The 55,921-nt window shown below is 72.9% G+C and carries 51 protein-coding genes and 1 tRNA gene (2 of these 52 only partly in view); 31 read left to right on the top strand and 21 right to left on the bottom strand.

All coding sequences use genetic code 11. The features are described from left to right. Together tyrS and LPC08_RS01920 are read left to right on the top strand one after the other, a co-directional pair. A protein-coding gene (gene tyrS / locus LPC08_RS01925; protein ID WP_230451048.1) for a tyrosine--tRNA ligase crosses the window boundary here: on the top strand, nucleotides 1-1,045 show its 3' portion. It extends 185 nt beyond the left edge of the window; the window shows 1,045 of its 1,230 coding nt (coding positions 186-1,230); the start codon falls outside the window, past its left edge; the stop codon is at nucleotides 1,043-1,045. A gap of 340 nt (nucleotides 1,046-1,385) precedes the next feature. Beyond that, nucleotides 1,386-3,188 carry an ABC transporter ATP-binding protein gene (locus tag LPC08_RS01920; protein WP_230451047.1) on the top strand — a complete coding sequence of 601 codons (1,803 nt, stop codon included), beginning with the start codon at nucleotides 1,386-1,388 and terminating at the stop codon, nucleotides 3,186-3,188. A 599-nt stretch (nucleotides 3,189-3,787) separates the two neighbouring features. Here the strand turns inward: LPC08_RS01920 and LPC08_RS01915 are convergent. The 4 genes from LPC08_RS01915 to LPC08_RS01900 form a co-directional block, all read right to left on the bottom strand. Continuing rightward, nucleotides 3,788-4,198 (bottom strand): hypothetical protein, encoded by a 411-nt coding sequence (locus LPC08_RS01915; RefSeq protein ID WP_230451046.1) that lies wholly within the window; start codon nucleotides 4,196-4,198, stop codon nucleotides 3,788-3,790. Between the two features lie 123 nt (nucleotides 4,199-4,321). Next, a complete protein-coding gene (locus tag LPC08_RS01910; protein ID WP_230451045.1) occupies nucleotides 4,322-4,795 on the bottom strand; it encodes a hypothetical protein in 474 nt (157 codons plus the stop codon). A 195-nt stretch (nucleotides 4,796-4,990) separates the two neighbouring features. Then, nucleotides 4,991-6,157 (bottom strand): pyridoxal phosphate-dependent aminotransferase, encoded by a 1,167-nt coding sequence (locus LPC08_RS01905; RefSeq protein WP_230451044.1) that lies wholly within the window; start codon nucleotides 6,155-6,157, stop codon nucleotides 4,991-4,993. A gap of 1 nt (nucleotide 6,158) precedes the next feature. Then, nucleotides 6,159-7,643: a gamma-glutamyltransferase gene (locus LPC08_RS01900; protein ID WP_230451043.1), complete on the bottom strand. Its 1,485-nt coding sequence runs from the start codon at nucleotides 7,641-7,643 to the stop codon at nucleotides 6,159-6,161. A gap of 348 nt (nucleotides 7,644-7,991) precedes the next feature. Here LPC08_RS01900 and LPC08_RS01895 point away from each other — a divergent pair, with 348 nt between their 5' ends. Together LPC08_RS01895 and kynA are read left to right on the top strand one after the other, a co-directional pair. Further along, the gene (locus tag LPC08_RS01895) at nucleotides 7,992-8,786 is read left to right on the top strand and encodes a DsbA family protein (RefSeq protein WP_230451042.1); all 795 of its coding nucleotides are present in this window, start codon (nucleotides 7,992-7,994) and stop codon (nucleotides 8,784-8,786) included. Next, nucleotides 8,779-9,651 carry a tryptophan 2,3-dioxygenase gene (gene kynA, locus LPC08_RS01890; RefSeq protein WP_230451041.1) on the top strand — a complete coding sequence of 291 codons (873 nt, stop codon included), beginning with the start codon at nucleotides 8,779-8,781 and terminating at the stop codon, nucleotides 9,649-9,651. Before LPC08_RS01895 ends, kynA begins: the two co-directional genes overlap by 8 nt. Before the next feature lie 6 nt (nucleotides 9,652-9,657). Here kynA and LPC08_RS01885 read toward each other — a convergent pair whose 3' ends face one another. The 4 genes from LPC08_RS01885 to LPC08_RS01870 form a co-directional block, all read right to left on the bottom strand. Next, nucleotides 9,658-11,487, bottom strand: coding sequence for an SLC13 family permease (locus LPC08_RS01885; protein ID WP_230451040.1), 1,830 nt, complete (start codon nucleotides 11,485-11,487; stop codon nucleotides 9,658-9,660). Between the two features lie 35 nt (nucleotides 11,488-11,522). Next, on the bottom strand, nucleotides 11,523-13,088 hold the full coding sequence (locus LPC08_RS01880; protein WP_230451039.1) for an AbgT family transporter: 1,566 nt from the start codon (nucleotides 13,086-13,088) through the stop codon (nucleotides 11,523-11,525). An 11-nt stretch (nucleotides 13,089-13,099) separates the two neighbouring features. Beyond that, nucleotides 13,100-14,482: a M20/M25/M40 family metallo-hydrolase gene (locus LPC08_RS01875; protein WP_230451038.1), complete on the bottom strand. Its 1,383-nt coding sequence runs from the start codon at nucleotides 14,480-14,482 to the stop codon at nucleotides 13,100-13,102. 146 nt (nucleotides 14,483-14,628) lie between these two features. After that, nucleotides 14,629-16,155, bottom strand: coding sequence for a M81 family metallopeptidase (locus LPC08_RS01870; protein WP_230451037.1), 1,527 nt, complete (start codon nucleotides 16,153-16,155; stop codon nucleotides 14,629-14,631). Nucleotides 16,156-16,340: 185 nt separating this feature from the next. Between LPC08_RS01870 and LPC08_RS01865 the strand changes: the two genes are divergently transcribed. Further along, complete coding sequence (locus tag LPC08_RS01865; protein ID WP_230451036.1) at nucleotides 16,341-17,288, top strand: M14 family metallopeptidase; 948 nt, start codon at nucleotides 16,341-16,343, stop codon at nucleotides 17,286-17,288. 405 nt (nucleotides 17,289-17,693) lie between these two features. Here LPC08_RS01865 and LPC08_RS01860 read toward each other — a convergent pair whose 3' ends face one another. Next, nucleotides 17,694-19,334 (bottom strand): NAD(P)/FAD-dependent oxidoreductase, encoded by a 1,641-nt coding sequence (locus LPC08_RS01860; RefSeq protein ID WP_230452957.1) that lies wholly within the window; start codon nucleotides 19,332-19,334, stop codon nucleotides 17,694-17,696. Nucleotides 19,335-19,537: 203 nt separating this feature from the next. On the opposite strand from LPC08_RS01860, the gene nudC reads away from it, so the two are divergent. From nudC to LPC08_RS01805, 11 genes are all read left to right on the top strand, one after another. Further along, a complete protein-coding gene (gene nudC, locus LPC08_RS01855; RefSeq protein ID WP_230452956.1) occupies nucleotides 19,538-20,467 on the top strand; it encodes an NAD(+) diphosphatase in 930 nt (309 codons plus the stop codon). Continuing rightward, the gene (locus tag LPC08_RS01850; protein WP_230451035.1) at nucleotides 20,464-20,826 is read left to right on the top strand and encodes a phosphoribosylamine--glycine ligase; all 363 of its coding nucleotides are present in this window, start codon (nucleotides 20,464-20,466) and stop codon (nucleotides 20,824-20,826) included. The genes nudC and LPC08_RS01850 overlap by 4 nt, the downstream gene beginning before the upstream one ends. Before the next feature lie 405 nt (nucleotides 20,827-21,231). Next, nucleotides 21,232-23,415 carry a xanthine dehydrogenase family protein molybdopterin-binding subunit gene (locus LPC08_RS01845; protein WP_230451034.1) on the top strand — a complete coding sequence of 728 codons (2,184 nt, stop codon included), beginning with the start codon at nucleotides 21,232-21,234 and terminating at the stop codon, nucleotides 23,413-23,415. Further along, nucleotides 23,412-24,395 (top strand): dihydrodipicolinate synthase family protein, encoded by a 984-nt coding sequence (locus LPC08_RS01840; RefSeq protein WP_230451033.1) that lies wholly within the window; start codon nucleotides 23,412-23,414, stop codon nucleotides 24,393-24,395. The genes LPC08_RS01845 and LPC08_RS01840 overlap by 4 nt, the downstream gene beginning before the upstream one ends. Before the next feature lie 213 nt (nucleotides 24,396-24,608). After that, nucleotides 24,609-25,145: a 3-hydroxyanthranilate 3,4-dioxygenase gene (locus LPC08_RS01835; protein ID WP_230451032.1), complete on the top strand. Its 537-nt coding sequence runs from the start codon at nucleotides 24,609-24,611 to the stop codon at nucleotides 25,143-25,145. An 81-nt stretch (nucleotides 25,146-25,226) separates the two neighbouring features. After that, nucleotides 25,227-26,411: an ABC transporter substrate-binding protein gene (locus tag LPC08_RS01830; protein WP_230451031.1), complete on the top strand. Its 1,185-nt coding sequence runs from the start codon at nucleotides 25,227-25,229 to the stop codon at nucleotides 26,409-26,411. 4 nt (nucleotides 26,412-26,415) lie between these two features. Then, nucleotides 26,416-27,330, top strand: coding sequence for a branched-chain amino acid ABC transporter permease (locus LPC08_RS01825; protein ID WP_230451030.1), 915 nt, complete (start codon nucleotides 26,416-26,418; stop codon nucleotides 27,328-27,330). A 259-nt stretch (nucleotides 27,331-27,589) separates the two neighbouring features. Next, on the top strand, nucleotides 27,590-28,555 hold the full coding sequence (locus LPC08_RS01820; RefSeq protein WP_230451029.1) for a branched-chain amino acid ABC transporter permease: 966 nt from the start codon (nucleotides 27,590-27,592) through the stop codon (nucleotides 28,553-28,555). Further along, nucleotides 28,548-29,306, top strand: coding sequence for an ABC transporter ATP-binding protein (locus LPC08_RS01815; protein ID WP_230451028.1), 759 nt, complete (start codon nucleotides 28,548-28,550; stop codon nucleotides 29,304-29,306). The genes LPC08_RS01820 and LPC08_RS01815 overlap by 8 nt, the downstream gene beginning before the upstream one ends. Then, a complete protein-coding gene (locus LPC08_RS01810) occupies nucleotides 29,306-30,007 on the top strand; it encodes an ABC transporter ATP-binding protein (RefSeq protein WP_230451027.1) in 702 nt (233 codons plus the stop codon). The genes LPC08_RS01815 and LPC08_RS01810 overlap by 1 nt, the downstream gene beginning before the upstream one ends. Nucleotides 30,008-30,140: 133 nt before the next feature. After that, nucleotides 30,141-30,989, top strand: coding sequence for an alpha/beta hydrolase (locus tag LPC08_RS01805; protein WP_230451026.1), 849 nt, complete (start codon nucleotides 30,141-30,143; stop codon nucleotides 30,987-30,989). 6 nt (nucleotides 30,990-30,995) lie between these two features. On the opposite strand, the gene LPC08_RS01800 is transcribed toward LPC08_RS01805, so the two are convergent. Both LPC08_RS01800 and LPC08_RS01795 read right to left on the bottom strand, forming a co-directional pair. After that, the gene (locus LPC08_RS01800) at nucleotides 30,996-32,495 is read right to left on the bottom strand and encodes an ABC transporter substrate-binding protein (RefSeq protein WP_230451025.1); all 1,500 of its coding nucleotides are present in this window, start codon (nucleotides 32,493-32,495) and stop codon (nucleotides 30,996-30,998) included. A 195-nt stretch (nucleotides 32,496-32,690) separates the two neighbouring features. Further along, entirely contained in the window at nucleotides 32,691-33,101 is a 411-nt protein-coding gene (locus LPC08_RS01795; protein ID WP_230451024.1) for a pore-forming ESAT-6 family protein, read from the bottom strand. A 500-nt stretch (nucleotides 33,102-33,601) separates the two neighbouring features. Here LPC08_RS01795 and LPC08_RS01790 point away from each other — a divergent pair, with 500 nt between their 5' ends. After that, complete coding sequence (locus tag LPC08_RS01790; protein ID WP_230451023.1) at nucleotides 33,602-34,954, top strand: tyrosine-type recombinase/integrase; 1,353 nt, start codon at nucleotides 33,602-33,604, stop codon at nucleotides 34,952-34,954. Nucleotides 34,955-35,393: 439 nt separating this feature from the next. Next, on the top strand, nucleotides 35,394-38,360 hold the full coding sequence (locus LPC08_RS01785) for a class I SAM-dependent DNA methyltransferase (protein ID WP_230451022.1): 2,967 nt from the start codon (nucleotides 35,394-35,396) through the stop codon (nucleotides 38,358-38,360). A gap of 397 nt (nucleotides 38,361-38,757) precedes the next feature. Here LPC08_RS01785 and LPC08_RS01780 read toward each other — a convergent pair whose 3' ends face one another. The 3 genes from LPC08_RS01780 to LPC08_RS26275 are packed head-to-tail and all read right to left on the bottom strand — an operon-like array spanning nucleotide 38,758 to nucleotide 39,292. Beyond that, nucleotides 38,758-38,901: a hypothetical protein gene (locus tag LPC08_RS01780; RefSeq protein WP_230451021.1), complete on the bottom strand. Its 144-nt coding sequence runs from the start codon at nucleotides 38,899-38,901 to the stop codon at nucleotides 38,758-38,760. After that, entirely contained in the window at nucleotides 38,898-39,134 is a 237-nt protein-coding gene (locus LPC08_RS01775) for a hypothetical protein (protein ID WP_230451020.1), read from the bottom strand. The genes LPC08_RS01780 and LPC08_RS01775 overlap by 4 nt, the downstream gene beginning before the upstream one ends. Then, the gene (locus tag LPC08_RS26275; protein WP_370643281.1) at nucleotides 39,134-39,292 is read right to left on the bottom strand and encodes an XRE family transcriptional regulator; all 159 of its coding nucleotides are present in this window, start codon (nucleotides 39,290-39,292) and stop codon (nucleotides 39,134-39,136) included. Before LPC08_RS26275 ends, LPC08_RS01775 begins: the two co-directional genes overlap by 1 nt. Before the next feature lie 221 nt (nucleotides 39,293-39,513). On the opposite strand from LPC08_RS26275, the gene LPC08_RS01765 reads away from it, so the two are divergent. From LPC08_RS01765 to LPC08_RS01710, 12 genes are all read left to right on the top strand, one after another. Beyond that, a complete protein-coding gene (locus LPC08_RS01765) occupies nucleotides 39,514-39,915 on the top strand; it encodes a hypothetical protein (protein ID WP_230451018.1) in 402 nt (133 codons plus the stop codon). Next, entirely contained in the window at nucleotides 39,912-40,310 is a 399-nt protein-coding gene (locus LPC08_RS01760) for a hypothetical protein (RefSeq protein ID WP_230451017.1), read from the top strand. The genes LPC08_RS01765 and LPC08_RS01760 overlap by 4 nt, the downstream gene beginning before the upstream one ends. A 557-nt stretch (nucleotides 40,311-40,867) precedes the next feature. Beyond that, the gene (locus LPC08_RS01755; RefSeq protein ID WP_230451016.1) at nucleotides 40,868-41,086 is read left to right on the top strand and encodes a helix-turn-helix transcriptional regulator; all 219 of its coding nucleotides are present in this window, start codon (nucleotides 40,868-40,870) and stop codon (nucleotides 41,084-41,086) included. 137 nt (nucleotides 41,087-41,223) lie between these two features. Further along, nucleotides 41,224-41,451: a hypothetical protein gene (locus tag LPC08_RS01750; RefSeq protein WP_230451015.1), complete on the top strand. Its 228-nt coding sequence runs from the start codon at nucleotides 41,224-41,226 to the stop codon at nucleotides 41,449-41,451. After that, nucleotides 41,451-41,684 (top strand): hypothetical protein, encoded by a 234-nt coding sequence (locus tag LPC08_RS01745; protein WP_230451014.1) that lies wholly within the window; start codon nucleotides 41,451-41,453, stop codon nucleotides 41,682-41,684. The genes LPC08_RS01750 and LPC08_RS01745 overlap by 1 nt, the downstream gene beginning before the upstream one ends. Further along, entirely contained in the window at nucleotides 41,681-42,691 is a 1,011-nt protein-coding gene (locus LPC08_RS01740) for a hypothetical protein (RefSeq protein ID WP_230451013.1), read from the top strand. Before LPC08_RS01745 ends, LPC08_RS01740 begins: the two co-directional genes overlap by 4 nt. After that, nucleotides 42,688-44,715: a DUF927 domain-containing protein gene (locus LPC08_RS26150; protein WP_304622053.1), complete on the top strand. Its 2,028-nt coding sequence runs from the start codon at nucleotides 42,688-42,690 to the stop codon at nucleotides 44,713-44,715. Before LPC08_RS01740 ends, LPC08_RS26150 begins: the two co-directional genes overlap by 4 nt. 211 nt (nucleotides 44,716-44,926) lie before the next feature. Next, nucleotides 44,927-45,319 (top strand): hypothetical protein, encoded by a 393-nt coding sequence (locus LPC08_RS01730; protein ID WP_230451012.1) that lies wholly within the window; start codon nucleotides 44,927-44,929, stop codon nucleotides 45,317-45,319. Further along, the gene (locus LPC08_RS01725; RefSeq protein ID WP_230451011.1) at nucleotides 45,316-45,495 is read left to right on the top strand and encodes a hypothetical protein; all 180 of its coding nucleotides are present in this window, start codon (nucleotides 45,316-45,318) and stop codon (nucleotides 45,493-45,495) included. The genes LPC08_RS01730 and LPC08_RS01725 overlap by 4 nt, the downstream gene beginning before the upstream one ends. A gap of 76 nt (nucleotides 45,496-45,571) precedes the next feature. Continuing rightward, nucleotides 45,572-46,225: a class I SAM-dependent methyltransferase gene (locus LPC08_RS01720; RefSeq protein WP_230451010.1), complete on the top strand. Its 654-nt coding sequence runs from the start codon at nucleotides 45,572-45,574 to the stop codon at nucleotides 46,223-46,225. Between the two features lie 326 nt (nucleotides 46,226-46,551). Next, on the top strand, nucleotides 46,552-46,821 hold the full coding sequence (locus tag LPC08_RS01715) for a hypothetical protein (protein WP_230451009.1): 270 nt from the start codon (nucleotides 46,552-46,554) through the stop codon (nucleotides 46,819-46,821). Then, nucleotides 46,814-47,173 (top strand): hypothetical protein, encoded by a 360-nt coding sequence (locus tag LPC08_RS01710; protein WP_230451008.1) that lies wholly within the window; start codon nucleotides 46,814-46,816, stop codon nucleotides 47,171-47,173. Before LPC08_RS01715 ends, LPC08_RS01710 begins: the two co-directional genes overlap by 8 nt. 866 nt (nucleotides 47,174-48,039) lie before the next feature. Here the strand turns inward: LPC08_RS01710 and LPC08_RS01705 are convergent. From LPC08_RS01705 to LPC08_RS01680, 6 genes are all read right to left on the bottom strand, one after another. Continuing rightward, nucleotides 48,040-48,115: transfer RNA gene (locus LPC08_RS01705), tRNA-Lys, on the bottom strand. 99 nt (nucleotides 48,116-48,214) lie between these two features. After that, nucleotides 48,215-49,363: a rod shape-determining protein RodA gene (rodA, locus tag LPC08_RS01700; RefSeq protein WP_230452955.1), complete on the bottom strand. Its 1,149-nt coding sequence runs from the start codon at nucleotides 49,361-49,363 to the stop codon at nucleotides 48,215-48,217. 19 nt (nucleotides 49,364-49,382) lie between these two features. Then, entirely contained in the window at nucleotides 49,383-51,305 is a 1,923-nt protein-coding gene (mrdA, locus tag LPC08_RS01695; protein ID WP_230451007.1) for a penicillin-binding protein 2, read from the bottom strand. 10 nt (nucleotides 51,306-51,315) lie between these two features. Then, nucleotides 51,316-51,858, bottom strand: coding sequence for a rod shape-determining protein MreD (gene mreD, locus LPC08_RS01690; RefSeq protein WP_230451006.1), 543 nt, complete (start codon nucleotides 51,856-51,858; stop codon nucleotides 51,316-51,318). 55 nt (nucleotides 51,859-51,913) lie between these two features. Further along, nucleotides 51,914-52,777, bottom strand: coding sequence for a rod shape-determining protein MreC (gene mreC, locus LPC08_RS01685; protein ID WP_230451005.1), 864 nt, complete (start codon nucleotides 52,775-52,777; stop codon nucleotides 51,914-51,916). Between the two features lie 50 nt (nucleotides 52,778-52,827). After that, nucleotides 52,828-53,871 (bottom strand): rod shape-determining protein, encoded by a 1,044-nt coding sequence (locus LPC08_RS01680; RefSeq protein ID WP_230451004.1) that lies wholly within the window; start codon nucleotides 53,869-53,871, stop codon nucleotides 52,828-52,830. Nucleotides 53,872-54,044: 173 nt separating this feature from the next. Here LPC08_RS01680 and LPC08_RS01675 point away from each other — a divergent pair, with 173 nt between their 5' ends. Next, nucleotides 54,045-54,284 carry a YMGG-like glycine zipper-containing protein gene (locus LPC08_RS01675; protein WP_230451003.1) on the top strand — a complete coding sequence of 80 codons (240 nt, stop codon included), beginning with the start codon at nucleotides 54,045-54,047 and terminating at the stop codon, nucleotides 54,282-54,284. A gap of 94 nt (nucleotides 54,285-54,378) precedes the next feature. Here LPC08_RS01675 and LPC08_RS01670 read toward each other — a convergent pair whose 3' ends face one another. After that, a protein-coding gene (locus LPC08_RS01670; protein ID WP_230451002.1) for a 2-isopropylmalate synthase crosses the window boundary here: on the bottom strand, nucleotides 54,379-55,921 show its 3' portion. Its footprint extends 59 nt past the window's final position; only the last 1,543 of its 1,602 coding nucleotides appear in the window; its start codon lies off the right edge, out of view; it ends in the stop codon at nucleotides 54,379-54,381.

The raw sequence follows: 55,921 nt of genomic DNA, 5'->3' as shown, positions 1-55,921 counted from the left end.
CGGCCATGTGTCCGTGGCGCTGCTGGGCGGCGGCACCACGCGGATCGGCGACCCTTCCTTCCGCGACGACGCCCGGCCGCTGCTGACGGACGCGCAGATCGCGCACAACAAGGCGGGCATCCGCCGCACCTTCGACGCCTTCCTCGACTTCGACGCCGGCGCGCTGATGCTGGACAATGCGGAATGGCTGGACCGGCTGGCCTACATCCCCTTCCTGCGCGACGTGGGGCGGCATTTCAGCGTCAACCGCATGCTGACCATGGACAGCGTGAAGCTGCGGCTGGAGCGCGAGCAGCCACTGAGCTTCCTCGAGTTCAACTACATGCTGCTCCAGTCCTACGACTTCCTGGAGCTGAACCGGCGCGCGGGCGTCGCCCTGCAGATGGGCGGCTCCGACCAGTGGGGCAACATCATCATGGGGGTGGAGCTGGTGCGCCGGGTCGCCGCCGAGGCCGGCACCCCCGCCCAGGTCTTCGGCCTGACCACGCCGCTGCTCACCACCGCCTCCGGCGCCAAGATGGGCAAGACGGCCTCCGGCGCCGTCTGGCTGAACCCGGACCGGCTCTCCGCCTATGACTACTGGCAGTTCTGGCGCAACGCCGAGGATGCCGATGTCGGCCGCTTCCTCAAGCTGTTCACCGAGCTGCCGATGGCGGAGATCGCCCGCCTCGCCGCCCTCCAGGGCGCCGAGGTGAACGAGGCCAAGAAGGTGCTCGCCACCGAGGCCACCGCCCTGCTCCACGGGCGCGAGGCCGCCGAGGCCGCCGCCCGCACCGCCCAGGCCACCTTCGAGGCCGGCCAGGCCGCCGAGGACCTGCCCACCGTCGCGGCCAGCCTGCCGGCCGGGCTGCTGGACCTGCTGGTCGCCGCCGGCTTCGCCGCCAGCAAGGGCGAGGCCCGCCGCCTGGTGCGCCAGGGCGGCATCCGCCTGAACGACGCGGTGGTCGAGGACGAGACCCGCCAGGTGGAGGCGGCCGACCTGCGCGACGGCGCGGCGAAGCTTTCGGCGGGGCGGAAGAAGCACGCGCTGGTGCGGGTGGGATGACGGGAAGGCCGGGGATCCGGGGCGCCCTGCCTCGAACTTCCCCGGCGGCCCGTCCCGCCCGCAGGAAGGGCTTGCATTCCCCGTTGCGGCTTCGCTAGACGGGAGTCTCGGTTCCAACGCTCGCGCCAGGAGGGCTGCATGATGAAGCATCCACGCATCGCCTTCCTCCTCGCGATGGGCAAGCGCCGCATGGCGCTCCGCTAGGTCCGTCGATCCGCGCGCCAGCCGCGCGGACCGCCATCCCGGACCAGCCCTGAACCGTCGGCGTGCCGCCCTGCGGCATCGCCACCCTTCCCCCTTGTCAGGGATCGGCCGCCTCCCGTGCGGCCGGGTCGTCTTCGTGACCGATTCCAGGAACGCCGCGCGTGCGGCGAATCCCTTCCGGGCCGTGCTGGCCTTCGTCCTGCGCGGCTGGGGGCGGCAGCGCGGGCTGGTGCTCGCCATCGCCGCCGCCATGATCGCCTCCACCGGCACCGACGTGCTGGTGCCGCTCTATGCCGGGCGGCTGGTGGAGGCCGCCGCCAACCCCGACCGCGACGCCGCGCTGGCCACGGCGCTGCAGGCCCTCGCCATGCTGACCGGGCTCGGCGTGGCGGGGCTGGTGCTGCGCCACCTCGCCTTCCTCACCATCGTGCGCATGACGCTGCGCGCCATGACCGAGGCGGCGGAGGGTGCCTTCCACCGGGTGCAGCGGCTCTCGGCCGACTGGCACGCCTCCTCCTTCGCCGGCTCCACCGTGCGGCAGGTCACGCGCGGCATGTACGCGCTGGACCTGCTGCACGACACGGTGCTGGTGGCGCTGCTGCCCTCGCTGACCATGCTGCTCGGCGCGACGCTGCTGCTGGGCTGGCGCTGGCCGGTGATGGGGCTGGTCGTGGCGCTGGGCTCCGCCGGCTATGTCGCGGCGACGGCCTGGCTGTCGCTGCGCTGGGTGTCGCCGGCGGCGCAGCGCTCCAACGCCTGGGACACGCGGCTGGGCGGCGCGCTGTCGGATGCGGTCGGCGCCAACGCGGTGGTGAAGGCCTTCGGCGCGGAGGAACGCGAGGAGGCGCGGCTGTCGCGCATCCTGCGCGTCTGGCGCTTCGCGACCAACATCACCTGGTGGCGCGCCACGCTCAGCGGCACGGCGCAAACGGCGGCGCTGGTGCTGCTGCGCGTGGCGGTGATCGGCACGGCGCTGTGGCTGTGGTGGCACGGGCAGGCGGGGCTGGGAGACCTGGCCACCGTGCTGACCATGTTCTTCGTGGTGCAGGGCTACCTGCGCGACGTGGGCTACCACATCAACAACCTGCGCCGCGCGGTGAACGACATGGAGGAGATGGTGGCGCTGCATGCGCAGCCGCTCGGCGTGCCGGACCGGCCCGGGGCCGTGCCGATCGCGATCGAGGACGGCCGCATCGAGTTCCGGCAGGTCGGCTTCCGCTACGGCGGGCATGCGACGCCGCTCTACCGCGACCTGTCGCTGACCATCGCGGCGGGCGAGCGCGTGGGGCTGGTCGGCCACTCCGGCTCCGGCAAGACCACCTTCGTGAAGCTGATCCAGCGGCTGCACGACGTGACGGAGGGCCGCATCCTGATCGACGGCCAGGACATCGCGGGCGTGACGCAGGAATCGCTTCGCCGGCAGGTGGCGATCGTCCAGCAGGAGCCGGTGCTGTTCCACCGCAGCCTGGCGGAGAACATCGCCTATGCCCGGCCCGGCGCGCCGCTGCGGGAGATCGAGGCCGCCGCGCGGCTGGCCAATGCGCACGGCTTCATCACCCGCCTGCCGGAGGGCTACGGCACGCTCGTCGGCGAGCGGGGGGTGAAGCTCTCGGGCGGCGAGCGCCAGCGCGTGGCCCTGGCGCGTGCCTTCCTGGCCGACGCGCCGATCCTGATCCTGGACGAGGCGACGGCCAGCCTGGATTCGGAATCGGAAGCCGCGATCCAGGAGGCGATGGGGCGGCTGATGGTCGGGCGTACCACGCTGGTCATCGCGCACCGGCTTTCCACCGTCCGCGCCCTGGACCGCATCCTGGTCTTCGACGCCGGGCACGTGGTGGAGGAAGGGCGGCACGAGGCGCTGGTGCGCCGCGAGGGCGGCCTCTACCGCCGGCTGTTCGAGCGGCAGGCGCTGGACCTGGCCCAGGGCCTGGGGAGGTAGGACGGCCCGCCCTCCCCCTTCGCCCTCAAACCGATGGCGGGATGAGCTGACCTGTCGCGCCGTGGTGTTCCATCGTCGGACCGGGAGGGGACGCCGTCCCCTCCCAGACCCTCCCCTGCCGGGGCCACAAGCGGGCCCCGGTCCCCGCTAGGAGTCTGGTGCTTCCGGTGGGTGTCAGCCTCCGGGCTGAACCCTGACGGCGCGCGGACAGGCGGGACTCTGAAAAAGTCTCACAGGCGTCAGCGAGGGCTGCGGCCGTACCCGCCGAGGAGCCAAGCTCCTCGGCGCCGTGACCCCGTCACCACCACCGCGCGGCAGCGCCAAATGGGTCCAGGGCCCGCAGGGTCCTGGCGGAGTGGGGGTACGGGGGCGAGGCAGCGCCTTGCCCCCGGGCCACGCGCGCACCCCGCGCCGGCATGGATCAGGGCATCCCGCCGTCCGTATCAGGTCCGCCGGAGCGGGCCGAGGGGGGGGTGGGACCCGCCCCGGTGGGGGAACCGGGGCGGATCCCTGGCAGGAGCCCTGGCCGGGGTGTGGCGGCGGGGTGGGGATCGTGCCGCCGCCGAGTCGCGCCCCGAAATGGCTCCTGCCGAACCGTGTCAGCGCGCCAGGCCCTCCGCCTGCCGCGGGGCCGGGCGGGCGGCGGGCCAAGCCGCCCGCCCGGCCTCCGGCGCCTCCGCCGCCTCGGCGGTGTCCTCGTGCAGTTCCTCGGCCTGCCAGGGCGTCACCAGCGCCTCGCGCAGCGCCCGGCCCGGCGGGGTCGGACAGAGCGGCGCCACGGAACCGGCCGGGAAGACCGGCCGCGGGGATTGCGCCGCCAGCAGCCGCAGCGCCGCCCGGGCGGCGGGAAGCCCCGCGCCGGGGGGGTAGAGGCGGTGCAACGCCGCCACGGCCGCCGACTGCGCCAGGCTGCGCGGCGCCCCGCGCGCCAGGGCCGCATCCAGCCGTGCCGCGATGTCGCGCAGGGCGGTAACATCCAGGGAGGGGGGTGGAGTCGGGCGGTCGGTCATGGGGGCATCCTAGGCAAGAACGAACAAAGAGTGAACAAAAATCACCATGACGAAACGGCAGCCCTTTGCCGTCTCTCCCGTTGGAAAGAATATCTTTTCGGAACAGTAGCTTGATGCGGCAGATCAAGCCATGCGCTGGCACCGGCGGTACAGGGCCAGCGCCTCGGGACTCGACCCGGCCTTGTTCCAGCGCTTGCCCTCCAGCAACGCGCAGACGGGAGGCTCCGTGCCCTGGCACCCCACCCGCCGCCACAGGTCGCCAGCCCCGCTGCGATGGGCGGCATGGAGGGCCGCGGGGGCCTCGCGCAGATCGGAGAGGTCCTGGCGGCAGACCCCGATCCAGCGCCCGGTCAGCGGGTCGCGGACCTCCAGCGCCCGGCGCAGCGGGCCGACATCCAGCGCCAGCACGGGCCGGGCCCGCACCGCCGGATGATGGGCCGCGGGCCACGACAGCTCCGGGCGGGGCAGCAGCAGGCCGGCGGGGAGCAGCGCAGCTGCCAGGGCCAGCCAAGCCAAGCTGCGGCCACGCCGGCGGGCGGAGCGGTTCGGCCGGGCGGCACCGGGGGGCGGCACCAGGCCAGAGCTGACACCCGGCATGGCGGGCAGGTCTCCTCCCCGTCGCCGGACGGGGAGCCGGCGCGGGGTCCGCCCGGAATAGGGTCGCCATCCGCCGGCCGATACCTCCGTTCGGAGGGTCGGGGCCGAAATCCGCCCCTGCGCGATGGGCTGGCGGTTCCGGGCCTCGCGGCGGGGCCTGCGTATTCCGGAACCGATGGGTGGTGGCGACCCGCGCTAGCGGCGCAGCCAGCGCGCCAGCCGCTCCGGTGCCTCGGCGATCGACGCCTCCGGCCCGCAATAGGAGAAGCGCAGGAAGCGCCCGCCGCGCTCCGGGTCGAAATCCACCCCCGGGGTCGCGGCGATCCCCGCCTCGGCGAGCATGGCGGCGCAGAAGGCGACGGAATCGTTGGTCAGGTGCCCGACGTCGCACCACAGGTAGAAGGCGCCGTCCGCCGCCGCGATCCGGTCGAAGCCCGCCTTCGGCAGCCCCTCCAGCAGCAGGGCGCGGCTGCGGGCATAGGCGGCGCGGTTGGCCTCCAGCTCCTCCGTGCAGTCCATTGCCGCCTCGGCCGCGACCTGGGCGACGTGCGGGGCGGAGATGAACATGTTCTGCGCCAGGCACTCCACCGGGCGAAGCAGGTCCTCCGGCAGCACCAGCCAGCCGATGCGCCAGCCGGTCATCGACCAGTACTTGCTGAAGGAATTCACCACCACCGCGCTCGGGCTCAGCGCGGCCGCGGTCGCCTCCGCCATGCCGTAGGAGAGGCCGTGGTAGATCTCGTCCGAGATCAGCCGCACGCCCTTCGCGTGGCACCAGGCGGCGATCTCGGCCAGTTCCTCGGGCGCCAGCATCGTGCCGGCCGGGTTGCAGGGCGAGGCGACGATCAACTCGTCCGGCAGCCGCTCCAGCCGCTCCAGCGCGGCAATGGTCGGCTGGAAGCGGGTGGCCGCGTCGCAAGGCAGCAGCAGCGGCCGCATGCCCAGCGCGGTCAGGATGTTCGCATAGGGAGGGTAGTAGGGCGCCGCCATCGCCACCGTGTCGCCGGGGTCGAAGGCGGCCAGGAAGGCGAGAGGAAAGGCGCCCGACGCGCCCACCGTCACCGCGATCCGCTCCGCCGGCACCGGCTGCCCGTACTTGCGGGCGTAGTGCAGGGCGATGCGCTCGCGCAGCGAGCGGATGCCGAAGGCCTCCGTGTAGCCCAGCGGCGCCCCGCCGCGCAGCGCGGCGATGGCGGCCTCCGCCGCGCCGCGCGGGGCGCCGGTGCCGGGCTGCCCGACCTCCAGCCGGATCACCCCCGGCGCGCCGGGCGGCAGGGCGGCGGCGCGGGCATTGGCCGCGGCGATCACGTCCATCACCAGGAAGGGCGGCGCCTCCGCCCCGCGGCCCGTCTTGAGCGCCATCTCAGTTGCCGCCCATCACCGCGAGCCCGCCGCCGCGCGGATCGGCCGCCGCCTGGCAGCTCGCCGCATTGCCCGGCAGGCCGGCGGGGCAGCCGAAGGCGACGCCGCGCCCCGGCTCCGGCACGGCGGCCAGGGCGCTGCCGACCGGGACGTTGCGCAGCAGGTGCTGCACGGCCGGGATCGCCACCGCCATCGGCGCGTCGTCCTGGCCCGAGCCCGCGCCGGCATAGCGGAAGTCGCGGGTGTTCGGGTTGCTGACCATCACCGCCGAGAGCAGCGGCGCCGCCACACCGCCGGGACGAGGGGCCGCGGCGAGCAGGAAGCCCAGCCCCGGCAGCACGCGCCCGGTGCCGAACAGGTTGTTCAGCGAGAAGGCGCAGGAGACGGCGTTCCCCGAGCGGTCCGCCACCACCAGCGCGGTGGAGGCCCCCATCGGCCCCACCGTGCCGCTGGCCGGCGGGCTGGCGAGCAGCGCCGCCGGATCGCCGCCGCCGCGGCGGAAGGCGGCGACGGTGGCCAGCGCCCGGCCCTGCGCCTGGGCCGGGTCGGCGCCGCCCCGCAGCGCCTCGAAGGCCGCGGCCGCAGCCAGCCCGCCATCGGCGGGCGGCGGCAGGAAGGCGACGGTGTCGAAGCCGGCGCGCAGGGTCAGGGGCTGGGCGGTGCGCGGCACCGCGTCGCGCAGCGCCGCGACCGTCAGCCCGCCGCCGGCGGGGACGGAGGCCTCGGCCACGCGCCGGGCCAGCGCGCCCTGGTGGAAGTCGCCCACGCCGAGGGTGCGGATCTGGGACAGGGTGACGGCGAGGTCGGGCTGCAGCAGCCGGCCGCCCTCCGTCGCCTCCGTGCCGAAGACCGCCCGCGCGCGGGGATCGGCCAGCAGCGGCGCCCCCACCGTGGCGAGGTCGGCGGCGAGGGTGCGGGAGATCTGCGCCCCGAAGCGGGCGAGCTGCTCGGCCGGGGCGATGGTCTCCTCGAAGGGGCGACGGCCGAAGCGGGCGTGCAGGGCGAAGAGGCCGCGCGCCATCAGCGGCACCGCCGCCGGGCGGTCGGCCCCCGGGGCGGTGGCGGCAGGCGCCGCGGCGGGGAACAGCACCGCCTCGGTCGCCCCGCGCCGCTGGTCATAGGCGAGGCAGGCGCCGCCGCCGCCCAGCCCGGCCCGCGAGGGCAGGGTGACGGAGAGGGCGAAGCCCGCCGCCGCCGCCGCATCCGCCGCGCTGCCCCCGGCCGAGAGAAGGTCCCGCGCCACCAGCGCGGCGCGCGGGTCATCCGCGACCGCGCCGCCCAGGAAGCCGGAGACGTAGCCCACCTGCCCCGGCGGGATGCTGCTGCCGCCGCCCAGGGCGTTGCCCACCCGGTCGAGGGTGGAACAGCCGGGCAGCAGCAGGGCGGCCAGGAGGACGGCATGCCGGACCGGCCGCCGGGCAGCCGCCCGCAACGGCCTGCCCGTGATGTGTCGGCCCTTCGCCTGGTTCTGCGCCGCACTCGCCATGCTGTCGTCCCTGTTCCCCGGACCGGGTTCCCTGGACCGGCCATCCCCGGACAGCTTCCGGCGCAGGGCGGCCAGGGGATCGCGGTCGTCCGCGAGGCGGAGACCGGAGGCCTGCTGCGGGCGCTGGCGAATCCCCTGTTCCGCGCCGCCGGGATGGTTCCCGGCCGGGTGCGCATCACGCTGATCCAGGAGCGGGCCTTAAACGCCTTCGTCACCCCCGGCAACCACCCGCCACCGCCCCTCGCCCCCCTGGCCTTCCTGGAGCGGAACGGCGACCGGCCTGTATAAGGGCCGGGACGGGGACATCCCCGACAGCGTCAGGCAGGGGAACGACGGATGGCCGGATGGATGTTGCGACGGGCGGCCCTCGCCCTGCCCCTGGCGGCGGCGCTGCTGCTCGCCGGGCCGGAGGCGCGGGCCCAGGCGGTGGTCCAGGGGGCAGCCCAGGGGGGAGCCCAGGGGGCAGCCCCGGGCGCCTTCACCCCGGAGCAGCGGGCCGAGATCGTGGGCATCCTGCGCGAGGCGCTGCGCACCGACCCCTCCCTGCTGCGCGAGGCGATCGAGGCCATGCGCAACGCCGACCAGGCGGAGCAGGCGACGGCCCAGCGCAACGCCATCGCCGCCAATGCCGATGCCCTGTTCCGCAACGCGGACGACCCGGTGAAGGGCAATCCCCGCGGCGACGTGACGCTGGTGGAATTCTTCGACGCGCGCTGCGGCTACTGCAAGCAGCTTCAGCCGGCGATGGCGGAGCTGCTGAAGCGCGACCCCAACATCCGCGTCGTGCTGAAGGACATCCCCATCCTGGGGCCGAACAGCGTCCTCGCCTCCCGCGCCCTGCTCGCCGCGCAGAAGCAGGGGAAGTACGAGGCGCTGCACACCGCCCTCCTCGCCCTGCGCGGCGATGCGACGGAGGCCGCGATCCAGGCGGAGGCGCAGCGGGTCGGGATCGACTGGCCCCGGCTGAAGCGCGACATGGAGGACCCGTCGATCCAGGCGCGCATCGCTTCCAACCTGCGCCTCGCCCAGGCGCTGGAGATCCAGGGCACGCCCGCGCTGGTGATCGGCGACACGCTGGTCCCCGGCGCGGTGGACCTCGCCACGCTGGAGAAGCTGGTCGCGGAGGCGCGCCGCCGTGGCTGAGGACGGGCCGGGCGGGGACGGGCCGAAGACGGAAGCACCGGAACCGGCGGGGCGGGAGGGGGTGCAGACCGACTTCCGCGGCCGCATGTCCTACACGGACTATCTCGGGCTGGACGCGGTGCTCTCGGCGCAGCACCCGCGCTCCGACCAGCATGACGAGATGCTGTTCATCATCATCCACCAGGTCCAGGAACTGTGGATGAAGCTGATGAACGCGGAGCTGGGGCTGGCCATGCGCTGCCTGCGCGCGGACAACCTGCAGCCCGCCTTCAAGGCCACCGCCCGCGTCTCGCGCATCCAGCGGCAGCTGGTGGAGGCGTGGGAGGTGCTCTCCACCATGACGCCGGCGGACTACCTCTCCTTCCGCGACGTGCTCGGCGCCTCCTCCGGCTTCCAGTCCTGGCAGTACCGGCTGCTGGAGATCCGGCTCGGCGCGCGCGACGCCTTCATGCTGAAGCCGCACGCCCACCGGCCCGACCTGACCGCGACGCTGAACGAGGCGTTCCACGCGCCCAGCCTCTACGACGAGGCGCTGCGCCTGCTGGCCCGCCGCGGCCTCGCCATCCCCGCCGAGGTGCTGGAGCGCGACCCGGCGACCCCGCACGCGGAGAACGAGGCGGTGATCGCCGCCTGGGGGCAGGTCTACCGGGATTCGGAGCGGCTGTTCGACCTCTACGAGCTGGCGGAGGAGCTGGTGGACCTCTCCGACGCCTTCCAGCAATGGCGCTTCCGCCACGTCTCCACGGTGGAGCGGATCATCGGGCGCCGCCCCGGCACCGGCGGCTCGGCCGGGGTGTCCTACCTGCGCCAGGCGCTGGACCGGCGCTTCTTCCCGGAGCTCTGGACGGTGCGCGGGCGGCTGTAGCGGCCGCTACGGCGGCAGCACCAGCGGCACCAGCAGCACACAGACCAGGGCGACCAGGATGGTGAAGGGCACGCCCACCTTCATGAAGTCGCCGAAGCCGTAGTTGCCCGGCCCGACCACCAGCGTGTTCACCGGCGACGAGATGGGCGTCATGAAGGCCGCCGAGGCGGAGAGCGCCACGATCATCGCGAAGGGATAGGGCGAGGCGCCGAGATCCTTGGCGATGGCCAGCGCCACGGGGGCCATCAGCACGGCGGTGGCGGTGTTGGAGATGAACAGGCCCAGCAGCGCCGTGATCACGAAGATCGCGGCCAGCACCATGCGCGGCGAGGCCCCGCCCACCACCGCCAGCAGCCCGTCCGCGGCCAGGTCCACGCCGCCGGTGCGTTGCAGCGCGAGGGAGAAGGGCAGCATGCCGACGATCAGCACCAGGCTCTTCCAGCTGATCGACTGGTAGGCGCTGTTCATGTCGACGCAGCCCAGCAGCCCCATCAGCAGGCAGCCGAGCAGCGCCGCCTGCACGTTCGGCACCACGCCGCCGACCATCAGCACGACGACCAGCGCCAGGGCGGCGAGGGCCTGCGGGGCCTTGTCGGCGGCGGGCAGCACCTCCTCCCCCTCCGCCGGGAGGTTCAGCGCGACGAGGTCGGCAAGGCCGGACTGGAGCCGGCGCAGGTCCGACCAGAAGCCGACCAGCAGCAGCGTGTCGCCGACCCGCAGCTTCTCCTCCAGCAGCCCGTGGCCCAGCACGGTCTTGCCGCGGCGCAGGCCGATCACGGTCAGCCCGTGCTCGGAGCGCAGCCGGGCCTGGAGCACCGTCTGGCCGATCAGGCTGGAATCGGCGCGCACGATGGCCTCCGCCATGCCCAGCTCCTGCCGCCGGTCGCTGAGGTAGGGGCGGCCGGGATCGAGGGCCAGGCGCTCGACCCCGTAGCGCTGCACCAGCGCCTCCGTCTCCGCCTCCGGGACCAGCGCGTCGATCAGCAGCATGTCGCCCTCGCGCAGCACCGTGCTGGCCTGGGGGCGCAGCACGTCCAGGCCGAAGCGCCGGGCCCGCTCGATGGCCAGCAGGTTCACGCCGCTGCTGCGGAGCGAGAGGTCGTCCAGCCGCTGCCCGATCAGCGGCGAGCCGGGCCGCACCCGGACGCGGTACTCGCGCTCGGCCAGCCCGTAGCGCTCGATCCAGTCGGACAGGCTGGGGGCGCCGGCCGGCCGCGCGTCGCCGGCGCGGCCGCCCAGCAGGCGGCGCGCCACCAGCATGTAGAGCACGCCCAGGGCCAGGACCGGCAGGCCGAAGGGGGTGAAGCTGAAGAAGTGGAAGCCCTCCGCGCCCTGACGCACCAGCTCGGCGCTGACGACGAGGTTGGGGGTGGTGGCGACCAGCGTCAGCATGCCGCTGATCAGCGCCGCGACGCTGAGGGGCATCATCAGCTGCGATGGCGGGGTGCCGGTGTTCTGGCAGATGCGCAGCACCACGGGGATGAAGATGGCGACCACGGCGGTGGAGCTCATCAGCGATCCCAGGGCCGCGACCGAGAGCATCAGCAGCACCAGCATCCGGGTCTGGCTGCGGCCTGCCTTCGCGTAGAGCCAGTCGCCCAGGCGGCGGGCGACCCCGGTGCGGACCAGCCCCTCGCCGATCACGAAGAGCGCGGCGATCAGGATGATGGCGCTGTCGCCGAAGCCGGCCAGCGCCTCGTTCATGGTGATGACGCCGGTCAGCGGCAGGAAGGTGATCATGATCAGCGCGACCACGTCCATGCGTGGCCGGTTCATCACGAACATGATGATGGCGGCCAGCAGGAACAGCAGCACCAGCGCCAGGTCGGTGGTCATGGCTCCCCCCCCCGGGGCGTCGGCGGCGCGGGGGCTCAGAGCCCCCAGGGCAGGCCCAACAGGTGCCACGCGGCGAGGAGGGCCGTCCAGACCACGGCCAAGATCACCACATAGGGCAGCATCAGCGCGATCACCGTGCCCACCCCGGCATCCTTCTGGTACTGCTGGGCGAAGGTGACGATCAGGGCGAAATAGGCGTTCAGCGGCGTGATCGCGTTCACGGGCGAATCGCCCACGCGATAGGCGGCCAGCACCGCCTCCGGCGCCACGCCCAGCTTCATCAGCAGCGGCACGAAGATCGGGGCGAAGAGCGCCCATTTCGGAATGGCGCCGGTGATGATCACGTCGAGCAGCAGCACCACCACCACGAAGCCGATGAGCAGCCAGAGCGCGTCGAGGTTGGCGCGCTGCAGCACCTCGGCCAGCGAGATGGCGGCCAGCGCCGCCATGTTGGAGTAGTTGAAGAAGGCCAGGAACTGCGAGATCACCAGCAGCAGCAGGATCAGCCCGGAGAGGCTGCCGATCGCCTTGGTCATCGCCGCCACCACCGCCGCGCTGTCCTTCAGCGTCCCCGCCCCCAGCCCGTAGGCCGCGCCGGTGGCGAAGAAGATCAGCGCGATGGTGACGATCAGGCTGTTCATGAAGGGCGAGTTGCCGATGATCGCCCCCGTCTCCGGGTGGCGCAGCGGCGCGCCGGGCGGCAGCGTCATCAGCGCCAGGAAAGCCAGCACGCCGATCAGCGCCCAGAAGGCGAAGCGCAGCCCGCGCCGCTCCTCGCCCGTCAGCACCTCCGGGTCCGCCGCGGTGTGGCCGACGCCGTGCTGGCCCAGGCGGGGCTCGACGATCCGTTCCGTGATCTGGGCGATCAGCACGGTCAGCAGCACGACGGAGGCGATGGAGAACCACAGGTTCGCCGTCAGGTCGATGGAGCGGGCCGGATCGACGAGGTGGATGGCGTCGTTGGTGATCTCCGTCAGGATGCCGTCCACCGGCACGATCAGGATGTTCACCGTGAAGGCGGCGGCGACGGCCGCGAAGGCCAGGGCGAGGCCCGCCAGCGGGTGCCGCCCGACGCTGGCGAAGGCGGCCGCCGCCAGCGGGATCAGCACGAGGTAGCCCGCATCGGCCGCGATCGAGGAGAGGATGCCGACGAAGGTGAGGATATAGGTCAGCGCCCTCGGCGGCGCCACGATCACCAGCTTGCGGATCAGGGCCTTCACCAGCCCCGCCTCCTCCGCCACGCCGACGCCGACCATGGCGACGATGATGACGCCCACGGCGTTGAAGCCCATGAAGTTGGACACCACGCCGGTGAACATGAAGCGCAGCCCGTCGATCGAGAGCAGGCCGCGCGCCGCGATCGTCACCGTCTCGATCTCGTCCGTCGCGGGGTTCCAGCGCAGCGAGGTCACCCGCGCCCCGGCCAGGGCCAGGATCTGCGACAGCACCACCACGGCGACCAGCAGGATGACGAAGATCACCACCGGATGCGGCACGCGGTTGCCCACGCGCTCCACCACGTCGAGCAGGCGCTGCATCCGCGTGGGCCCGGCCCCCTGCGGCACCTGTCCCGGCGCCGGCGGGCTGGTGGTTCCGGCCATGTCTCCTCCCCTCAGCGCGACAGCGCGTCCAGCACCCGCACCCAGGAGCGGATGCCGCGCCGGAAGCTCTCCAGCTCGTACTTCTCGTTCGGGCTGTGGATGCGGTCGTCCTCCAGCGCGAAGCCGGCCAGGATGACCTCCATGCCCAGCACCCGCTGCAGCGTGTCCGCCACGGGGATGGAGCCGCCGCCGCCGATGAAGAAGGCGTCGCGTCCCCATTCCTCGCCCAGCGCCGCGCGCGCCTTGGCGAAGGGCGGGGAATCCACGGCGAAGCGGGTGGCCTTGCCCGAGCCGTGGGCGATGAACTCCACCTGGCAGTCGGCCGGGATGCGGGCGCGGACGAAGTCGCGGAAGGCGGCACGGACCGCGTGCGGGTCCTGGTCGAAGACCAGCCGGAAGGAGACCTTGGCCGAGGCGCGGGAGGGGATGACGGTCTTGAACCCCTCGCCCTGATAGCCGCCGCCCATGCCGTTCACCTCGCAGGTCGGGCGGGACCAGACCATCTCCAGCACGGAGCGGCCCGTCTCCCCGGCCGGGACCGACAGCCCCACCGCGCCGAGGAACTGCGCCGGGTCGAAGGGCAGCCGCTCCCAGTCGGCGCGCAGCGCCTCCGGCAGCTCCGGCACGCCGTCGTAGAAGCCCGGCAGGGTCACGCGGCCCTGTTCGTCGTGCAGGTCGGCGAGGATGCGCGCCAGAACGTGGTTCGGGTTGCGCGCGGCGGAGCCGTAGAAGCCCGAATGCAGGTCGCGATCGGCGGCGGTGACGACGATCTCCTCGCCGCAGAGGCCGCGCAGCATGGTGGTGATGGCGGGCGTCCGCGCATCCCACATGCTGGTGTCGCAGATCAGCCCGACGGAGGCGCGCAGCTCCTCCGCATGCGCATCGAGGAAGGGCGGCAGGCTGGCGCCGCCGGATTCCTCCTCCCCCTCCAGCAGGATGGTGACGGGGATGGGCAGCGTGCCGGTCACCGCCTTCCAGGCGCGGCAGGCCTCGACGAAGGTCATCACCTGGCCCTTGTCGTCGGAGGCGCCGCGGGCGCGGATGGCGCGGGTGCCGTCCGGCCGGGTCTCGATGACCGGGTCGAAGGGATCGCGCTCCCACAGCTCCAGCGGGTCGACCGGCTGCACGTCGTAATGCCCGTAGAACAGCGCCGAGGGGCCGGAGGCGGTGCGGTCGTGCGCGACCACGATCGGGTGGCCCGGCGTGGCGTGGGCGGTGGCCTCGAAGCCGATGGCCCGCAGGTCGGCGGCGTGCCATTCGGCGCAGGCGCGGCATTCCGCGGCATAGGCCGGGTCGGTCGAGATGGACCGAAGCCGCAGCAGCGCGAAGAGGCGTTCGAGCGACGCCTCGACATGGCCGTCGACGTGGTCGAGCACCGCGTTCAGGATCGACATCCATACCTCCCCTTGCCGTGAGGTTCCGTCCTCTCATGGCCGCGAATCAAGCGAGGCAGGGGATGCGGGAATGCTTTGTTACAGTATAAGCAAGGGATTGGCTGCCAGCCGCGCCGAAGCTGGCGGCCACCCCGCCGGGACGCGCCTCAGGCCGCTGTCCAGGTCACGCCCTCGTCCAGCGGGAAGACCGGCCGCGGCAGGCGGCGGAAGGCGAAGTCCCGCAGCACCGGGCTGGTGAGGCCGGGGGCGGACACCTCCAGGATGCGGCCGGGCGGAAAGAACTCGTCGAAGCCGGCGCGGAAATGGCCGCGGCTCTTGACGACGACGACGCGCGCGGCGGCGATGTCCACGCCGAACATCTCCAGCATCACGGGTTCCAGCAACTGCCGGCGCAGCGAGGCGACGACGATCCGCATCCCCGACCCCTCCAGCTCGATCAGCGCGGAGGGACCAAGGTCGAAGCGCCGCCCCGCGAGGGTGCCGCGCCGCCCGACGGCCGTGCCGTCGGAGAGGCGCAGCACCCGGGCCGGGGATTCGAGCCGCTTGCCGTAGAGATCCTCCACCCGGTTCAGCACGGCGTGGAAGCGCGCGCCCTCGCCCAGCGCGTGGCATTCGGTGGCGAGCGCCGGATCGACGAAGTTCCCCAGCACCACGCCGGCCACCCCCGCCTCGTGCAGGCCGCGCAGCAGCCAGGTGGTGTTGCCGCGCCCGCCGCCGCCGGGGTTGTCGCCGGAATCGGCGAGGCAGACCGGCTCCCGCATCCCGCTCCCGGCCTCCTGCGCGATCGCCACCGCGCGGGGCACGTCCAGCAGGTCGCGGGTGAAGCGGCCTCGCGTGTCCCAGCCGCGCTGCGCGATGCGGGTCGCGACCGCACGCGCCAGCGCGGCATCGCCGCCCCGCGCCGTGGCGACCACCGTCAGCCCGTTCTTCGGCAGGTCGGAATGCGGGAAGCCGCCGGCCACCGAGGCGTTGGCGAGGCGCGGCCCGGCGGCCATCTCCGCCGCCGCCATGGCCATGAGCTCGGCATAGGGCCCCTCGGCCGTCAGCATGGTGACGGTGGGCGGCGTCATCGGCAGGCGGATGCGGTGCATGGCGAAGCGCTCGCCCGCCAGGCCCTCGCGCAGCAGATCCGCGGCCTCGGCGGCGCGCTCGGCCATGTCGACATGCGGGTTGGTGCGGTAGACGACCAGCGCGTCGATGGCATCGATCATCCGCTGCGAGATGTTGCAATGCAGGTCGTGGGTGCAGACCACCGTCGCCGCCGGGCCGGCGACCTGGCGCACCATCGCGGCGATGGTGCCGTCCGGGTCCTCGTCCCCCGTGGTCGAGGCGGCGCCGTGGCTGGCGATATAGACCCCGTCCAGCGGCAGGGCAGCGGCGAGGCCCGCGCGCATCGCGTCGAGGAAGGAGAGGAAGACGCCATGCTCGATCGGCCCACCCGGCGGGGCGGCCGCCATCAGCACCGGCACGGGCACCCAGGGTCCCGTCGCATCCATGCGCGCGTAGAAGCCGGGCAGTTCGGAGGGCAGGCGGGAGGCGGGCGCACGGGCCTGCGCCGTGATCTCCCCGCCCGCCACGAGGCACTGCTTCTCGAAGTCCTCGAGCATCGTCGGCGGGGCGAAGGCATTGGCCTCCAGGTGCAGCCCGAGGATGGCGATGCGCGGCGCGGCCATGGGACGATCTCCGGCGATGGAAGCCCCGGTTTGGATCGCTTCGCCTCCGCCGTATAGACTGGCTCCGTCCGGGAGTGGTGCATGGCCGCAGGCACGCACAGGCCGATCGCGGGGAGACCGCCCGCCCCGCCCCGCCCCCCAAGGCCGGGCGGCCGGTCCCGCACGGCCGCCGGCGACGCGGCCGGGTGAACCTCGACCCTCCCCCGCCGCTGCGCTTCCCGGTGCGGCTGCCGGTCCCGGACCTGCGACCCTGGCGGGCGGGCAACCTGCTGCCCGGCGTATGGTCCTTCGCGGCCGAGGCGCCGGGGCCGCATGTGGCGCTGCTGTCCCTGGTGCACGGCAACGAGATCGCCGGGGCGCTGCTGCTCTCCCGCTGGCTGGCCGAGGGGCTGCGGCCGCGCCGGGGACGCCTGACCCTGGCCTTCGCCAACCTCGACGCCTTCGACCGCTTCGATCCGTCCGACCCGACCCTGTCCCGCTACGTGGACGAGGATCTCAACCGGCTCTGGGGCCGCGCCGCCCTGGACGGGCCGCGCGATTCCGCCGAGCTGCGCCGCGCCCGCGCGCTCCGCCCGCTGCTCGACACGGTGGACGTGCTGCTGGACCTGCACTCGATGCTCTGGCCCTCCGACCCGCTGCTGCTCTCCGGGCGGACGCGCAAGGCGCAGCCGCTGGCCCGCGCCCTCGGCGTGCCGGGGCTGGTGGTGGCGGATGCCGGACATGCGGACGGGCTGCGGCTGATCGACTACGGCCCCTTCGCCGACACCGCCTCCCCCGCCCGCGCCCTGCTGGTCGAGGGCGGGCCGCACTGGGAACCGGAGACGCCGCCGCGGCTGGAAGCCTGCGCCCTGGCCCTGCTGCGCGAAACCGGGCTGCTCGACGGGCCGCGGCCCGGTGGCCCGCCCAGCGCGTTGTGGCAGGTGACGCGCACCGTCATCGCCAACAGCCGGAACTTCGTCTTCCTCCAGGACTACCGTGGCGGCACCGTCATCCCGGAGCGCAACACCCTGATCGCCCTGGATGGGGAGGCGGAAATCCGCACCCCCCACGACGACTGCCTGCTGGTCATGCCCAGCCCCTGCGTCCTGCGCGGCCACACCGCCGTGCGCCTGGCGCGGCGGGTGGAAGGCTAGGCCGCGCTCCCCGGGCCGTGGGACGCCTCGGGCGTTCCAGCGTCGCGCCCGTGGCCGGGAGGGGACGCCGTCCCCTCCCAGACCCTCCCCTGCCGGGGCCACAAGCGGGCCCCGGTCCCCGCTGGGAGTTGGCTCGGGGCGGTGGGTGTCAGCCTCCGGGCTGATGCCTGACGGCGCGCGGACAGGCGGGACTCTGAAAAAGCTTCAAAGGCGTCAGTGAGTGCGGCGGCCGGTCCCGCCGAGGAGCCGTGCTCCTCGGCGCATCGACCCCGTCGCAGGCTGTCCCGCGGCAGCGCTGATCGGGTCCAGGGCCCGCAGGGTCCTGGCGGAGTGGGGGTACGGGGGCGAGGCAGCGCCTTGCCCCCGGGGAACGGGCGCCACGCCGAAGCCGGGGCGAGCGGCGGATCAGGCCGCGAGGGGAGTGGCGGCGGCCCCGGAGAGAAGGCTACGCGCCACGGCCTCGGCGGTGCGGATGCCGTCCACCCCGGCCGAGAGGATGCCGCCGGCGTAGCCCGCGCCCTCGCCGGCCGGGAACAGGCCGCGGGTGTTGAGGCTATGGCCGTCCTCGCCGCGCTTCAGGCGGATGGGGGAGGAGGTGCGGGTCTCGACGCCCGTCAGCACCGCGTCCTCCATGGCGAAGCCGCGGATCTGGCGGTCGAAGGCCGGCAGGGCCTCGCGGATCGCCGCGATGGCGTAGTCCGGCAGGCAGGCCGACAGGTCGGTCGGCGTCACCCCCGGCTTGTAGGAGGGGATGACGCTGCCCAGCGCCGTGGAGGGCCGGCCGGCCAGGAAGTCGCCCACGCGCTGCACGGGCGCGGCGTAGGTGCCGCCGCCCGCCGCGAAGGCCTGCTCCTCCCAGTGGCGCTGGAAGGGGATGCCGGCCAGGGGATGGCCGGGATAGTCCTCGGGCGTGATGCCGACCACGATGCCGGCGTTGGCGTTCCGCTCGGCGCGGGAATACTGGCTCATGCCGTTGGTCACGACCCGCCCGGGCTCGGAGGTCGCGGCCACCACCGTGCCGCCCGGGCACATGCAGAAGCTGTAGACGGAGCGCCCGTTGCGGGCGTGGTGGACCAGTTTGTAGTCGGCGGCGCCCAGGACCTTGCTGCCGGCGTTCGGCCCGAAGCGGGCGCGGTCGATCAGCGACTGCGGGTGCTCGATGCGGAAGCCGATGGAGAAGGGCTTCGCCTCCACGTAGACGCCGCGTTCGTGCAGCATGGCGAAGGTGTCGCGCGCGGAATGTCCCACCGCCATCACCACGTGGTCGGCGGCGAGGTGGCTGCCGTCGGACAGGTGCAGGCCGCGGACGTGCCGGCTGCCGTCCGGGGCGGTCTCGATCTCCACGTCCTCGACCCGGGTCCCGAAGCGGTACTCGCCGCCCAGCGCCTCGATGGTCTCTCGCATGCTCTCGACCATCGTCACCAGGCGGAAGGTGCCGATATGCGGCTTGGAGACAGACAGGATCTCCTCAGGCGCCCCGGCCTTCACGAACTCCTCCAGCACCTTGCGGCCCAGGTGGTTGGGGTCCTTGATCTGGCTGTAGAGCTTGCCGTCGGAGAAGGTGCCGGCCCCGCCCTCGCCGAACTGCACGTTGGATTCCGGCACCAGCACGCCGCGGCGCCACAGGCCCCAGGTGTCCTTCGTGCGCTCCCGCACCACCTTGCCGCGCTCCAGGATGATCGGCCGGAAGCCCATCTGCGCCAGCAGCAGCCCGGCCAGCAGGCCACAGGGGCCGGCGCCCACCACGACGGGGCGGTTGGCGAAGCCGGCGGGGGCGCGGGCGACGAAGCGGTAGCGCATGTCGGGCGAGGGCGAGAGGTCGCGCGCGCCCTCGAAGCGGGCGAGCAGCCCCGCCTCGTCCGCCACCTCGACGTCCACCGTGTAGATCAGCTGGATGTCCGCCTTCTTCCGGGCGTCGTAGGCGCGGCGGAAGACGGCCATGCCGGTCAGCTCGCCGGCGCCGATCCGCAGCCGGCGCAGCACCGCCTCGCGCAGCGCGTCCTCGCCATGGTCCAGGGGCAGCTTGATCTCGGTCAGGCGGAGCATCCGCCCGATGTAGGGCTTCCGCCCCGCCGATACCAAGCGGAGGGATCGCGGGGTTGGCATGCCCGCCGCCCCTGGAGGCAAGGCCCCTGGATGCCAGGCCCCGGGAGGCCGGGGGCCGCCGGTCAGGGCTGTCGGTCAGGGCCGCCGGAGCGCCACCCCGGATGGACCGCACCCCGCGCGCGTGGCAGGTTCCGGACCGCCCCATGCTCTCCATCTCCGCCAGCCGCCCCAACGCCTATACCGGCAGCCCGCTCGACCGCGTCTCGCACCTGCGGGACGACGACTCGTCCGTGGCCTCCTTCCTCGCGGACGAGGCGACGCTCTTCGTGCCCGTCTGGCGCTCCCGCTCGCTGATGCGCGGCGTGGCGGAGGGGGCGCCGGAGGCGGTGCTGCTGACCCGCCAGGCGGCGGAGGCGGTGCGGATGGCGGGCGGCCCCTGGGCGCTGCTGGGGCTGTGGGAGGGGCGGCCGGTCTTCGCCGTGGACTGCTCCGGCGCCGAGGACCCGCTGCCGCTGCTGCCGGAGGCGATGGGCGAGTTCGCCGACCTGCGCGCCGTGGCCGGGCTGCTGCCGCCGGGCGAGGCCAGCGTGCTGGCGCATGCGCGCGGCCTGATGCACTGGCGGGTGCGGCACCGCTTCTGCGGGGTGTGCGGCGGCACCTGCGAGCCGCGCTCGGCCGGCAATGCCATGGCCTGCACCGCCTGCGCCGCACAGCATTTCCCGCGCACCGACCCGGCGGTGATCATGCTGGTGACGGACGGGGCGCGCTGCCTGCTGGGCCATTCCACGCGCTTCCCCAACAGCACCATGTACTCGACGCTGGCAGGCTTCGTGGAGCCGGGCGAGAGCCTGGAGGAAGCCGTGCGGCGCGAGGTGCTGGAGGAGACGGGGGTGCAGGTGGGCGAGGTGCACTACCACTCCTCGCAGCCCTGGCCCTTCCCCGCCTCGATCATGCTGGGCTTCCATGCCGAGGCCCTGTCCGAGACCATCACCATCGATCCCGCCGAGCTGCGCGACGCGCGCTGGTTCACGCGCGACCAGCTCCGCGATCCGGGGGCGGGCGGCTTCAGCCTGCCGCGGCCCGATTCCATCGCCCGCCGGCTGATCGAGGACTGGCTGGAGAACGCCGCGTGACACGCCTTCCGCCCCGGTCCTTCCGGGGCTTCCCCCCGGTCCACGCCCTGGCGCTGCTGGCCCTGCTCGCCGCCTGCGGGACGCGGGGCGCCATCCAGGACCGCCCGCCCGCCTCCCCGGAGGAGGCCGCCTGCCGCGCCGAGGCGCGGTCCAGCCCGGAGCTGCGCACGCTCTTCCAGCGGCAGCCGCCGCCGGACCGGGTGACCTGGCGCGAGGTCTGGCAGGACGAGCTGCGGGCCACCGAGGCACGGCTGGTGACCGACTGCCTGCGCCGCGACGGCATCGCCGCGCCGGGCGGGGTTGAGCCGACCCGGCGCAACCGGATCGATGCGGAGAGGCTGGGTTCGCCGCTGCGCTGAGCGGGATGGCCCGCCGACGGATCCGGCTCCCCCACGGGCGGTCTTGGGTACCCGGCCGGGCCAAGGACGGCGACGGTGCCCCGCCGGGCTTGCGACCGGCCGCGACGGAAGGGCCGCCCGGAGGGAGCCAGATCCGTCGGCGGGCCAACCCGTCGCGCGGGACGCCCTGGGAGGTCCGTGCGATGAACGTGTCGGACAGGCCCTGCACCATGGAAAGGACGGTCGCGACGCTCGGGACATGGCTCAACAGCGCATCCTCTCACCGCGGCCGGCCGTTCCGGCGGCCCCGGGCAGCCGAGCCGGCGTGACCCAGGGATCGGCCTCGGGCGGGCCGCTGCGCCGGCGCGGCTCCGGCAGGCCGGCCTCCGGGCGGGCCCATGGGGCAGAGGTCCGGGGAGGCCTCCCTTGAACCTCCGCCCCGACACGGCCGGCTGGATCGGCCGGCCACTGCGGCGGCGCGAGGATGCGCGGCTGCTGCGCGGCGGGGGCCGCTACGTCGCCGACCTGCCGCTGCCGCCGGGCACGCTGCATGCCGCCTTCGCCCGCGCCCCGGCCGGCGGCCGGCTGGCGGGGCTGGACGTGCCGCCCGGGGCCCTGACCGCCGCCGGGCTGGGCGAGCATGGCCAGCCGGCGGTGAACGGCTTCTTCCCCGACATGCCGCCGGCCCGCTTCGCGCCGCTGGCGGGGCAGCGGGTGGCGATGGGGCAGCCGGTGGCGTTGCTGCTGGCGGCATCGCCCCAGGCGGCGCTCGACGCGGCCGAATCGGTGGTCGCGGAGATCGCGGAGGAGTCCCGGCCTGAGGCGCCGGCCTGGGAAGCCACCTGGGGCGGGGACACCGGCCCTGGCTTCGCCGGGGCCGCCCGGGTGGTGCGCGCCCGCATCGCCCATGCCCGCCTCGCCCCCACGGCGCTGGAGCCGCGCGCGGCGCTCGCCGTCCCGGAGGGGGACGGGATGACCATCTTCCTGTCCTCCCAGACGCCGCACCGGGCGCGCAAGGATCTGGCCGCGGTGCTGGGGATCGACCCGGCGCGGCTGCGCGTGGTGGCGCCCGACGTGGGCGGCACCTTCGGCGCCAAGGCGTCGATCGCGCCCGAGGAGGCGGCCGTCGCCTGGGCCGCCTGGCGCATGGGCCGCCCCGTGCGCTGGGTGGCGAGCCGGTCGGAGGAGATGCTCTCCGCCACCCAGGGGCGCGGCGGCGTGCTGGAAGGGGAGCTGGCGCTGGACGCGGCGGGCCGGGCGCTGGCGCTGCGGGCGCGGGTGGCGGTGCCGCTGGGCCAGCGGCTGACCTATTCCGCCGCCGTGCCGGGACGCAACGCGGCCCGCATCCTCCCCGGCCCCTATGCCGTGCCGGCGGTCGCGGTGGGGCTGGAGGCGCGCTTCGGGCCGGAGGCGGCGGTGGGCATCTACCGCGGCGCCGGGCGGCCGGAGGCGGCGATGCTGCTGGAGCGGCTGATGGACCTCGCCGCGCGCGAGACCGGCCGCGACCCGGCGGCGATCCGGGCGGCGAACCTGGTGACCGCCCTGCCCCACACGCTGGCCAGCGGCCCCGAGGGTGTGGCGGACATGCTGGATTCCGGCGACTATCCCGGGCTGCTGCGCGCCATGGGCGACTGGCCGACGCAGGCCGCCGCACGCGACGCCCGGCGCGCGGCGGGCGAGGTGGTGGGACTGGGCCTCGCCCTCTACGTCGAGCCCTGCGGCGCGGGGTGGGAGAGCGCGCGGCTGGCGCTGGAGCCGGACGGCACCGTCACCGCCGCGCTGGGCACCACCATCCAGGGCCAGGGGCGCGAGACGGCCACGGCGCAGATCGTGGCGGAGGCGCTGCGCCTGGACGATCCGGCGCGGGTGCGGGTGGTGCATGGCGACACGGATGCCACGCCGGAGGGGATCGGGGCGCTGGCTAGCCGCTCCACCGGCATCGGCGGCGGGGCGCTGCTGCGGGCGGCGGCGGCGCTGGAGGAGCAGGCCCGGCCGCTGGCCGCCCGGCTGTTGCAGGGCGAGCCCGCCCCCGCCCCGGGCGGCTGGGTCCGGGCGGACGAGCCGGGGCGCTTCCTGCCCTGGTCCGCCCTGGCGCCGCTGACGGCGGAGGCGGTGTTCCATGCGGAGGGCGAATCCTGGGCCTCCGGCTGCTGCCTCGCCCGGGTGGCGGTGGACCGGGACACGGGCGGCGTGACGGTGGAGCACCTGCGCTGGGCGGACGACATCGGCCGCATCGTCAACCCGATGCTGGTGCGCGGCCAGCAATGGGGCGGGCTGGCCCAGGGGCTGGGCGAGGCGCTGCTGGAGCGCGTGGTCTATGACGGGACGGGCCAGCTCCTCACCGGCACGCTGATGGACTACGCCCTGCCGCGGGCGGAGGACATGCCGCTGGCCGTGGAATTCCCCCACGCCGCGCCGCATGCCGCCCGCAACACCCCGCTGGGCGCCAAGGGGGTGGGCGAGGCCGGCTGCATCGGCGTGCCGGCGGCGATCGTGAATGCCGTCGCCGATGCCTTGTCACCCTTCGGTGTCCGGTTCGATAGTCTTGCCCTGCCGCTGACGCCCGAGCGCGTCTGGCGCGCCATGCGGGGAGAGGAGCCCACCCCATGAGCCCGGCCTACACGCGCGACGAGGCGAAGCGCCATGCCCGCGAGACCATGCGCGGCATCTGGGCGGCGGCGCTGACGCCCTTCCGCCCCGACCTGTCGGTGGACGAGGAAGGCTTCCGGTCGAACCTGCGCCACTGGTTCCGCGACCTCGGCATCGACGGCGTCTTCGTCGCCGGCAAGCAGGGGGAGTTCTTCTCCCTCTCCATGGAGGAGCGCCGGCGCAGCTTCACCGTGGCGGCCGAGGTGGCACGGGAATGCGGGGCGCAGACGATCATGTCCTGCTCCGACCAGAACCTCGACGCGGTGCTGGAGTTGGCCGCGCATGCCGAAGGCTGCGGCGCCGACTACATCGTGGTGCACGCCCCCGTACTGCACTTCGTCCACGACCGCGACGAGACCCTGCTGGAGTACTACCGCTACATCGGCAGCCGCACCGGCCTGGGCATCGCGCTGTGGAGCCATCCCGACAGCGGCTACCTGATGTCGCCGGAGCTCTGCGCCCGCATCGCGGAGCAGGTGCCGAACGTGGTGGCCATCAAGTACTCCGTGCCGCGCCCGATGTATGCCGAGCTCACGCGCCTCGCCGGCGACAGCCTGATCGTCTCCACCGCCAGCGAGGAGGAGTGGCTGGACAACATCCTGGAGCTGGGCTGGCGGCTCTACCTCTGCTCCTCGCCGCCCTACCTCCTCCAGACCGCCGCGGACCGGCGGATGCGCGACTACACGGACCTCGCCTTCGCAGGCCGCGCCGAGGAGGCCCGCGCCGTAAGCGCCAGCCTGCAACCCGTGCGCGATGCGCTGAAATCCACCCGCCCCGGTGGCAAGCCCCAGGCGCACCAGAAATACTGGCAGGAGCTGCTGGGCCAGGCGGGCGGCACCGTGCGCCGGCCGATGCTGCCGCTGACCGAGGCGGAGCGCGCCGCCACCCGTGCCGCCTTCGCCGGCTGCGGGTTGCGGCTGCCGGCCCGGGCGGCGGAGTAGACAGGCTTGGGGGAGTGACCTCCCCCAAACCCCCTCCCTCTTTCGGGAGTCCGCGAGGGGCCGGGGCCAGCGACCGTGCCACGCGGGCTCCGCCCGCGGGTCGGGTGCAGGTCCGGCCAAGCGCGGACTCCTGAAGGAAGGCGGGGGATTCGGGGTCGCTTCGAGGCAGTGCCTCGAACCCCCGTTCTTTTCTTTCCCGAAGGAGACGTCCGAATGAAGCCACCCTTCGACTTCCAGCCCTGGATCGCCGAACACGCGCCGAACCTGAAGCCGCCCGTCGGCAACAAGCTGCTCTTCGAGGGCGCCGAGACGGTCGTGCAGATCGTCGGCGGCCCGAACCAGCGGGTGGATTTCCACGACGACCCGGTGGAGGAGTTCTTCTACCAGCTCAAGGGCGACATGGTGCTGAAGGTCGTCCTCGACGGCCGCATCCAGGACATCCCGATCCGCGAGGGGCAGGTCTTCCTCCTCCCCGCCCATGTGCCGCATTCGCCGCAGCGGCCGCAGGAGGGCTCCGTCGGGCTGGTGGTCGAGGGATCGCGCCCGCCGGGCAGCAAGGATGCCTTCGAGTGGTACTGCTTCTCCTGCGGCGGCAAGGTCTACCGCATCGAGCTGGTGGTGACGGACATCGTGAAGGACCTCCCGCCCCTCTACGCCGAGTTCTACGCCAGCGAGGAGAAGCGCACCTGCCCGCATTGCGGCACGCTGCACCCGGGCAAGGCACCGCCGCCGGGCTGGGTGAGCCTCTGAGACCGGTTTCAACCGGGAGGGCATTGGCGGGGGGTCACGGATTCGGCATCGTGCCCCCATGAACCGGAACGGGAGACGGTGATGCTTCGTCGCAGGACGCTTCTCGGCGCCGGCCTTGCCGCCGCGCCGGCCGCCACCCTTCTGTCCCGCCCCGCCCTGGCCCAGGGCGCGGGGGTGAAGATCGGCATGATCACCACCCTCTCCGGCCCCGGCGGCTATCTCGGCCAGGACATCCGCGACGCCTTCCTGCTGCAGGTCGAGCAGGGCGGCGGCAAGCTGGGCGGCGTGCCCGTCTCGGTGCTGGTGGAGGATGATGGGCTGCGCCCCGGCACCGCCAAGCAGGTCGCCGAGCGCTTCCTGCGCAACGAGAAGATCAAGCTGTTCACCGGCATCGTCTTCAGCAACGTGCTCGGCGCGACGGCACCCGACATCCTCGACGCGGACGGGCTCTACGCCAGCCCGAACGCCTCGCCCTCCACCTTCGCGGGCAAGGAGTGCAACAAGGGCTTCTGGTCCATCGCCTGGCAGAACGACAGCCTGCACGAGAGCGCCGGGCAGGCGGCGAAGAACGCCGGCTACAAGCGCATGTTCATCCTCGCCCCCAACTACCAGGCGGGGCGCGACGCGCTGACCGGCTTCAAGCGGCAGTTCGGCGGCGAGATCGTGAGCGAGGTCTATACCCGGCTCGACCAGACGGATTTCGCGGCCGAGCTGGCGCAGATCCGCGCGGCGAAGCCCGATGCGGTGTTCCAGTTCCACCCGGGCGGCGTCGGCATCGCCTTCCTGCGGCAATACGCCCAGGCGGGGCTGCTGCAATCCATCCCCATGGTGCTGCCCGCGCCCTCGATGGACAGCACGACGCTGGCCGCCGTCGGCGACGCGGCGGAGGGGCTGACCGTCACCTCCCACTGGAACACGGACTTCCCCCATCCGAGCTCGAAGAAGTTCGTCGCGGACTTCCAGGCGAAGTACAACCGCCTGCCGACCTACTACGCACAGCAGGGCTGGGACACGGCGCTGGCGCTCGGCGCGGCGCTGAAGGGCACGGACGGCAAGGTCTCCGACGTCGAGGCCTTCCGCCGTGCCATGAACCCCGCCGCCTTCGAGAGCACGCGCGGCGCCTTCCGCTTCGGCCCCAACCAGCACCCGATCCAGGACTGGTGGGCGCTGAAGGTGCAGCGGGTGGGCGGCAAGCTGGCGCTCGTCACCCAGGACCGGGTGCTGACCAACCACGGCGACGTCTACGCGGCCGAGTGCAAGATGTGACGGCATGACGCTCCTCGCGGAGCAGTTGCTCAACGGCTTGCAGCTCGGCGTCACGCTGTTCCTGCTCGCCGCCGGGCTGACGCTGGTCTTCGGCATCATGGGCGTGATCAACCTCGCCCATGGCTCGCTCTACATGATCGGCGCCTTCGCCGCCGCCTGGGTCGCGGCGCAGACCGGCTCCGCCATCCTCGCCCTGCTCGCCGCGCTGGCCGCCGCCGCCGTCGCCGGCATGCTGGTGGAGCTGGTGGTGCTGCGCCGGCTCTATGCCCGCGACCACCTGGACCAGGTGCTGGCGACCTTCGGCCTGATCCTGTTCTTCAACCAGTCCATGGTGCTGCTCTTCGGCCGCCAGCCGCTCTTCGTCGACGTGCCGGGGCCGCTGCGCCGTTCCGTCGAGATCATCCCCGGCATCCCCTACCCCGCCTGGAGGCTGCTGATCCTCGCCGTCGGCCTGCTCGTCGCGCTGGGCCTGTGGTTCCTCATCCAGCGCACCCGCATCGGCATGCTGGTCCGCGCCGGCGCCACGCACCGCGAGATGGTCCGCGCGCTGGGCGTCGACATCCGCCTGCTCACCACCCTGGTCTTCGGCCTGGGCGCCCTCCTCGCCGGGCTCGCCGGCTTCCTCGCCGGCCCCGTCCTCTCCGTGCAGGTCGGCATGGGCGAGCAGATCCTGATCATGACCTTCGTCGTCGTGGTCATCGGCGGCGTCGGCTCCATCCGCGGCGCCCTGGCCGGCGCCCTCCTCGTCGGCCTCGTGGACACGCTGCTGCGCGCCTTCGCCCCCGGCCTCCTCCGCGGCGCCCTGCCGCCCGACCAGGCCGACGCCCTCGCCGCCGCCCTCGCCTCCATGGGCGTCTACCTCCTCATGGCCGCCGTCCTCCTCCTCCGCCCCCGCGGCCTCCTCCCGGCGGCGGCGTGATGGGCCGGCGTTGCGCTTGTGGCCCGTGGGAAGGGCGCTGCCCTTCCCACACCCATCCCGCCAGGAGCAGAGCCCCTGGACCCCCTTTCATAATTGCGCTGGTTGGGACGGGGGTGTCCCGACGGCGTAGCCGCGTCGGGACACCCCCGTCCCAACCAGCGCCACTCTTTTACGAATATGGGTCCAGGGGCTCTGCTCCTGGCGGGGGGTGCAGGGGGGCGGAGCCCGCCCTGCGGGTCACGGGAGCCGACGCCACCCCATGATGCGCCGCTGGGGATGGGTGCCGCTGCTGCTGGCGGCGGTGGTGTTGCCCTGGGTGGCCGATGCGCTGGGCAGCCCGGCGACGACGGCGCTGGCGACGCGGATCGCGATCCTGGGGCTGGCGGCGGCGTCGCTGGACCTGATCCTGGGGCGCGGGGGGATGGTGTCGTTCGGGCACGCCGCCTTCTACGGGCTGGGCGGGTACACGGTGGGCATCCTCTATGCGCACTGGTCGGGGGGGGAGGCGCTCTGGGGCCTCGTGCCCGGGTCGAACGCGCTGCTGGTGACGGCGCCCGCCGCGATGCTGGTGGGGGGCGTGGCGGCGGCGGCGATCGGGGCGCTGTCGCTGCGGACGGCGGGGGTGCAGTTCATCATGATCACCCTGGCCTTCGCGCAGATGCTGTTCTTCCTCTTCGTCGGGCTGAAGGCCTATGGCGGGGATGACGGGCTGATGATCCGGCGCAAGAACCTGGTGCCGGGGATGGACCTGCGCGATCCGGCGCAGATGTACTGGCTGTCGCTGGGGCTGCTGGTGGCCTGGCTGGCCTTGCAGCGGCGCGTGGTGCGGTCGCGCTTCGGGCGGGTGCTGGACGGGGCGCGGCAGAATCCGCGGCGCATGGCGGCGCTGGGGGTGTCCGCCTATCCCTACCGGCTGGCGGCCTTCACCCTGGCGGGGATGGGGGCGGCGCTGGCCGGGGCGCTGATGGCGAACCACCAGCGCTTCGTCAGCCCGGACATGATGGCCTGGCAGAGCTCGGGCGAGCTGCTGGTGATGGTGATCCTGGGCGGCATGGGCACGCTGCTGGGGCCCGTGGTGGGGGCTGCCGTGCTGGTGACGCTGGAGACGGTGCTGGCGGGCCTCACCGAGCACTGGCCCTTCATCCTCGGGCCGCTGCTGGTGCTGGTCGCCCTGCTCTGGCGCGGCGGGGTGATGGGGGCCTTCGGGGTGCGGCGCGGTGGCTGAGGCGCTGCTCTCCGTCCGCGACCTGCGCAAGGCCTTCGGCGGGCTGGCGGCGACGGACGGGCTGAGCCTGGAGGTGGCGCCGGGGGAGCTGCACGCGCTGATCGGCCCGAACGGCGCGGGGAAGACCACGCTGATCGGCCAGGTCACGGGCGAGATCACGCCGGATTCCGGTGCCATCCTGTTCGGGGGGGAGGACATCACCGCCCTCTCCGCCGCGCGCCGGGTGCGGCGCGGGTTGTCGCGAACCTTCCAGATCACCCAGCTGCTGGACGAGGCCACCGCCGAGGACAACGCCGCCCTGGCCGTGCAGGCGCAGGCCGGGCACTCCTTCCGCTTCTGGCGCGATGCGGGACGGGACCCGGCGCTGCGGCAGCCGGCGCGGGCGCTGCTGGCGCGGGTCGGGCTGGAGCCGGCGCGAGGCGGCGTGCGGGCGGCCGACCTCAGCCATGGCGAGCGCAAGCAGCTGGAGCTGGCCCTGGCGCTCGCCGCCGCCCCGCGCCTGCTGCTGCTGGACGAGCCGATGGCCGGGCTGGGCGCCGCCGAGAGCCTGCGCATGACGGAGGTGCTGCGCGCCCTCAAGGGCCAGGTCGCGATGCTGCTGGTGGAGCACGACATGGAGGCGGTCTTCGCGCTCGCCGACCGGGTCTCCGTGCTGGTCTATGGCCGCTGCATCGCCAGCGGCCCGCCCGCGGCCATCCGCGCCGACCCGGCGGTGCGCGAGGCCTATCTGAGCGAGGAGGCGGACGCCTGATGCTCCGCGTCCAGGGCCTCCAGGCCGGCTACGGCGCGGCCGCCGTGCTGCACGACGTGAACCTGGAGGTCAGCGAGGGCGAGGTGGCGACGCTGCTCGGCCGCAACGGCATGGGCAAGACCACCACGGTCCGCGCCATCATGGGACTGAACCCGCCGCGCGGGGGCGAGGTCTCCTTCCGCGCCGCCCGCATCGCCGGGCTGCCGCCCGAGGCCATCGCGCGGCGCGGCATCGGCCTGGTGCCGGAGGGGCGCCAGGTCTTCCCCACCCTGACCGTGCGCGAGAACCTGATCGCCACCGCCGCCAACCGGACGGGGCGGCCCTCGCCCTGGACGCTGGCGCGGGTGACGACGCTCTTCCCGCGCCTGGGCGAGCGGGCGAACCAGATGGCCCGCACCCTCTCGGGCGGCGAGCAGCAGATGCTGGCCATCGGCCGTGCCCTGATGACCAACCCGCATCTGCTGATCCTGGACGAGGCGACGGAAGGGCTGGCCCCGGTGATCCGCGCCGAGATCTGGCACACGCTGGAGCACCTCAAGCGCGAGGGGCAGGCGATCCTGGTGATCGACAAGAACCTCTCGGCGCTGCGCCGCCTCGCGGACCGGCACCATGTGCTCGAAAAGGGCCGCACCGTCTGGTCCGGCGGCCGCGCCGAGCTGGACCGCGACGCGGAGCGGGTGCGGGGCTGGATCGGGGTGTGATGCTTGGCGCCGTCGCCCATGGGACGGGCCCTGCCCTCCCTGCCGCCATGATCGCGCCGCCCCGGACGGGAGGTCGGGCGCATGCGCCCGCCGGGAAGCGCCCCACCCTGCAGGCCCCGGGAGCCGACGCCGCATGACCACCGAACCCTGGCATGGCCGCGACCAGGCCTGGCTCGACACGCAGTACAACTGCCGCGCCACGGTGCCGGACATGTTCGCCATCCTGGCCGAGTACCGGTCGCGCACCGATGCCGCCAAGGCGGCGCTGCCGCATGTCGCCGACCTCCGCTACGGGCCGCACGAGCGCAACCGGCTGGATGTCTACCCGGCGGCTGCCCCCGGCCCGGCGCCCGTGCTGGTGTTCATCCATGGCGGCTACTGGCGGATGCTGGATGCCGCGGATTCCGGGGCGATGGCTCCGGGGCTGACGGCGGCGGGGGCCTGCACCGTCGCGCTGGACTACGTGCTGCGGCCGGAGGCCACTGTCGCGGAGATCGTGGCGCAGTGCCGCGCCGGGCTGGCCTGGGTGCGGGAGAGCATCGCCCGCCACGGGGGCGACCCGGCGCGCATCCACCTCGCCGGCTCCTCGGCGGGCGGGCATCTGGCGGGGATGCTGCTGGACGAGGCGGGGGTGACCGGGGCCACCCTGCTCTCCGGCCTCTACGAGCTGGAGCCGGTGCGGCTGTCCTACGTGAACGACTGGGCGGAGCTGGACGAGGCGGCGGTGGCGCGCCTCTCCCCCGCCCGCCGGCCGGTGCCGCCGGGGCTGCATGTCGTGATGAGCGTGGGCGACACGGAGACGGCGGAGTTCAAGCGCCAGACCGCCAGCTTCGCCGCCCTCCTGCGCGCCGGCGGCTGCGCGGTCGAGGAGGTGGCGCCGCGCCCCGGCTCCAACCACTTCGACATCATCTTCGACCTGGGCGATCCCGCCAGCCCGCTGCATCGGGCGACGCTGCGCGCGATGGGGCTGGCGGCCCGCTGACGGGGCCTATTGCGGCAGGCGCAGCCCGGCGAAGCGGATCAGCCCGTCCGGCGAGGGCTGGAAGCCGGTGATCCCGGCGCGCATCCCCCAGAACCAGCGGTAGCTGTAGAGCACCAGGACGGGCCGGTCGGCCATCCAGCGCCGGGCCGCGGCGCGGTAGGCCTCCTGCCGGGTGGCGGTGTCCGTGCTGCGGCGGGCGGCGAGGAAGGCGGCGTCCACGGCCGGGACGCTGTAGCCCATGCGGTTCAGGAAGCCGTCCGTTGCCAGCCAGGGCGCGATGTTGCCGTCCGGGTCGGGGCGGCCGGACCAGATGCCGAAGGCGGCGTCGTAGTCCTGGCCGCGCTCGGACCGCGCCACCAGCGCGGAGGATTCCAGCACCTCCAGCTTCACCTGGAAGCCCGCCTCGCCCGCCATGGCCTGGATGATCTGCGCCACCTGGCTTTCCACCGGGCTGTTGGGCACCAGCAGGGTGAAGGCCGGGGCCGGCTGGCCGGCCTCGCGCAGCAGCGCCTTCGCCCGGGCCAGGTCGCGCGCCGGGGGCGCGAGGTCGGGGAAGTGATAGGGCGTGCCGGGCGCCTCCGGCTGGTTGTTGGGGACGAAGAGCCCCTCCAGCGCCACTTGGTTGATGATGTCCCGGTCCAGGCTCAGCTCCAGCGCCTCGCGCAGCCGGGGGTCGGACAGGGCGCCGCCCTGCATCCGCATGTAGAAGAGCTGGTAGGCGATGGAGGTCGCCTCCGTCACCGCCACCTTCGGGTCGCGCCGCGCCTCCGCCACGTCGGAGGGCGCGAGCCGCTCGATGATGTCGAGCTGGCCGGAGCGCAGGTTCAGCATGCGCACGGTGCTGTCCGGGATGGGCCGCATGACCAGCCGCTGGACGTGGATGTTGGCGGCGTTCCAGTGCTCCGGGAAGCGCTCCATCTCGATCCGGTCCTGCGCCACCCGGCGGACGAGGCGGAAGGGCCCGGAGCAGACCGGCTCCTCGCGGATGCGCTCTCCCAGCCGGGCCAGGGCGGCGGGGGAGAGGATCATGCCGGAACGGTCGGACAGCACGGAGAGCAGCGGCGCGAAGGGTTCCTTCAGCCGGATCACCACCGTGCGCGGGTCGGGGGCCTCCACGGCGTCCACGGCCGCCAGCTCGGCGCGGCGGCGGGATTCGCGGGCGGTGCGGTAGCGGTCGAGGTTCACCTTCACCGCGGCCGCGTCCACCGCCGTGCCGTCGTGGAAGCGGCCGTCCGGGCGCAGGGTCAGGGTGAGGGTGCGGCCCTCCTCGGACCAGGCCCAGGCGGTGGCCAGCTCCGGCCGGAAGGAGAGGTCGGGCCCGACATCCACCAGCCGGTCGCAGAGGGCGGTGAAGACGATGCGCTCGACATAGGCCGTGGACTGCGCGGGATCGAGCACGTTGGGATCGGCGCCGATCCCGATGCGCAGGGTCTGTGCACCGGCCGGTGCCGCGAGGCTGAGGGCGAGCAGGGCCGCGGCGAGTTGCTGGAAGGGATGCAGGCGCATGGTGACGGTCTCCCGGAACGGGCGCCACAGCGCCCCCGCCGGGGCCGGCATGCACATGGGATGCCGGAACCGGGATGCGGAGGCTGGCGCCATGGGCGTCGCCCGCGGGGCCAGCCGCCTTCCCCGTGAGCCAGGGCGGCGAAGGCCGGGCCCGGCGCCGGCCGCTGCCGGGCGCCTCGCGGGCGGGTGCGCCGGCTACCGCGGGAGCTGGGCCGCCTGGGCCTGCAACATGGCGGCCATCTGCTTGCACATGGCATCGGGCGTCGTGCCCTGCGCCCTTGCCGCGTCCGCCAGCGCCACGCGGGTGCCCATGGCGTCCACGACGCCGCCCTTGCCGGTGGCCTCGGCCGCGTCCAGCCCCTCGACCTGAACCGGAGGGAGCATGCCCAGCACGCGCCGTTGCAGCGCCACGACGTCGGCCCCGACGCTGCCCTGCGCCTCGCAGTACTGCAGCACGCCCAGCTGGTTGCGTCCGGCGAGGTGCATCATGCGCAGCATCTCCTGCTGCCCCTGCGCGGTGGCCGGAGGTGCCGCCGGCGCCTGCGCATGGGCGGCGGCCGTGAACGCGCCGAGCAGCAGGCCGGCGGCGGGCATTGAGAGGCGCATGCCGATTCCATTCCCTGGGTGGATGGCCCTGGCCTAGCGCGCCCACCCCTGCCGCGGCAGCTGGTCGCCCATCACCTTTGCGAGCAGGCGGGCGTGACCGTCGTCACCGGTGGGGAGGGGTGGCGCAGGCGGTGGCCCGGCGGTGCCGCTGGCCGGCGACCTCGGCCCTCGGCGGGGGGGGGTGTGCAGGCTCTGACCGGGCCGCGCCGGAGAAGCGCAACGGTCGGCGGATCCCGCAGCCGCCGGATCAGACGCTCGGATGATCGGGGAGGATCAGACCATTGGTGGGCGCACTAGGGCTCGAACCTAGGACCCGCTGATTAAGAGTAAGCGTCAGTGAGGCGACACGGCCTGCCACGCGACGCCATGACCTTCCACATTTCCTTGTTTTTCCCCATGGTCCGCGGAATAAGCGTGACACGAGCTGCCACAGGCTGCCGTAAGACACGCGCCAGCCGGGTCCGCTACGGGTCCGCAGCGGGTCCGCAAGGGATCGGAACATGCCGCGCTTCACCGAACGATGGATCGCCTCCTTCGCCCCCGAACCCGGCCGGAAGGACCGGCTGGCCTTCGATACGGAGTGCCGGGGGCTGGGACTCCGCGCCACCGCATCGGGAGCCAAGCTGTTCCTTTGCCAGACCACCGACCCCGCCACCGGCCGCAAGGTCCGCGAGCCGCTGGGGCCGTGGGGCAGCATCACCTTGGCGCAGGCGCGGACGGCGGCGCAGGCGAGATTAGGCCGGGTGGCGCAGGGGGTGGACCTGGCTGCGGAGAGGGCCGCGCGGAAGGCAGCCGACGAAGCCACACGCGCCGCCGCCGCCGCTGCCAAGCGGGACGCTGCCCTGACGCTGCGGGTCCTGGTGGAGGAGTGGGCGGCGCTGCACCTGGCAAACCGATCCGACCGCTACCGGGCCGAGGCACAGCGCGCGATCCTTCATGCCTTCGCCGGCCATGCCAGCAAGCCTGCTGCCTCCCTGGACCGCGCGGCGGTGCTGGACGTGCTGGACGCCCTCGCCACCGCGGGCAAGGCGCCCATCGCGGCGCGGACCCTGGCCTATGGGCGTGCCTGCTACGGCTGGGCGTGCAAGCGGGGGCGCCTCGCGGCCAACCCCTTCGCGGACCTGCCAACGCTAGCCGGCGGCGCCCCCTCCCGCGACCGCGTGCTAACCGCTGCCGAGGTAGGGGCACTGTGGCGTGCGGCAGGCGAGCTGGGCTTCCCCTTCGGCCCGGTGGTGCGGCTGCTGCTGCTGACGGCGCAGCGGCGCGAGGAAGTGGCCGGGCTGCGCTGGGATGAGCTGGCGCCGGACCTCTCGACATGGACCATCCCCAAGGAACGGGCGAAGAACGGCCGGGCGCATGTGGTGCATCTGTCTGACGCGGCCCGCGACGTGCTGCGGGGCGTGGAGCGGATCGAGGGCCGGCCGTTGGTGTTCACCGTGACCGGGGAGACGCCGCCCTCCGGGTTCAGTAAGGCGAAGGCGGCGCTGGCCGAAGCCATGGCGGCCGAGGCTGGCACCCCGCCTGCCGCCCCTGCCCCACCTCGGCGCCATGGGTCCCGTGCGGTGGCGCCTTCGCCCGCCGCGCCCGACTGGCGATTCCACGACTTCCGGCGGACGGCCGTGACGTGGCTCGCCGGGGCCGGGTTCCCACCGCATGTGGCGGACCGGCTGCTGAACCACGTGACCGGCGCCATCCAAGGCGTCGCCGCCGTGTACCAGCGGCACGACTTCTTGGCCGAACGGAAGACCGCCCTGGACGCCTGGGGCAAGCACGTCCTGGCGTGCGGCAGTCTCACCCCGGCCGCCGGCAACGTGCTGCCGCTGCCGCCTCGCCACCGCCGCCGGGCAGGGTAAGGCGCGGCCGGACGGGTCGCACGAAGACAAGTCCTGCGAAATCCGGTCGGGACGGTCGGGACAGTCGGGACACGGCCGTTTTTGCTGGGGTTTGGCTGTCCCGACCTCCCGCAATTCAGGTCGGGACAGGTCGGGACACAGGTCGGGACAGGCTCGCCCGCCCGGAAATGCTGGGGATTGGCGCCCACCCCGGCTGTCCTGACCTGCCCCGCGACAGGTCGGGACAGCCGTGCACGAGCAGGGATCAGCCGAAATCCGGTCGGGCAGGTCGGGCAGGCACGACCGCGGCTGCAGGGCTTTTTCGGCCGGTACGCGCGCGCGCGCGAGGCACGGCCCCCCCCCGTCATCTCCTGCCACTCCTGGCAGGCGAGGCAGCTTGTCGCGCGGCCGAGAGCGTGGCCCCATCACCCCACCACCACACGTCGCTTTCCGAGCCGCCATGACGCCTGACGCCTTTGTTGAGAAGTGGGACAGGAACACCCGGCCGGAGGCCGCCGCGGCCAAGGAACACTTCCTTGACCTCTGCGCCCTGCTGAACACCCCCCGGCCGAACGATGACCCCTCGGGCTCCACCTATGCCTTTGAGAAGGGCGTGACCAAGGCCGGCGGCGGCAACGGCTGGGCCGACGTGTGGAAGCGCGCGTGCTTCGGCTGGGAGTACAAGTCCCGGGGCGGCGACCTCGACGCGGCGCACGTCCAGTTGCTCCGCTATGCCGGCGCGTTGGAAAACCCGCCGCTGCTGGTGGTGTCGGACATGGACCGCATCATCGTCCATACCGCCTGGACCAACGCCAAGACGGAACGCCACGGCTTCACCCTCCACGACATGCGCGACCCGGGCGTGATGGCGCGCCTGGCGAATCTTTGGACCAATCCGGAGGCGTGGCGCCCGGCCGAGACGCGGCAGGCCATCACGGAACAGGCCGCGGCCGACTTCGTGGCGCTCGCCCAGCGCCTTCGCGCCCGCGGGCACGATGCCGGATCGGTAGCGCGCTTCGTCAACCGGCTGGTGTTCTGCCTGTTCGCCGAGGATGTCGGGCTGCTGTCCCGCGATATCCTGAGGGACCTGCTGGCGCTGGGCCGCACCGACCCGACGCAATTCCAGGGCTTCACTTCCCTGCTGTTCGGACAGCTCGCGGCACGAGGCGGGCGCGTGGGCTTCAAGCCGGTGCCCTGGTTCAACGGCGGCCTCTTCGCGGATGCGGAGGCGCTGCCCATGGATGCCGGCGATATCCGGCTGTTGGAACAGGCCGTATCGCGCGACTGGTCCGAGATTGATCCCGCCATCATGGGCACGCTGTTCGAGCGGGGGCTCGACCCGGACAAGCGCGGCCAGCTCGGCGCCCATTATACTGACCGGGCCACCATCGAGCGCATCGTTGACCCCGTGGTGCGCGATCCGCTGTTGGCCGAATGGGCGGCGGCGAGGGAGCGCATCTCCGGCGCGTTGGAGGAGCGAGAAGCCCTACGCTCGGCCGGCGGCGGAATTGAGGGCCTGGCAGCCCTGGCCGGCGAGGCCGTGACCGGCGAGACGGTGAAGGCGCGCAAGGCGCTGGCACGCGAGGGCGAGCGCCGCCGCCGCCGCATGGCGGAGCTGGGCACGCGGGCTACGGATACCCTGGAAGTCTTCCGCAAGCGGTTGCGGGACTTCCGGGTGCTGGACCCCGCCTGCGGTTCCGGCAACTTCCTGTACGTCGCGCTGCTGGCGCTGAAGGACCTGGAAGCGCGCGTGCTGGCGGAAGCCGCGGCGCTGGGGCTCGCCACCGGCTTCCCCGAAGTAGGCCCGGAGGCGGTGCTGGGCATCGAGGTGAACCCCTTTGCCGCCGAGCTGGCCCGCGTATCGGTCTGGATCGGGCATATCCAGTGGGCGCGGCGCAACGGCTATCCTATGCCGGACAACCCGGTGCTGCGTGCCCTGGACACCATCGAGTGCCGCGACGCGGTGCTGGCCACCGACGCGGACGGCCGCCCTGTGCCAGCGATCTGGCCGGCGGCGGATACCATCGTGGGCAATCCACCCTTCGTGGGCGGCAAGGTCATGCGCCGCCGGCTGACCGATTCCTACGTGGACCGGCTCTTCGCCGCCTATGCCGGGCGCGTTCCGGCGGAGGCGGATTTCGTCTGCTACTGGTTCGACGGCACCCGCGAGGCGGTGGCGCAAGGCCGCGCCCGGCGGGCCGGGCTGGTGGCGACGAACAGCATCCGCGGCGGGGTGAACCGCGAGGTTCTGGACGGGCTGCTGCGCCTGCTGCCCGTCAGGGCCGCGTGGTCCGATGAACCCTGGTTGCTGGATGGCGCTGCCGTGCGCGTGTCCATCGTCTGTGTCGGGCCGGAAGCGGACGGGCCGCGGAGTCTGGATGGCAAAGCGGTGGCTGGCCCGATCTTCGCGGACCTCACCGCCGCGGGCGCCGACCTGACCAGCGCCGCGAGTTTGCCGGAGAATGCGGGCGTGTGCTTCATGGGCACGACGAAGGTAGGTCCCTTCGACGTGGACGGCGCCACCGCGCGGAGCTGGCTGGCGATGCCCCCGAACGCGAACGGGCGGCCGAACAGCGACGTGGTGCGGCCCTGGCGCAACGGGCTGCATATCCTGCGACGCGCCGACGATGCTTGGGTGGTGGATTTCGGCGCCACGATGGGGGAGGCGGAGGCCGCATACTACGCGGCGCCCTTCGCGCATGTGGTGCGGGAGGTGAAGCCGATGCGCGACGGGCAAAAGCGGGATGGCTACCGCCTTGCATGGTGGCGCCATGGTGAAGCCAGGTCGGGGATGAGACGCGCCCTGGCCGGCTTGCCGCGCTACATTGTCACTCCTCGCGTTGCGAAGCATCGCATCTTCGCTTGGCTGGATGCAGCGGTGGTACCGGATTGCCAGTTGATTGTCGTGGCCCGCAGTGACGATGCCACCTTCGGCATCCTCCATAGCCGCTTCCATGAAGCGTGGTCGCTTCGCAAGGGAACCCATCTAGAGGATCGCCCCCGCTACACGCCCACAACAACCTTCGAGACGTTCCCTTTCCCCGCCGGCCTGGCACCGAACGTGTCGCCGGGGGAGGCGTCGGCCGATCCGCGCAGGCAGGCAATTGCGAGCGCGGCCGGTGCGCTGACGGCCGCGCGAGACCGTTGGCTGAATCCAGCCGAGCTAGTGATGGCCTTGCCTGAGCCGACGCCCGGGCTACCGCCACGACTGGTCCCACGCGACGCGGCTGCCGAGGCTGCGTTGCGAAAGCGCACCCTGACCGCCCTCTACAACACTCGGGGCCAGCCAGAAGGCGCGTGGCTGGACGGGCTGCACAGCACGTTGGATGCCGCCGTGGCGGCTGCTTACGGCTGGCCCGCCGACATACCAGAGGCCGAGGCTTTGGCGCGGTTGTTGGAGCTGAACCACCAGCGTGCTGCCCGGTAGGTGCAGCGACATGCTTCTGCCATGCCGCCAAACGGCGGACCCGTCCCATCACCTACGACCGCGCGGGAGAACCGGCTTTGCCCCATGGGCGTGCGGCGCGACGGCCACCCGTTAGCTGAGGACGCCGAGCGCCCGCAGAAGCAGCGTCGCCACGGTGACGATGCCGCCCGCCACCGCGCCGCCGGCCAGCCATGGGGACAGGCTCCGGTCGCGGTCAGGCATTGCCAGTGGAGAGGCTGGGAGCCTGCAACGACAAAGCCCCGCCCGTTGAGGGGCGGGGCCTTCTACGGCTCCAAGGCGCTCGTCATCGCGTTATCCATGAGCCGGCCTGGGTTGCCCCAGGTTTTCCAAGCCCGGCGCCACCCTGGCCGGCGGGGGTGCGGGAACGGGTCGGTGGCTACTTCCTCAACAGGTTCAGTGCCGACAGCACGTCCCGGACGGCTCCGCTGCGCGGCGGGTTCCGAACCACCGCGTGAGCCCATACGGCGGCCGTGAGCAGCGCTGGCAGGATCACGAAGCCGAACAGCTCGCTCCCGGTCATTCGTCGTCCTCCTTCAATGCTCGAAGCTCTCGGGTGCCGGCAGTATGTATGAAGAACGCGGCCGAAGTCCAAAGGATCGCGCCGAGAACAGTCTTCCACCCTTCGGTGGCCGGCGAGCCGTAGAAGGCTGCGGCCACCGGGGCGAAGGCGCCCGCGGCGAAGCAGGCGATGGACAGGCCGTTGTAGAAGCTGGCCCGAAGCTTGGCCGTCTCGTTGGCGCGGAGATGGGCCATTACCCCTCGCCCTTCCGCAGCCGCACCCCCGCCCCGCCACCGTTCTCCGCGATGAACTCCACGCCGGCCGCCTCCAGCGCGGCGCGGATGGCAGTGAGGGTGGAGCGCCGGGGGGAAGCCTCCCGACCTTCAAAGCGCATGATGGTCCGCTTGGGCACCCCCGACGCTTCCGCGAGTCGATCGCGCGACCAATCCAGAAGCCCCCGCGCACCCCTGGACTGATCCGGGGTAATGTCGCCTAAAGCGACGTTTCCACTTGCCGCCATAGATCGAGAGTGTCACTAATTGCGACGTTCCACAAGGAACGTGGCCGGGCGGTGGGTCTTCCACACCTACCGCCCGGCCTGACCGCAACCCGGAAGCGAGAGGCAACCGGATCATGGCTGAACACGCCCATAGCACGCCCGCCGACACGCTGGGCAGAAGACCCCCGACCTTCGGTTTACAAAACCGCTGCACTACCGCTGTGGGGCCGGAGGTGGCTGCCCAGCGGGCCGCGTTGGAAAGCATCGTCGCCCGCGCCCTGGCGATGCTGGACGCCCTCGACGGCGACCCGGACATGGAGCCCAACGCGGACGGCGAGGCGGAGCCCGACGAGGCCAGCCTGCACCCTGCGACGCTCGCCGCGGATCGCGTGCCGGCGGTGGTGGTGCGGTTCCCGGCGCGCTCCCGGCAGGTCCCCGGAATTTCCGGGCAGGTGTCGTTCACCTCCCGCAGCAAGCATCGGGCGGATTCACTCACCCTGCCCCCGCCCGCCTTTACCCCGGGGGCAAGCCGATGAGCGCGCCCACCCCCACCCCGCGCCGCCGGTCCCTGCTGGGCCACCTGGCCGGCGCCACGGCCGCCACCGTGCTCGTGCGGAGCTGCACCACCCTGGGCGACGCCCCGGCCGCCGAAGCGCCCTCCCCCACCCTGAGCGCCTACCGCGCAGTGATGGCGCAGCTTCCCCTCAACGACCGGCCCGACGCCGAGGTGGAAGCGTGGTGCGACGCGGAGATCGCCGCGATCCAGGCGCTGGCCGACGAACCCGGCGGCGGCCTAGCGGACCTGCTGCGCAAGGTGGTGCTGCTGGGCGACCGCTGTGCGGGCGACGGCGACTGGCGACTGATGGACTGCGAGATGGATCTGATCGCCGCCGTCCGGGATCAGGCGGCGGCGCTGCTGGCCCAGAGATGACCGACCGGAGGCGGGTGGTCGTGGGGCTGCCCGCCTAGGTCACTCCGACTAGGTAGGATGCCGGAAATTTGAGGCTTTGCTCTGCGGCCTGTGGATATCGGGGACAATACTCCCGTGGTCTTCAGCCACTGAGCTATTCGCGTTGTGTTCCCTGCCGCTTTCGCCAACCTGCGCCACCAACTTCCTAGGACTGCTTCGCGGTGCTGCAACGCGCCACCCCAGGGGTGGCTAGCGTCGCCTCCGGAAGATAGACTTGGAGGGTTGGAGCGGTTCCACGAATCGCAACACCCACCCCGAAAGGGTGGGCTCCGGCGGCAGGGTTGGACTTGGAACCCCTGGTCCTGCCGCCGGGGCTGCATCACCGGCCTTTCTCATCAGAGAACTACCGATTCGACAGGAGAACCAATGGAAGCACCAAAGGCGCCCTGCCGTGGGGCGGAGAATGTGCAGGAAAGCTCCACCGTGGCAAGTCGTCACGGATTGGGTGCGTCCTATTCGAGCCGCCCCGAAATCGCTGGCAAATCCGGGAATTCTGAAGGTTCAGTAGGATGGGTCGCATGAACGGCCCGCAGAATTTCTTTGACGAGAAGCAGGCCGCCGAGCTGCTGAACGTCTCGCGCCGGACCCTCCAGCGATGGCGGACGGAGGGTGGCGGGCCGCGCTTCATCCGGCTGGGCGAGCGGCGGGTGGGCTACCGGCTCCCCGACCTGAACGCCTGGGCCGAGGGCCGCGCCTTCGCCAGCCACGCCGAGGAATCGAGCCGGGCACCGGCCTAAAACGAAACCGCCGCGGCCAGGGGCCGGGCGGTTCCAGGGGCGAACTCTACTCGTATGCGGGGCACTCGACACCCGCCAGATAGCGCGCCCCAGGCCGCTTCGCCAGCCCTGCCGTGGCCTTCCCCGAGGGGAATGCCATGACGAATCGACCCGAGAGGACACCCCGCGGCACGGGAGGCGCGCTGCTGCCTGCCTGTCCGCTCTACGTCGCCACCGCCGCCGCCGGAGGCCGCTACCTGCGCGGCCGGCTGGGCGGGCTTCGCGTGCTGGTGATGCCGAAGAAGGAGGGCGAGCCGGGCGAACATAGCCACGTCCTGCTGATCGGCGCCGCCGCCCGCGACGGCGGCGAAGGGAGCGGCCGGTGATGCCCCGCCTGCCCCTGCCGCCCCGGGATGCGACGCCCGACCTGCTGGCCTGGTGCGCTCCCCTACCCCGCCGTCCCGGCGCCGCGCCCCGAGTGATCTTGCTGCCCGACGCCGCCGCCCCTGACGGGCTGCCGCGCGCGGGGCTTCTGCATCCCGGCCACCGCCTGCCGGTGGTCTTCCCTTCCCTGCCGGCGGCATTGGCCGCCCTGCGCGCCATGGAGGCGCACCCATGAACCCGGACGCCCTCACCATCATGGAGGCGCCCGGGCGGCGCCTCGCCAAGCTGATCCGCCCCGGCGCCGAGTCCGTGGGCTACGACAGCACCCGAACCGTCAACCTGTCCTCCGCCATCGCACCGACGCTGGACGCGCTGGCGAGGCTGCTGGTTGACCTGCTGCATCGGCCCGACCGCTGCATCCTGCGCGGCGCCATCGCGGACCCGGCGCGGGCACGGCGGGTGCGGCGGCTGCTGCACGCCGATCCGAAGACCGGCGAGGCGCCGACGCTCCTGGACGTGCCGCGCTCGTGGGTGGCGTTGGACCTCGATGGCGTCGCGGCGCCGGCCGGGCTGGATCTGATGGACCTCGCCGCCTGCGGGCATGTGGCCCGCGCGGGGCTCCCTGACGCCTTCCACGGCGCGGCCTGCATCGCCGCCGCCACCGCCTCGCACGGGTTCAAGCCCGGGCTGCGGGTGCGGCTGTGGTTCCGCCTCTCGCGGCCGGTGGACGGGGCGGAGGCGGTGCGCTGGCTGCGGCCCTTCAAGGGCATGGGACTCGACCTGGCGACGCTGCGGCCGGTCCAGGCGACCTACACCGCCGCGCCGGTCTTCGCGGACGGGATGCGGGACCCGCTGCCGCATCGCCTCGCCCGTCTCGACGGCGCTGCTGCGGTGGCGGTCCCCGGCGCGGCGGAGCTGGCGCCGCAGGAGCCGCGGCGCGCGCCGCCGACGCTGCCGCGCACGGATAGCAGCGACGCTTACGCGCGGGCGGCGCTGCGCCGGGCCTGCGTCGCCATCGCCACCGCGCCGGTCAACAGCCGGCACGAAACCGCCGTGGACGAAGCCTGGGGACTCGCACGGCTGGTGCGCGCGAACCTGCTGACGGAAGGCGAGGTGAAGCGCGCGGTGGACGGCGCGCTGCACGAAGCCGGCAAGGAGAGGGGCGAGGGCGAGAAGATCGCGGAATGGGCGCTCGCGCACCGCACGGACAGCGGCGCGCATCCGCGGGAGGACCGCCGATGAGCGCCGCCCACGAGACGCAGGGTGCCGAGCTACACGACGCCGAAATGCGGGACGGCGGGCTGCACTCCAACGACGACGCTTCCGCCGCAACCCCGCCACCGCACGACGCGGAGGAGGCACGCGACGCGGAGGAGGAACAGGACCGCGTGGCGGAAGCCCTCGCAGCGGCACGGCGTGCCATGCCCGACGCGGACGGCACGCGCTGGCCCGAACGGTTCGAGATGCGCCGCGGCGGCTTCTACTTCCTCTCGCCTGGCAAGCGCGGGGCGAAGACGGAAGAGGAGGCGGCAGCCGTGCCCATGTTCCTCGCCGCGCCGTTCCGCATCCTGGGCGAAGCGCGCGACGCCAGCGGGCGTGGCCGCTCCCTGCTGCTGGCCTGGAACGACAACGACGGACGCCCGCAACGCTTCGCCATGCCGCGTCGCCTGCTGCACGGCGAGCATGGGACGCTGGCGGCCGAGCTGGAGGACCGCGGGCTGCGGGTGAAGCCCGGGCAGATGTACCGCGCGAAGCTGGCCGAGGGCTTGTCGGACGTGCGAACCGACCGGCGATTCCGCAGCGTCGCGCGCACCGGCTGGCACGGCAGCGGCGCGGCCATCACCTACGTCCTGGCGGACGGCACGGGCTGGGGCAGCGCCGGAGCGGAAGCCGTGATCCTGGCCGACCCGGGGGAGGACGCCGCGGCCCGCGTCGCCACCGCCGGCACGCTGGATGGCTGGCGCGATGGCGTGGCGGCGCCTGCCGTGGGCAATGCCCGCCTCGCCCTGTTCCTGGCGGCAGCCTTCGCGCCGCCGCTGCTGGACGTGCTGGGCATGGAGGGCGGCGGGCTGCACCTGCTGGGCGGAAGCAGCACGGGCAAGACGACCTGCCTCACCGCCGCCGCGAGCGTGTGGGGCGACCCTGCCCCGGGTAAGCAGGTCCGCACCTGGCGCAGCACCGCGAACGCGCTGGAAGGGGCGGCGGCCGAATCCTCCGACGCGCTGCTGGCGCTGGATGAGATCGGGCTGTGCGACGGGCGCGATGTGGCCGCGGCGCTCTACATGCTGGCCCATGGCGCCGGGAAGAGCCGGGCGGATCGGACGGGCGCGCCCCGGGCGGCGAAGACCTGGCGGACGCTGTTCCTCTCGACCGGCGAGGTATCCCCGGCCGACAAGCTGGCCGAGGCGGGCGAGCGCCACCGTGCCGGGCAGGACGTGCGCTGCATCACGATTCCCGCCGATGCGGGACAGGGGCATGGCGTGTGGGACACGCTGCACGGCAGTCCCGGCGGCCAAGCCCTGAGCGATGCGGTCCGCGCTGCCGCCACCGCGCATCACGGGCACGCTGCCCGGACCTTCCTGGCGGCGCTGGCGGCGGAGCGGGCGGAGCGGCCGGCGGACCTCTCGCGGAGCCTGCGGGATGCCATGGAGGACTTCACCCGGGCAGCGAAGTTGCCGGCGGACGCGACCGGGCAGGTCCGCCGGGTGGCGCAACGCTTTGCCCTGATCGCGGCAGCGGGTGAGCTGGCTGCGGCGCTGGGCGTGCTGCCCTGGCCGGAGGGCGAGGCGCGGCGGGCGGCGTTGACCGGGCTGCAAGCCTGGCTGGGCAACCGCGATGCGGGGGCCGGGGCCGCGGAGGATGCGGCGGCGCTGGCGGCGGTGCGGGGCTTCATCGGCGCGCACGGCGCCTCCCGGTTCTCCCGCCTCACCCCGGCGAGCCACCTGGAAGCCAAGCCGCAAGAGGAGAACGATAGCGAGCGGCCCGTGATGAACCGTGCAGGCTGGCGACGCCTCACGGCGGACGGGTGGGAATACCTCATCCTGCCCGAAGTCTGGCGCAATGAAGTGTGCCGCGGCCTGGACCCTGCGGCGGTGGCGCGAGCGGTGAAGGATGCCGGCTTCCTGTCCCCCGGCGAGGGCAAGAATCTCGCGAGATCGACCCGGATACCCGGTGAGGGGAAGCCGAGGCTCTACGTCATCGCTCCCGGCATCCTCGCACCCTCGGAGGCTGTCCCCGCCGGGCACGAGGCGGAGGACGCCGCATGAGCCGCCCGGGGCTCCCTCCGCGCTGCACGCCGAACCTTGTCCCGACCTGTCCCGACCGCCTTTCGCTCCGGTCGGGACAGGCCGGGGACGCCAAACAGGTCGGAATTGCTGGGCTTTGGGGCCTTGTCCCGACTGTCCCGACCTGTCCCGACCGAAATCGGCATGAAGCGTGTACGATGCAGGACGCGGAAGCGGCGCAGGGGCCGAGCGCATGAGCCGCTTCACCGCCCTGGCCGTGCGCCACCGCCCCGCGGACCTGCCGCCACAGCCGGAGGAGCGGGAGCCGGTTGCGCCACCGCGTCCCGACCACGACGCCGCCGAGGCGGAGGCGATGCGACAGCACCACGCCGCCCCAGGCGAGGCCCTGGACCCGGAGCACGACACCCGCCACCGCCTGCGCCTGGATGGGCTGCTGGCCTCCTCCCACCAGCGCCCCCCGGCCTGGGCGGATGCTGCGGCGCTGCCCTCCCCCGGCTGCCGCTGTTCCTGCTGCGGCGGGCGGCGCTGGTGGCGGGAGGCGATGGCGCCGCGGGGCTGGCGCTGCTGGACCTGCCATCCGGGCGATCACCTGGCCGAGGCCGAGCGGGTGGAGGTGCGGACGTGACCGGCGAGGTGGTGCCCTTCCCGCCTCGCCCCAGTGCGCGGCTGCCGGATGCGGCGGTGACGCTGGCGCTGCTGCGCGACCTGCTGGCCGAGCTGCACGCCGCCGCGACCGATCCTGCCCGAGTGCGGCTGCTGGTGGGTGAGGCGATGGCGCTTCTCGACGGCGATGCGCCATGACCGACGCACGGAAAGGAGAAATGAGGACGTGACCTTCCGGACATGGAATACCCCTGCACCTCCCGACCATGGAGCCATGCTTGACGCGGTGACGCCCTATGTCGCCGGCCTTGGCATCCGGGTCCTGCAAGGGAACCGTCTTGGAGCAACCGAGGCCGACCATGTTGCGGCCCTGCACCGCTTCATGACCCTGCCGCCCGGCGCCACGGTGGCGGATTTGGGCTGCGGCACCGGAGAGGTGGCCCGCATCCTCGGAGCGCTCCGCCCCGACCTGCGGTTCCTCCTGGTGAACTACTCCGGTGCGCAGCTCGCCATGGCCCCTTCCGGAACGCGGTTCGCACGGCTTCTGGCCGACTTCCATGCCCTGCCGCTGGCAGATGGCTGCGCCGACGTAGCCTTGCACCTCTACAGCCTGTGCCACGGCGATCCCCCCAGCGCTCTGGCGGAGGCGGCGCGGATCGTGCGACGGGGCGGATCGCTGTTCATCTACGACCTCGCACGGGAGCGCGGCGACAACGCCGCGGTCGAGATGAGGCTGTTCGCCCGCTTTCATCCTGTCGCTGCCATAGCTGGATGGGCAGAGGCCGCAGGCTGGAGCTTGGATGGCGTGGCTCAGCCGGTGGGCGATGACTTGGTGCTGCGCGGGCTGTTCCCCGATCCCGGAGAGTACGACGCCCTGATGAGCGACCTGCGTGCCACCATCTGGCGCTTCACGCGGCGCGCGCCATGACCGCGCCTGTCCTGCGGCATCCCTTCCGGCGCCACCGTCATTCCCGTGGTACCGGTGCGGCGCCTGCCTACCCGTTGGCTCCACTGGCATCCGGCCCGGACCTGCGCGGCTTGTGGCGATGCCTTCGTGCCGCTGCCGCCGGCCCGCTGCACGGTGCGAGCCGTGCCTGATGATGGACGCCGAAGGGGACAAGTCAGCTCCGCAAGCTGCTGGCGGCATGGAGGAAAGGTCGTCACGTCCTCCCAAAACACACCGCGGGAAACGAGGGAAATCCGTCACGCCATTCGCTGAGAACAGCCCTGAAAGCAGGAGATTCGCGACACGCCATGACGAGCGATGAGGAGAGCAGGATCAGCGCGGCGGATCGGGCGGCAGCCTACCGCAACCGCCGCCGCCGTGGGGTGGTGCTGGCTCCGGTGGAGGTGGACCGGTCCGCGCTGCACGCGCTGGAAAGGCTCGGGCTGCTGCGAGCCGGCGAGCGGGACGGTCGCGACGTGGCCGAAGCGGTGGCGCGCTTCCTGGCGGCAGCACCCGGGGTGGCGCTGATGGGGGAAGCGATGTTCCCCGCAGAGGGAGACGCGAGCCGTGGTGGCTGATCCCGCCCGCTCCGCCGGCTGGGCAGCCTACCGGGCCGCGCGCCAGCTCGACGGCCTGCCCCCTCCGGCCCACCACCACGGCAACCAACGGCACGGTCGGTGGAGTGCAGAGGGCATCGCCACCGCTCGCCTCATCCGCCAAGCGGCGCGGATGCTGCGGCAGGGGTTGTGGGACGTGCCGCTGCCCGGATTGCCGCCACCCCCTGCCGGCTGGGGTGGGGCGATGGCGGCGAACGACACCCGGCCGCTGTCCTTCCTGCTGGCGGTGGCGCGTGGAGCGGACCTAGCAGACGCGGCGCGGGCCGGCAGGAAGGAAGCCCGGCCGCTGGTGGGACGCTGGGCGGAGCGGTAGGGCTTTTCCGCGCAGTACGCCCGCGCGCGCGAGGGCGGTGACGAGGACTTTTGTCAGCCCCTAAAGAGCCGGGGAATACCTCAGCTCCGGCCGGGTCCTTCCCCCGAGTTCGCGCAATACGGGTGGCGAGAGCGCGCGGGTTCGCTAGGCACCACGGACCCCATGGGTAACATCAATGTCCATCCCGGCTGAGGCGACGGCGAAGCGGAACCCCTACCCCGGGTCCGTGCAGCTAAAGTGCCCTGTGGTGGGGCCAAATCCCCCGCATTTGCTAGCGATCTGCCGAAGCGGAAGCGGAACCCCCTATGAGTGCGCCTTGCCTAGACGGTGAACACGCTCCGCCCCACCGCAATACGCCGGACCCGGGGAAGGACCCATGGGGGTGGGGGGGCCGCCTCTGCGCCAAGGCCAGGGTCCGCAGTCCGCAGCAGGTCCGCACCCCTGCGAACCATTCAAAGCTGCAACGGATGCAAAATCCCCAGCATTTACTGGCGTTTCGCCGCTGGTCCGCACCCCGATCCCCTCGGCGGGGAAAAATTCTGCGAATGACCCCGGTGCGGTTGGGGACCCCCGGCCCGGCCCGAAGATTTGCCCCCCTCCCCCCCTTCAGGCCGGCCTCCGCCGAATTTAATGCGGCCGGAAAATTTAATTCGCGCGCGGGAAAATTCGCCTGGGGGCGCGGTCGAGACCGGAGGCGCTGGGAGCTTTGCGGCCACCCCCCCCAGCTTGGGGAGGGCAAGGACTGTGGCACCAAGCCGAGGGGCTGGATGAAGCCGAACCTTGTCTCGGTGGGTCCGCTACAGGTCCGCGCTGCCTGGGTCCGCAAAGTCAGCGGGTCAGGAAACTGCCTAAGTATCTGAAAACCGTGGTGGGCGCACTAGGGCTCGAACCTAGGACCCGCTGATTAAGAGTCAGCTGCTCTACCAACTGAGCTATGCGCCCGCACCAACGGTGTGGCCGCCTTCTACCGCCCCCTGCGCCATGGTCAACCCCCTATCCGCCGCCGCATGGCTCCCTTGACCGCCATGCGCCCCGGAAGGGTCACTCGCGGACCGCGGCGAATTCCACGTCCCGGTGCACCCAGGCACTCATCAGCAGGCCGCAGGCGAACATGGTGGTGATCATGGCCGAGCCGCCATGGCTGATCAGCGGCAGCGGCACCCCGCCCACGGGGATCGAGCCGGTCACCATCGCCACGTTCACGAAGACATAGAGGAAGAAGTTCGTCCCCAGCCCGATGCCGACCAGCCGCCCGTACTGGTGACGGCAGCGCAGCGCCACCAGAAAGGCGAAGGCCACCACCAGCGCCAGCATCCCCAGCGTGACCAGGGCGCCGACCAGGCCGAACTCCTCGGCGATCATGGTGAAGATGAAGTCCGTCTGCTTCTCCGGCAGGAAGTTCAGGTGCCCCTGCGTGCCCTGCAGGAAGCCCTTGCCCCACAGGCCGCCGGAGCCCAGCGCGATCTTCGACTGGATGATGTTGTAGCCGGCACCGAGCGGGTCGCTCTCCGGGTCGAGGAAGGTGGTGATGCGCGCCCGCTGGTAGTCGTGCAGGTGCTCGTAGGCGATCGGCGCCGCCACCCCGGCCGCCCCCGCGATCAGCGCGAACTTCCACCATCGCACCCCCGCCGCCCAGAAGACCGAGGCGCCGACCACGGCGGTGATCAGCGCCGTGCCCAGGTTGGGCTGCTTCAGGATCAGCCCGACCGGAACCAGCACGGCGATGGCGGGCGGGATCAGGAACAGGATGCTGCCCATCCGCTCCCAGGACGCGCGGTGGAACCAGGAGGCGAGCGCCAGGACCAACAGGATCTTCATCAGCTCGGAGGGCTGCAGCTGGAAGGGTCCGATGTCGATCCAGCGCTGCGCGCCCTTCCCCACCTGGCCGTGCAGCGCCACCAGCACCAGCAGCCCGATGCCGACGGCATAGGCAACCCAGGAGAGGCGGGCGATCAGCCGGATGTCCACGAAGGCGATGCAGAGCATCATCACCAGCCCGAAGGCGAAGCGCAGGGCGTGCTTGCTGGCATAGGCTTCGGGCGTCCCGCCGCCGGCAGAATACAGCGCCACGTAGCCGATCCCGGCGACGCCGCAGAGCAGCAACACGAAGAGCCAGGGCATGGCCCAGAGCTTCTCCAGGATGCCGAAGCCGCGCTCGACCCGCAGCAGCCGCTGCTCGTAGACGGGCATGGTCTTCATCGCCGGCCCCTCATCGCCGACCTGGCCCCGCCGGACGCCCCGCATCGGCGGCCGTCCCCGTGCCGCCGGCATCGGCGACCCGCTGCCCGCCGGGCTGGGCCTGCGGCGGCGCCTGGCGGAAGCGGTTGAAGGTGTCCACCAGGATGTCGCGCGCCACCGGCGCCGCGGCCGTGGACCCGGCCAGCCCGTGCTCCACCACGACCGACACGGCGTAGCGCGGGTCGTCATAGGGCGCGAAGCCGACGAAGAGCGCGTGCGGCCGCCACTCGCGCGGCATGTTCTCCGCCTTGAAGCCGCGCTCCCGCTGCTCGCGCGACACGCGCCGCACCTGCACGCTGCCGGTCTTGCCCGCCATGGCGCCGAACTGGGCGGGCAGCCGCCCCGGGCGCCCGGTGCCGCCCTCCTCGTTCACCACGGCGAACATCCCGTCCCGCATCAGCTTCAGGTCGCGCTCGGGGACGCCCAGGGAGGGCCAGTCCTCCGTCCGGGCGCCGCGCACGGGGCGGCCGTTGACCGCCCGCGTCAGGTGCGGCTGCACCGCCTTGCCCGAGGCCAGGCGCGCCGTCATCGTCGCCAGGGCCAGCGGGGTGATCTGGTAGAAGCCCTGGCCGATCCCGTGCACCACCGTGTCGCCCAGGTTCCAGGGCTTGCCCTGCGCCATGCGCCATTCGCGCGTCGGCACCAGCCCACGGCGCACGCCAGGCAGCTCGATCTCCAGGTCCACGCCCATGCCGAAGCGCTTCGCCATCGCCGCGATGCGGTCGATGCCGGTCCGCTTGGCCATCTCGTAGAAATAGACGTCGCAGGAATGCTTCAGCGCGCCGCGCAGGTCGAGGCTGCCATGGCCGTAGCGCGAGTGGCAGTGGAAGCGCGTGTCGCCCAGGTCGTAGTAGCCAGGGCAGCTCACCCGGTCGCCCGGGGTGCAGACCTTGGCATCCAGCGCCGCCAGCCCGACCATCATCTTGAAGGTGGAGCCGGGGGCGTAGAGTCCATTGGTCGCCTTGTTGATCAGCGGCGTGGTGCGCTGGCTGGTCCATTGCCGCCACTGCGCCGCCGAGACGCCCGAGTTGAACAGATGCGGGTCGAAGGAGGGCTGGGTGGCCATGGCCAGCACCTCGCCCGTCTTGCAGTCCATCACGACGGCGGTGGTGCCGACCTCGCAGCGCGCCCGCACGGTGCGTTGCAGCTCCGCATCGACGCTGATCTGCACCTCCTGGCCGGACACGCCCTCGCGCCGGTCCAGCTCGCGGATGACGCGGCCGACCGCGTTCACCTCCAGCCGCTGCGCCCCCGCCCGCCCGCGCAGGATCTTGTCGTGGAAGCGCTCGATGCCGGAGCGGCCGACACGGATGCCCGGCAGTTCCAGCAGCGGGTCCTCGCCGATGTCGCGCTCGGCCGGGGGCGCGACGTAGCCGACGACATGCGCCAGGTGCTCGCCCTCGGGGTACTGCCGCGTGGTGCCGACATCGACGCTGATCCCCGGCAGGTCCGGCGCGTTCAGGTCGATCCGCGCCATCTCCTCCCAGGTCAGGAACTCGCGCACCGTGACGGGGACGAAGCGGCGGCGGCGGCGCACCTCGCGCTCGATGCGCGCGCGCTCGAAATCCTGCAGCGGCACGATGCGGCTGAAGGTCTCCAGCACCGCCGGCACGTCGCCCGCCGATTCCGCGACCAGCAGGGCGCGCCAGTTCAGCTGGTTGCCCGCGACCACCTTGCCGGCGCGGTCCAGCACCCGCCCCCGCGGCGGCGCGAGGAGGCGTGCGGAGATCCGGTTCTCCTCGGCCAGGGTGGCGTAGCGATCGCCCTCCTCCACCTGCAGCCGGTGCAGGCGATAGCCCAGGAAGCCGATGCCGCCGGCCTGCACCGCCGCCAGCAGCAGCGCCCGCCGGGTGAAGACGGAGCGCCGCCGCTCCTCCTCGCCGCGCCGGCTCATGCCCGCCTCCTCACGCCATCACCTCGGCCCGCTGCATCGCCTCATGCGCTTTGGTCAGCACGGCCGCGACCGCGGGGTAGGCCCCGGCCGCCAGGCCCGCCTGCACCAGCGCCGGGGAGACCGGCATGATGCGCCAGCCCAGCACCACCTGCAGCACATAGTCCAGCGCCGCGACGCCCAGGGCGAAGAGGCAGAAGATCAGCCAGACCACGACGAAGCTCCGCCGCGCCAGGAAGCGCCGGAAGCGCAGCGCCACCCCGTGCGCCAGCAGCAGGGTCAGGATGCCCTGCCCCAGCGGCGCGAAGCTGAGCAGGTCCTGCAGCAGGCCCAGCGCGAAGACGGCCGGCGCCCACATCGCGGCGGGGCGGAAGATGGTCCAGAAATAGACGCAGGCCAGGGCAAGCCCCGGCCCCAGCGCCGGCAGCCCGGCCGGGGTGGAGGCGAGGATGAGCAGCAGCGCCGCCCCCGTCGCCGGGAAGGCGGCGCGGGCCACCGCATCCAGGCGGCGCAGCAGGCCGGGGGCCGGGTCGGGCTGGCCCGTCGCCAGGATCATGGCCCCCGGGACCGGGAGGCGGCGGCGCCTGCCCGGGCCATGGACGCGATCGCGCTCATCGCCGCGGCCTCGGCTCGGGCCGCGCCACCGCCTCCGGGGGCAGGATGCCGGCGAGGCCGAAATCGAAGATGCGGAGGAGGTCCAGCCGGTCCAGCCGGGCATAGAGCTCGATCTCCGGCGCCCCCGCCTCGGACCAGCGCACCACGCCGACCGGCAGGCCGGTGGGAAAGGCGGCGGCCTCCGCCCCGGTCACCACGCGCTCCCCCTCCTGGGGCTGGGTGCCCTCCGGCCAGAACTGCAGCCGCGGCCGGGCGCCGTTGGTGCCGACCATCATGGCCCGGGCGCGCGAGCCTTCCAGCACCACCGGGATGCGGCTGTTGATGTCCGTCACCAGCAGCACGCGGGCGGAACGTTCGCCCACCTCCGTGACCCGGCCGGCCAGGCCGCGCTCGTCCAGCGCCACCTGCCCCTTGCGCGGCTGGAACTGCGGCGTGGTGGCCAGCAGCACGGCGCGGGCATAGATGCCCCCGGCATCCGCCACCACCCGCGCGGTGCGGTAGGAAGGGGTGGCATCGGGCACGAAGGAGAGCTGCCGGCGCAGCTGGACGTTCTCGGCATCCAGCGCCAGGGCCGCCGCCTGCCAGCGGTGCAGGCGCTCGTTCTCCTCGCGCAGCCGGACATTCTCGGAACGCATCGACCACAGGTCCCGCACGTCCTCGACCAGCTCGCGGGTCGCCCGCACCGGCTCGGACAGGCCGCCATAGAGGGGGGCCAGCGAATCGGCCAGCGACATGCGCATCCGCTCCACCAGCACGGTATCCGCCTTGCCCAGCAGCATCACCCCGAAGGCCGCCGCGATCAGCACGGGCAGCGTCAGGCGGCCGAGCGCCTGTCGGAGCGGAATGCTGAGACGGATCATGCGCGCGTGTCCTGGACCGGGCCCCTACCGGGCCCATGGTCGCAGCCTCTTCAATACATGGAGGAGAGGACGTGGCGAAGCCGCTTCATCTCCTCAAGGGCCCGTCCGGTGCCCAGCGCCACGCATGACAGGGCCTCCTCTGCCACGGAGACAGGCAGTCCCGTCGCATCCCGCAGCACCTGGTCGAGCCGGTAGAGCAGCGCCCCGCCCCCGGTGAGCACGATACCCTTGTCCACGATGTCGGCGGCCAGCTCCGGCGGCGTGTTCTCCAGCGCCACCTTCACCGCCTCCACGATGGCCGTCACCGGCTCGCTCAGGCTCTCGGCGATCTGGCGCTGGCTGACCCAGACCTCGCGCGGGACGCCGTTCATCAGGTCGCGGCCCTTCACCTCGGCGATCGGGCCCTCCTCCCCGTCGTCGGGGACGGCGGCGGCGCCGATCTCCATCTTGATCCGCTCGGCCGTGCTCTCGCCGATCAGCAGGTTGAACTGGCGGCGGATGTAGCTGATCACCGCCTCGTCCATCTTGTCGCCGCCGACCCGGACGGAACGGGCGTAGACGATGCCGCCCAGCGAGATCACGGCGACCTCGGTCGTTCCGCCGCCGATATCGACGATCATGGAGCCGGAGGGCTCGGTCACCGGCAGGCCGGCGCCGATCGCGGCCGCCATCGGCTCCTCGATCAGCAGCACCTTGCGGGCGCCGGCGGATTCCGCGCTCTCCTGGATGGCGCGGCGCTCGACGGCGGTGGAGCCGGAGGGGACGCAGACGATGATCATCGGCGAGGCGAAGGACCGCCGGTTGTGCACCTTGCGGATGAAGTGCTTGATCATCTCCTCCGCCACCTCGAAGTCGGCGATCACCCCGTCGCGCAGCGGGCGGATGGCGGCGATGTTGCCCGGGGTGCGGCCGAGCATGTGCTTGGCCTCCTCGCCCACGGCGAGGACCTGCTTGCGGCCGCGGATATCGGCGATGGCGACGACGGACGGCTCGTTCAGGACGATGCCGCGGCTCTTGACATAGACGAGGGTGTTCGCGGTCCCGAGGTCTATGGCCATGTCGGCGGACAGGAAGCCGAACAGGCGTGAGAACATGCCGGGGAGGACCTTGTACGGGAGGAAGGAAGGCGGGCCTGACTAGCCCCCCGCCCGCCCATGCTCAAGCCCCGATTCCCCTGGCGGGAAACCGTCTGGTCTGGGCTGCGTTCGGGGAAGGTCTGCCGTCATGACGGCGGCGTCAAGGACAGATGACCGAACGGAGAGAAACCATGCGCAAGGCTTCCCTGGCACTTCTGGCCCTCGCGGGCCTCGGACTGGGCGCCTGCGGCTACAGCACCGGCGACCGTGCGGTGTCCGGCGGCCTGCTCGGCGCGGGCGCGGGCGCGGCGGTGGGCTCGCTCAGCGGCAATGCCGGCACGGGCGCCCTGATCGGCGGCGCGGCCGGCGCGGCCGGCGGTGCGCTGACCAGCGGGGATTCGGTGAACCTCGGCCGCCCCATCTGGCGCTGAGCCGCCGGCTCTGGAAGGGAAAAGGGGCGCCCCGGTCCCCGGGGCGCCCCTTTCCATGTCTGCGGCCCTGCCGCCTCGCCGGGGCGGGGGCGCCTCAGGCGGCGCTGCTGTGGGAGGGGGATTCGTACTCCGCCGGGGCCGTCCGCTCCCGCTTGACCAGCAGCTTGTTCAGCGCGTGCACATAGGCCCGGGCCGAGGCGACGATCGTGTCCGTGTCGGAACCCTGGCCGTCCACCAGCTTGCCGCCCTCCTCCATGCGCACGGTGACGCGCGCCTGGGCGTCGGTGCCGCCGGTGATGGACTGGACGGCGTAGAGCTTCAGCGCCGCCTCGTGCGGGAAGACCTGGCGCAGGGCGTTGAAGGTGGCGTCCACGGCACCGTCGCCGACCGCCATGCCCTCCCGCTCCTCGCCATCCACCTCCAGCTTCAGCGTCGCCATGGGGCGGGTGTTGAGGCCGGTCGCGACCGTCAGGCCGATCAGCTTCACCCGGTCGTGCCCGCGCAGCACCTCGTCGTCGACCAGCGCCGCCACGTCCTCGTCGTAGACGACCTTCTTGCGGTCGGCGAGGTCCTTGAAGCGGCGGAAGGCGTCGTTCAGCTGGTTGTCGCCGATCTCCGGATAGCCCAGCGCCCGCAGCTTGTCGCGGAAGGCGGCGCGGCCGGAATGCTTGCCCAGCACCAGCGAGTTGGTGGTCCAGCCGACGCTCTCCGGCGTCATGATCTCGTAGGTGGAGGCGTCCTTCAGCACGCCGTCCTGGTGGATGCCGGATTCGTGGGCGAAGGCGTTGCGGCCGACGACCGCCTTGTTCGGCTGCACGTCGAAGCCGGTGATCGTGGCCAGCAGGCGGCTGGTCTTCAGCAGGTTGGTGGTGACGATGTTGTTGCGGAAGGGCAGCGCGTCGCGCCGCGTGCGCAGCGCCATCGCCACCTCCTCCAGCGAGGCGTTGCCGGCGCGCTCGCCGATGCCGTTGATCGTGCTCTCGACCTGGCGCACCCCCGCCTGCACCGCGGCCAGGGTGTTGGCGACCGCCATGCCCAGGTCGTTGTGGTTGTGCGCCGAGAAGATCACCTTCTCCGCCCCCGGCACCCGCTCGCGCAGCGCCCGGAAGATCGCCGCGATGTCCTCGGGCATGGAGTAGCCGACGGTGTCGGGGATGTTGATCGTGGTCGCGCCGGCCTGGATCGCCGTCTCGACGCAGCGGCAGAGGAAGTCGATGTCGGAGCGGCTGCCGTCCTCGGCGCTCCACTCCACGTCCGCCGCGTGGTTGCGCGCCAGGGTCACGGAAGCCGTGATCGCCTCCAGCACCTCCTCCCGGCTCATGCGCAGCTTGACGCGCATGTGCAGGTCGGAGGTCGCCAGCACGATGTGGATGCGCGGCCGGGCCGCGGGCTTCGTCGCCTCGGCCGAGCGCAGGATGTCCGCCTGGGCCGCGCGGCTCAGGCTGGCCACCACCGGGCCGTCCTTGGCAAAGCGCTGGGCGATCGACTTCACGCTGTCGAAATCGCCCGGGGAGGCGATGGCGAAGCCCGCTTCGATCACGTCCACGCCCAGCTCGGACAGCGCCTCGGCCATGCGCAGCTTCTCCTCCAGGTTCATGGAGAAGCCGGGCGACTGCTCGCCGTCCCGCAGGGTGGTG

This window comes from Roseomonas sp. OT10, assembly GCF_020991085.1.
Lineage (GTDB): Bacteria > Pseudomonadota > Alphaproteobacteria > Acetobacterales > Acetobacteraceae > Roseomonas > Roseomonas cutis.
The sequence above is the reverse complement of the archived record's forward strand: the minus strand, read 5'-3'. Positions and strand labels throughout refer to the sequence as shown.

Coding starts and splice junctions, on each gene's coding strand:
- LPC08_RS01915 (WP_230451046.1), bottom strand. CDS start 4,198: ATGACCGACCGCCCGACTCCACCCCCCTCCCTGGATGTTACCGCCCTG.
- LPC08_RS01910 (WP_230451045.1), bottom strand. CDS start 4,795: ATGCCGGGTGTCAGCTCTGGCCTGGTGCCGCCCCCCGGTGCCGCCCGG.
- LPC08_RS01905 (WP_230451044.1), bottom strand. CDS start 6,157: ATGGCGCTCAAGACGGGCCGCGGGGCGGAGGCGCCGCCCTTCCTGGTG.
- LPC08_RS01900 (WP_230451043.1), bottom strand. CDS start 7,643: ATGGCGAGTGCGGCGCAGAACCAGGCGAAGGGCCGACACATCACGGGC.
- LPC08_RS01895 (WP_230451042.1), top strand. CDS start 7,992: ATGTTGCGACGGGCGGCCCTCGCCCTGCCCCTGGCGGCGGCGCTGCTG.
- LPC08_RS01885 (WP_230451040.1), bottom strand. CDS start 11,487: ATGACCACCGACCTGGCGCTGGTGCTGCTGTTCCTGCTGGCCGCCATC.
- LPC08_RS01880 (WP_230451039.1), bottom strand. CDS start 13,088: ATGGCCGGAACCACCAGCCCGCCGGCGCCGGGACAGGTGCCGCAGGGG.
- LPC08_RS01875 (WP_230451038.1), bottom strand. CDS start 14,482: ATGTCGATCCTGAACGCGGTGCTCGACCACGTCGACGGCCATGTCGAG.
- LPC08_RS01870 (WP_230451037.1), bottom strand. CDS start 16,155: ATGGCCGCGCCGCGCATCGCCATCCTCGGGCTGCACCTGGAGGCCAAT.
- LPC08_RS01860 (WP_230452957.1), bottom strand. CDS start 19,334: ATGCTCCGCCTGACCGAGATCAAGCTGCCCCTGGACCATGGCGAGGAC.
- nudC (WP_230452956.1), top strand. CDS start 19,538: ATGCTCTCCATCTCCGCCAGCCGCCCCAACGCCTATACCGGCAGCCCG.
- LPC08_RS01840 (WP_230451033.1), top strand. CDS start 23,412: ATGAGCCCGGCCTACACGCGCGACGAGGCGAAGCGCCATGCCCGCGAG.
- LPC08_RS01835 (WP_230451032.1), top strand. CDS start 24,609: ATGAAGCCACCCTTCGACTTCCAGCCCTGGATCGCCGAACACGCGCCG.
- LPC08_RS01830 (WP_230451031.1), top strand. CDS start 25,227: ATGCTTCGTCGCAGGACGCTTCTCGGCGCCGGCCTTGCCGCCGCGCCG.
- LPC08_RS01825 (WP_230451030.1), top strand. CDS start 26,416: ATGACGCTCCTCGCGGAGCAGTTGCTCAACGGCTTGCAGCTCGGCGTC.
- LPC08_RS01820 (WP_230451029.1), top strand. CDS start 27,590: ATGATGCGCCGCTGGGGATGGGTGCCGCTGCTGCTGGCGGCGGTGGTG.
- LPC08_RS01810 (WP_230451027.1), top strand. CDS start 29,306: ATGCTCCGCGTCCAGGGCCTCCAGGCCGGCTACGGCGCGGCCGCCGTG.
- LPC08_RS01805 (WP_230451026.1), top strand. CDS start 30,141: ATGACCACCGAACCCTGGCATGGCCGCGACCAGGCCTGGCTCGACACG.
- LPC08_RS01800 (WP_230451025.1), bottom strand. CDS start 32,495: ATGCGCCTGCATCCCTTCCAGCAACTCGCCGCGGCCCTGCTCGCCCTC.
- LPC08_RS01795 (WP_230451024.1), bottom strand. CDS start 33,101: ATGCGCCTCTCAATGCCCGCCGCCGGCCTGCTGCTCGGCGCGTTCACG.
- LPC08_RS01790 (WP_230451023.1), top strand. CDS start 33,602: ATGCCGCGCTTCACCGAACGATGGATCGCCTCCTTCGCCCCCGAACCC.
- LPC08_RS01785 (WP_230451022.1), top strand. CDS start 35,394: ATGACGCCTGACGCCTTTGTTGAGAAGTGGGACAGGAACACCCGGCCG.
- LPC08_RS01780 (WP_230451021.1), bottom strand. CDS start 38,901: ATGACCGGGAGCGAGCTGTTCGGCTTCGTGATCCTGCCAGCGCTGCTC.
- LPC08_RS01775 (WP_230451020.1), bottom strand. CDS start 39,134: ATGGCCCATCTCCGCGCCAACGAGACGGCCAAGCTTCGGGCCAGCTTC.
- LPC08_RS01765 (WP_230451018.1), top strand. CDS start 39,514: ATGGCTGAACACGCCCATAGCACGCCCGCCGACACGCTGGGCAGAAGA.
- LPC08_RS01760 (WP_230451017.1), top strand. CDS start 39,912: ATGAGCGCGCCCACCCCCACCCCGCGCCGCCGGTCCCTGCTGGGCCAC.
- LPC08_RS01755 (WP_230451016.1), top strand. CDS start 40,868: ATGAACGGCCCGCAGAATTTCTTTGACGAGAAGCAGGCCGCCGAGCTG.
- LPC08_RS01750 (WP_230451015.1), top strand. CDS start 41,224: ATGACGAATCGACCCGAGAGGACACCCCGCGGCACGGGAGGCGCGCTG.
- LPC08_RS01745 (WP_230451014.1), top strand. CDS start 41,451: ATGCCCCGCCTGCCCCTGCCGCCCCGGGATGCGACGCCCGACCTGCTG.
- LPC08_RS01740 (WP_230451013.1), top strand. CDS start 41,681: ATGAACCCGGACGCCCTCACCATCATGGAGGCGCCCGGGCGGCGCCTC.
- LPC08_RS26150 (WP_304622053.1), top strand. CDS start 42,688: ATGAGCGCCGCCCACGAGACGCAGGGTGCCGAGCTACACGACGCCGAA.
- LPC08_RS01730 (WP_230451012.1), top strand. CDS start 44,927: ATGAGCCGCTTCACCGCCCTGGCCGTGCGCCACCGCCCCGCGGACCTG.
- LPC08_RS01720 (WP_230451010.1), top strand. CDS start 45,572: ATGCTTGACGCGGTGACGCCCTATGTCGCCGGCCTTGGCATCCGGGTC.
- LPC08_RS01715 (WP_230451009.1), top strand. CDS start 46,552: ATGACGAGCGATGAGGAGAGCAGGATCAGCGCGGCGGATCGGGCGGCA.
- rodA (WP_230452955.1), bottom strand. CDS start 49,363: ATGCCCGTCTACGAGCAGCGGCTGCTGCGGGTCGAGCGCGGCTTCGGC.
- mrdA (WP_230451007.1), bottom strand. CDS start 51,305: ATGAGCCGGCGCGGCGAGGAGGAGCGGCGGCGCTCCGTCTTCACCCGG.
- mreD (WP_230451006.1), bottom strand. CDS start 51,858: ATGATCCTGGCGACGGGCCAGCCCGACCCGGCCCCCGGCCTGCTGCGC.
- mreC (WP_230451005.1), bottom strand. CDS start 52,777: ATGATCCGTCTCAGCATTCCGCTCCGACAGGCGCTCGGCCGCCTGACG.
- LPC08_RS01680 (WP_230451004.1), bottom strand. CDS start 53,871: ATGTTCTCACGCCTGTTCGGCTTCCTGTCCGCCGACATGGCCATAGAC.
- LPC08_RS01675 (WP_230451003.1), top strand. CDS start 54,045: ATGCGCAAGGCTTCCCTGGCACTTCTGGCCCTCGCGGGCCTCGGACTG.